The organism is Amycolatopsis sp. VS8301801F10 (assembly GCF_046195355.1).
GTDB lineage: Bacteria > Actinomycetota > Actinomycetes > Mycobacteriales > Pseudonocardiaceae > Amycolatopsis.
This window is the reverse complement of record NZ_CP176065.1, coordinates 3,968,757-4,025,787: the sequence shown is the minus strand read 5'-3', so window position 1 is coordinate 4,025,787 and position 57,031 is coordinate 3,968,757. Positions and strand designations below refer to the sequence as shown.

48 protein-coding genes, 3 tRNA genes and 2 pseudogenes (2 of these 53 only partly in view) are annotated in these 57,031 nt (G+C 70.5%); 23 read left to right on the top strand and 30 right to left on the bottom strand.

Annotated elements, in window-relative coordinates; genetic code table 11:
• Together F9C11_RS18985 and F9C11_RS18980 are read right to left on the bottom strand one after the other, a co-directional pair.
• Positions 1-74 carry the beginning of a nuclear transport factor 2 family protein gene (locus tag F9C11_RS18985; RefSeq protein ID WP_409186198.1) on the bottom strand. 367 nt of this gene lie to the left of the window's left edge, so 74 of the gene's 441 nt are visible here — the first part of the coding sequence; it begins with the start codon at positions 72-74; its stop codon lies beyond the left edge, outside the window.
• A 1-nt stretch (position 75) separates the two neighbouring features.
• Positions 76-951, bottom strand: coding sequence for a TIGR03619 family F420-dependent LLM class oxidoreductase (locus F9C11_RS18980; protein WP_409186197.1), 876 nt, complete (start codon positions 949-951; stop codon positions 76-78).
• A gap of 141 nt (positions 952-1,092) precedes the next feature.
• Between F9C11_RS18980 and F9C11_RS18975 the strand changes: the two genes are divergently transcribed.
• Together F9C11_RS18975 and F9C11_RS18970 are read left to right on the top strand one after the other, a co-directional pair.
• A complete protein-coding gene (locus tag F9C11_RS18975; protein ID WP_409186196.1) occupies positions 1,093-1,896 on the top strand; it encodes a hypothetical protein in 804 nt (267 codons plus the stop codon).
• Positions 1,897-1,972: 76 nt separating this feature from the next.
• Positions 1,973-2,218, top strand: coding sequence for a hypothetical protein (locus tag F9C11_RS18970; protein ID WP_409186195.1), 246 nt, complete (start codon positions 1,973-1,975; stop codon positions 2,216-2,218).
• A gap of 53 nt (positions 2,219-2,271) precedes the next feature.
• Here F9C11_RS18970 and F9C11_RS18965 read toward each other — a convergent pair whose 3' ends face one another.
• Together F9C11_RS18965 and F9C11_RS18960 are read right to left on the bottom strand one after the other, a co-directional pair.
• On the bottom strand, positions 2,272-3,081 hold the full coding sequence (locus tag F9C11_RS18965; RefSeq protein WP_409186194.1) for an Fpg/Nei family DNA glycosylase: 810 nt from the start codon (positions 3,079-3,081) through the stop codon (positions 2,272-2,274).
• Positions 3,081-3,554, bottom strand: coding sequence for a ribose-5-phosphate isomerase (locus F9C11_RS18960; protein ID WP_409186193.1), 474 nt, complete (start codon positions 3,552-3,554; stop codon positions 3,081-3,083). The genes F9C11_RS18965 and F9C11_RS18960 overlap by 1 nt, the downstream gene beginning before the upstream one ends.
• Before the next feature lie 372 nt (positions 3,555-3,926).
• Here F9C11_RS18960 and F9C11_RS18955 point away from each other — a divergent pair, with 372 nt between their 5' ends.
• Positions 3,927-4,718 carry an MBL fold metallo-hydrolase gene (locus tag F9C11_RS18955; protein WP_409186192.1) on the top strand — a complete coding sequence of 264 codons (792 nt, stop codon included), beginning with the start codon at positions 3,927-3,929 and terminating at the stop codon, positions 4,716-4,718.
• Between the two features lie 45 nt (positions 4,719-4,763).
• On the opposite strand, the gene F9C11_RS18950 is transcribed toward F9C11_RS18955, so the two are convergent.
• Complete coding sequence (locus tag F9C11_RS18950; RefSeq protein ID WP_409186191.1) at positions 4,764-5,384, bottom strand: DsbA family protein; 621 nt, start codon at positions 5,382-5,384, stop codon at positions 4,764-4,766.
• Between the two features lie 177 nt (positions 5,385-5,561).
• On the opposite strand from F9C11_RS18950, the gene pepN reads away from it, so the two are divergent.
• Positions 5,562-8,129 (top strand): aminopeptidase N, encoded by a 2,568-nt coding sequence (gene pepN, locus F9C11_RS18945; RefSeq protein ID WP_409186190.1) that lies wholly within the window; start codon positions 5,562-5,564, stop codon positions 8,127-8,129.
• Between the two features lie 341 nt (positions 8,130-8,470).
• On the opposite strand, the gene F9C11_RS18940 is transcribed toward pepN, so the two are convergent.
• From F9C11_RS18940 to F9C11_RS18930, 3 genes are all read right to left on the bottom strand, one after another.
• Positions 8,471-8,953, bottom strand: a complete 483-nt coding sequence (locus F9C11_RS18940) for a DUF5130 family protein (RefSeq protein WP_409186189.1) — start codon at positions 8,951-8,953, stop codon at positions 8,471-8,473.
• Positions 8,940-9,194, bottom strand: a complete 255-nt coding sequence (locus F9C11_RS18935; protein ID WP_037814055.1) for a hypothetical protein — start codon at positions 9,192-9,194, stop codon at positions 8,940-8,942. The genes F9C11_RS18940 and F9C11_RS18935 overlap by 14 nt, the downstream gene beginning before the upstream one ends.
• A 310-nt stretch (positions 9,195-9,504) precedes the next feature.
• Positions 9,505-9,633 (bottom strand): hypothetical protein, encoded by a 129-nt coding sequence (locus tag F9C11_RS18930; protein WP_409186188.1) that lies wholly within the window; start codon positions 9,631-9,633, stop codon positions 9,505-9,507.
• 28 nt (positions 9,634-9,661) lie between these two features.
• Here F9C11_RS18930 and F9C11_RS18925 point away from each other — a divergent pair, with 28 nt between their 5' ends.
• Positions 9,662-9,925 (top strand): hypothetical protein, encoded by a 264-nt coding sequence (locus F9C11_RS18925; RefSeq protein ID WP_409186187.1) that lies wholly within the window; start codon positions 9,662-9,664, stop codon positions 9,923-9,925.
• Positions 9,926-10,026: 101 nt separating this feature from the next.
• On the opposite strand, the gene F9C11_RS18920 is transcribed toward F9C11_RS18925, so the two are convergent.
• Positions 10,027-10,479, bottom strand: a complete 453-nt coding sequence (locus F9C11_RS18920) for an HNH endonuclease (protein ID WP_409186186.1) — start codon at positions 10,477-10,479, stop codon at positions 10,027-10,029.
• A gap of 411 nt (positions 10,480-10,890) precedes the next feature.
• On the opposite strand from F9C11_RS18920, the gene F9C11_RS18915 reads away from it, so the two are divergent.
• Genes F9C11_RS18915 through F9C11_RS18905 form a run of 3 tightly spaced genes read left to right on the top strand, consistent with a single transcriptional unit; the run spans position 10,891 to position 13,899 of the window.
• A complete protein-coding gene (locus F9C11_RS18915) occupies positions 10,891-11,892 on the top strand; it encodes a mechanosensitive ion channel family protein (protein ID WP_409186185.1) in 1,002 nt (333 codons plus the stop codon).
• 28 nt (positions 11,893-11,920) lie between these two features.
• Positions 11,921-12,310 (top strand): globin, encoded by a 390-nt coding sequence (locus F9C11_RS18910; RefSeq protein ID WP_369806064.1) that lies wholly within the window; start codon positions 11,921-11,923, stop codon positions 12,308-12,310.
• Positions 12,310-13,899: a glycoside hydrolase family 13 protein gene (locus tag F9C11_RS18905; RefSeq protein WP_409186184.1), complete on the top strand. Its 1,590-nt coding sequence runs from the start codon at positions 12,310-12,312 to the stop codon at positions 13,897-13,899. The genes F9C11_RS18910 and F9C11_RS18905 overlap by 1 nt, the downstream gene beginning before the upstream one ends.
• A gap of 92 nt (positions 13,900-13,991) precedes the next feature.
• On the opposite strand, the gene F9C11_RS18900 is transcribed toward F9C11_RS18905, so the two are convergent.
• Positions 13,992-14,180, bottom strand: coding sequence for a hypothetical protein (locus tag F9C11_RS18900; RefSeq protein ID WP_409186183.1), 189 nt, complete (start codon positions 14,178-14,180; stop codon positions 13,992-13,994).
• Positions 14,181-14,567: 387 nt separating this feature from the next.
• Here F9C11_RS18900 and F9C11_RS18895 point away from each other — a divergent pair, with 387 nt between their 5' ends.
• Together F9C11_RS18895 and F9C11_RS18890 are read left to right on the top strand one after the other, a co-directional pair.
• Positions 14,568-14,771, top strand: coding sequence for a cold-shock protein (locus F9C11_RS18895; RefSeq protein ID WP_101434095.1), 204 nt, complete (start codon positions 14,568-14,570; stop codon positions 14,769-14,771).
• A 394-nt stretch (positions 14,772-15,165) separates the two neighbouring features.
• Positions 15,166-16,062 (top strand): acyl-CoA desaturase, encoded by an 897-nt coding sequence (locus tag F9C11_RS18890; protein ID WP_409186937.1) that lies wholly within the window; start codon positions 15,166-15,168, stop codon positions 16,060-16,062.
• Between the two features lie 6 nt (positions 16,063-16,068).
• Here F9C11_RS18890 and F9C11_RS18885 read toward each other — a convergent pair whose 3' ends face one another.
• From F9C11_RS18885 to F9C11_RS18850, 8 genes are all read right to left on the bottom strand, one after another.
• A complete protein-coding gene (locus tag F9C11_RS18885) occupies positions 16,069-16,515 on the bottom strand; it encodes a DUF6292 family protein (protein ID WP_409186182.1) in 447 nt (148 codons plus the stop codon).
• Between the two features lie 260 nt (positions 16,516-16,775).
• Complete coding sequence (locus tag F9C11_RS18880) at positions 16,776-17,042, bottom strand: hypothetical protein (RefSeq protein WP_409186181.1); 267 nt, start codon at positions 17,040-17,042, stop codon at positions 16,776-16,778.
• Positions 17,043-17,087: 45 nt separating this feature from the next.
• Positions 17,088-17,723, bottom strand: a complete 636-nt coding sequence (locus tag F9C11_RS18875) for a hypothetical protein (RefSeq protein WP_409186180.1) — start codon at positions 17,721-17,723, stop codon at positions 17,088-17,090.
• Positions 17,716-18,138 carry an acyl-CoA thioesterase gene (locus F9C11_RS18870; protein WP_409186179.1) on the bottom strand — a complete coding sequence of 141 codons (423 nt, stop codon included), beginning with the start codon at positions 18,136-18,138 and terminating at the stop codon, positions 17,716-17,718. The genes F9C11_RS18875 and F9C11_RS18870 overlap by 8 nt, the downstream gene beginning before the upstream one ends.
• A complete protein-coding gene (locus F9C11_RS18865) occupies positions 18,135-23,117 on the bottom strand; it encodes an NAD-glutamate dehydrogenase (protein ID WP_409186178.1) in 4,983 nt (1,660 codons plus the stop codon). The genes F9C11_RS18870 and F9C11_RS18865 overlap by 4 nt, the downstream gene beginning before the upstream one ends.
• An 848-nt stretch (positions 23,118-23,965) precedes the next feature.
• Positions 23,966-26,575: a hypothetical protein gene (locus F9C11_RS18860; protein ID WP_409186177.1), complete on the bottom strand. Its 2,610-nt coding sequence runs from the start codon at positions 26,573-26,575 to the stop codon at positions 23,966-23,968.
• 19 nt (positions 26,576-26,594) lie between these two features.
• Positions 26,595-28,271, bottom strand: coding sequence for an energy-dependent translational throttle protein EttA (gene ettA / locus F9C11_RS18855; RefSeq protein WP_409186176.1), 1,677 nt, complete (start codon positions 28,269-28,271; stop codon positions 26,595-26,597).
• Positions 28,272-28,373: 102 nt separating this feature from the next.
• On the bottom strand, positions 28,374-30,386 hold the full coding sequence (locus F9C11_RS18850) for a cytochrome c oxidase assembly protein (RefSeq protein ID WP_409186175.1): 2,013 nt from the start codon (positions 30,384-30,386) through the stop codon (positions 28,374-28,376).
• Positions 30,387-30,531: 145 nt separating this feature from the next.
• On the opposite strand from F9C11_RS18850, the gene F9C11_RS18845 reads away from it, so the two are divergent.
• The 3 genes from F9C11_RS18845 (at position 30,532) to F9C11_RS18835 (ending at position 33,188) form a co-directional block, all read left to right on the top strand.
• Positions 30,532-31,578: a LacI family DNA-binding transcriptional regulator gene (locus tag F9C11_RS18845; RefSeq protein WP_409186174.1), complete on the top strand. Its 1,047-nt coding sequence runs from the start codon at positions 30,532-30,534 to the stop codon at positions 31,576-31,578.
• Between the two features lie 189 nt (positions 31,579-31,767).
• A complete protein-coding gene (locus F9C11_RS18840) occupies positions 31,768-32,178 on the top strand; it encodes a peptidase inhibitor family I36 protein (RefSeq protein WP_409186936.1) in 411 nt (136 codons plus the stop codon).
• A 936-nt stretch (positions 32,179-33,114) separates the two neighbouring features.
• Positions 33,115-33,188: transfer RNA gene (locus tag F9C11_RS18835), tRNA-Arg, on the top strand.
• Between the two features lie 833 nt (positions 33,189-34,021).
• Here the strand turns inward: F9C11_RS18835 and F9C11_RS18830 are convergent.
• On the bottom strand, positions 34,022-34,477 hold the full coding sequence (locus F9C11_RS18830; RefSeq protein WP_409186173.1) for a hypothetical protein: 456 nt from the start codon (positions 34,475-34,477) through the stop codon (positions 34,022-34,024).
• A gap of 79 nt (positions 34,478-34,556) precedes the next feature.
• Here F9C11_RS18830 and F9C11_RS18825 point away from each other — a divergent pair, with 79 nt between their 5' ends.
• The 3 genes from F9C11_RS18825 (at position 34,557) to F9C11_RS18815 (ending at position 37,443) form a co-directional block, all read left to right on the top strand.
• A complete protein-coding gene (locus tag F9C11_RS18825) occupies positions 34,557-35,786 on the top strand; it encodes a hypothetical protein (RefSeq protein ID WP_409186172.1) in 1,230 nt (409 codons plus the stop codon).
• 193 nt (positions 35,787-35,979) lie between these two features.
• Complete coding sequence (locus F9C11_RS18820) at positions 35,980-36,720, top strand: nucleotidyltransferase domain-containing protein (RefSeq protein WP_409186171.1); 741 nt, start codon at positions 35,980-35,982, stop codon at positions 36,718-36,720.
• Positions 36,721-36,786: 66 nt separating this feature from the next.
• Entirely contained in the window at positions 36,787-37,443 is a 657-nt protein-coding gene (locus F9C11_RS18815; protein ID WP_409186170.1) for a GDSL-type esterase/lipase family protein, read from the top strand.
• A gap of 219 nt (positions 37,444-37,662) precedes the next feature.
• On the opposite strand, the pseudogene F9C11_RS18810 reads toward F9C11_RS18815, so the two are convergent.
• A pseudogene (locus F9C11_RS18810) lies at positions 37,663-37,710 on the bottom strand (hypothetical protein); the annotation flags it as partial.
• A 112-nt stretch (positions 37,711-37,822) separates the two neighbouring features.
• Positions 37,823-38,672: pseudogene (locus F9C11_RS18805) on the bottom strand (NADP-dependent oxidoreductase).
• Between the two features lie 113 nt (positions 38,673-38,785).
• Between F9C11_RS18805 and F9C11_RS18800 the strand changes: the two are divergent.
• Positions 38,786-39,712 (top strand): ankyrin repeat domain-containing protein, encoded by a 927-nt coding sequence (locus F9C11_RS18800; protein WP_409186169.1) that lies wholly within the window; start codon positions 38,786-38,788, stop codon positions 39,710-39,712.
• Here F9C11_RS18800 and F9C11_RS18795 read toward each other — a convergent pair.
• Entirely contained in the window at positions 39,709-40,629 is a 921-nt protein-coding gene (locus F9C11_RS18795) for a DMT family transporter (protein ID WP_409186168.1), read from the bottom strand. The two genes, F9C11_RS18800 and F9C11_RS18795, sit on opposite strands and share 4 nt — an antisense overlap.
• On the opposite strand from F9C11_RS18795, the gene F9C11_RS18790 reads away from it, so the two are divergent.
• Positions 40,628-42,037, top strand: coding sequence for a PLP-dependent aminotransferase family protein (locus F9C11_RS18790; protein WP_409186167.1), 1,410 nt, complete (start codon positions 40,628-40,630; stop codon positions 42,035-42,037). The genes F9C11_RS18795 and F9C11_RS18790 overlap by 2 nt on opposite strands.
• On the opposite strand, the gene F9C11_RS18785 is transcribed toward F9C11_RS18790, so the two are convergent.
• Entirely contained in the window at positions 42,038-43,528 is a 1,491-nt protein-coding gene (locus F9C11_RS18785) for a class I adenylate-forming enzyme family protein (RefSeq protein WP_409186166.1), read from the bottom strand.
• 190 nt (positions 43,529-43,718) lie between these two features.
• Entirely contained in the window at positions 43,719-45,536 is a 1,818-nt protein-coding gene (locus tag F9C11_RS18780) for an NAD(P)-binding domain-containing protein (RefSeq protein ID WP_409186165.1), read from the bottom strand.
• 154 nt (positions 45,537-45,690) lie between these two features.
• Here F9C11_RS18780 and F9C11_RS18775 point away from each other — a divergent pair, with 154 nt between their 5' ends.
• From F9C11_RS18775 to F9C11_RS18760, 4 genes are all read left to right on the top strand, one after another.
• Positions 45,691-46,881 (top strand): transcriptional regulator, encoded by a 1,191-nt coding sequence (locus F9C11_RS18775; protein WP_409186164.1) that lies wholly within the window; start codon positions 45,691-45,693, stop codon positions 46,879-46,881.
• 83 nt (positions 46,882-46,964) lie between these two features.
• Positions 46,965-47,036: transfer RNA gene (locus F9C11_RS18770), tRNA-Val, on the top strand.
• A 33-nt stretch (positions 47,037-47,069) separates the two neighbouring features.
• Positions 47,070-47,144: transfer RNA gene (locus tag F9C11_RS18765), tRNA-Val, on the top strand.
• Positions 47,145-47,348: 204 nt separating this feature from the next.
• Positions 47,349-47,630, top strand: a complete 282-nt coding sequence (locus tag F9C11_RS18760) for a hypothetical protein (protein ID WP_409186163.1) — start codon at positions 47,349-47,351, stop codon at positions 47,628-47,630.
• Between the two features lie 34 nt (positions 47,631-47,664).
• On the opposite strand, the gene F9C11_RS18755 is transcribed toward F9C11_RS18760, so the two are convergent.
• The 5 genes from F9C11_RS18755 to F9C11_RS18735 are packed head-to-tail and all read right to left on the bottom strand — an operon-like array spanning position 47,665 to position 53,336.
• Positions 47,665-48,195 carry a hypothetical protein gene (locus tag F9C11_RS18755; RefSeq protein WP_409186162.1) on the bottom strand — a complete coding sequence of 177 codons (531 nt, stop codon included), beginning with the start codon at positions 48,193-48,195 and terminating at the stop codon, positions 47,665-47,667.
• Positions 48,183-49,283 carry an RHS repeat domain-containing protein gene (locus tag F9C11_RS18750; RefSeq protein WP_409186161.1) on the bottom strand — a complete coding sequence of 367 codons (1,101 nt, stop codon included), beginning with the start codon at positions 49,281-49,283 and terminating at the stop codon, positions 48,183-48,185. The genes F9C11_RS18755 and F9C11_RS18750 overlap by 13 nt, the downstream gene beginning before the upstream one ends.
• 48 nt (positions 49,284-49,331) lie before the next feature.
• On the bottom strand, positions 49,332-52,457 hold the full coding sequence (locus tag F9C11_RS18745) for a DUF6531 domain-containing protein (RefSeq protein WP_409186160.1): 3,126 nt from the start codon (positions 52,455-52,457) through the stop codon (positions 49,332-49,334).
• Positions 52,454-52,786, bottom strand: coding sequence for a type VII secretion target (locus F9C11_RS18740; protein ID WP_409186159.1), 333 nt, complete (start codon positions 52,784-52,786; stop codon positions 52,454-52,456). The genes F9C11_RS18745 and F9C11_RS18740 overlap by 4 nt, the downstream gene beginning before the upstream one ends.
• Before the next feature lie 13 nt (positions 52,787-52,799).
• Positions 52,800-53,336 (bottom strand): YbaB/EbfC family nucleoid-associated protein, encoded by a 537-nt coding sequence (locus F9C11_RS18735; protein WP_409186158.1) that lies wholly within the window; start codon positions 53,334-53,336, stop codon positions 52,800-52,802.
• Positions 53,337-53,702: 366 nt separating this feature from the next.
• On the opposite strand from F9C11_RS18735, the gene F9C11_RS18730 reads away from it, so the two are divergent.
• A complete protein-coding gene (locus F9C11_RS18730) occupies positions 53,703-55,838 on the top strand; it encodes a phosphocholine-specific phospholipase C (protein ID WP_409186157.1) in 2,136 nt (711 codons plus the stop codon).
• A 118-nt stretch (positions 55,839-55,956) separates the two neighbouring features.
• Here the strand turns inward: F9C11_RS18730 and F9C11_RS18725 are convergent, their stop codons facing one another.
• Positions 55,957-57,031 carry the 3' portion of an acyl-CoA dehydrogenase family protein gene (locus tag F9C11_RS18725; protein ID WP_409186156.1) on the bottom strand. The gene runs 116 nt beyond the window's last position, so only the last 1,075 of its 1,191 coding nucleotides appear in the window; the start codon falls outside the window, past its right edge; its stop codon occupies positions 55,957-55,959.

Below are 57,031 nucleotides of genomic sequence, written 5' to 3'. Positions count from 1 at the left end.
GTCATCGACTTGAACGCCGCCTCCCGCGCGGGCGGTTGCTTCGCCGCGGGGTCCCAGCAGACCTCGACTCCCATGTCACTCCTCGATTTTCGCGATGATCTCGTCGCCGAACTTGCGGATCGCGTCGACCTTCGGGCCCAGCTCCGCGTCGAATCCGTGCCCTTCGAAGACCCACGGCATGGTGATCGCGTCGGTGACGCCCGCCTCGGCCTGTTCGCGGAACCCGTCGAGCCCGAACCGGTCGACGCACACCGCCTGGAACTCGAACGGGTCGCCGGCGCGCCCGCGTTCGGCGAGCAGGCCCTTGAGCTTGCCGATGGTCTCGCGCAGCTGGTCGAGCGTCATCATCGCGGACGACCAGCCGTCCGCGACGCGCGCGGCTCGGCGCAGCGCGACGTCGGTGTGCCCGCCGATGTAGAACGGGATCCGCGAGGGCGGCGGCGGGCTCATCTTGAGCTTGCCGAAGTCGAAGAACTCGCCGTGGAACTCGACCATGTCGCCGCTGAGGATCAGCCGCAGCACCTCGATCGCCTCGTCGAACCGCTTGCCGCGGCGCGCGTACGGCGCGCCGCACCATTCGAATTCCTCCGGCGACCAGCCGATGCCCAGCCCGAGCCCGAAGCGCCCGCCGGTCAGCGCGGCGACCGAGTTGACCTGCCGGGCGAGCAGCACCGGATTGCGCGAACCGAGCTTCAGCACCGACGTGTAGAACCGGATCCGCTCGGTCGCCGCGCCCATCGAGGCGGTCGCGACCAGCGGATCCGCCCAGGGCGTGTTCTCGTCCCAGAACCGGCTGCCGTCGGGGGTGTAGGGATAGTCGGCGGACACCTTCTCGGAGTAGAAGAGCGAATCGGGCAGCACGATCGAGGAGAACCCGGCCTCCTCGGCGGCGCGGGCCAGCCCGCCCAGCTGGTCGAGCGGGCTCATCGCGATCGACAAGGAGAACTTCATGCCGCGGACTATAACGTGTTCTAGTTTTGCTGTCACCGCTCGAACGGAGGCGCCGCCGGGAACTCTCCGCGCACGGTCCGCGTTGTCCGTTTCAGGGACGGCTGCCCGGCCGTCGCGTCAGATCGAGACACGGAGTGACCCATGGGCACCGCGATCCTCCTGATCGTGCTGGTCGTCGTCATCGTCGGAGGCGGGTTGTACCTGTTCAGGAAGCAAGCCGCGGCCAGACAGAGCCAGCTCGACGACGCGAAGGCCGACGCGCGCCGCCTCGTCGAGCGCCTCGGCGGCCAGGTCCTCAACCTCACCGGCACGGACACCGCCTCCCAGCAGGCGATGGCCGACGCGAGCGAGCGCTACAACGCCGCCGGTTCGCAGCTGGAGCAGGCCAAGACGGTCGAGCAGGCCCGGCTGGTGAAGGAAACCGCCGTCGAAGGCCTGTACTACGTGCGCGCCGCGCGCGTGGCGATGGGCATGGACCCCGGCCCGGCGCTGCCGGACGAGGCCGAACGCGAACGCGCGGGCAAGGTCACCGAACGCCGCGAGGTGGACGTCGAGGGCCAGCACTACGCCGCCTCGCCCGAACCCGGCCAGGACACGCCGTACTACTACCCCGGCGGCCGCGTCGCGGGCCGCCCGGTGCCGCAGGGCTGGTACAGCGAACCGTGGTGGAAGCCCGCGCTCGTGGCGGGCGCGTGGGGCCTCGGCTCGATGTTCCTGTTCAGCGCCATGTTCTCCGGCATGAGCGGCATCGCCAGCGCGTCGGCCTGGGAATCCGGCTACGACGCGGGCCAGGCGGACGCCCTGGACGCGGGCGGCGCGGACGGCGCGTTCGACGGCGGCGGCTTTGACGGCGGCGGATTCGACGGAAGCCAGGACTTCGGCGGCGGTTTCGACGGAGGCGGCTTCGACGGCGGAGGGTTCGACGGCGGCGGATTCGACTTCTGACCGACGACCAGCGAGGGCCCCGGGGCAGGTTCGCCGCGGGGCCCTCGCGTCGTTCCTCCAGGAGGAAACTGGCCGGATGCGCGGCAGCGAACGGAAGAATCAGGCGGGCCTGCATCGTGCGGCGGTCGATGCCGTGGCGGCCTGCCTCGCCGGTGAGGACGCGGACATCCACAACCTCACCGACGCCGCCGTCCGGCAGGACGCGCTTTTAGCGGCGCTGAACTTGGTCGCACTGGCCGCGGCGGCAGTCACCGCCCTCGCCGAGGCCACGGGCCGCACACCGCACGAAGCCCTGCGCTCGATCGACCGCGCGGGGCGTTGACGAACAATCAGCGGGCGGCGACACGGCAGCCGATCTCGACCACCCCGCCGCGCTCAAGCAGGCTGGCAGGTGGGGCACCAATAAAGATTCCGCGCCGCCAATTCCTTCTGCGCCACCGGCGTCCCGCACACCAGGCACGGCATTCCGGCCCGCCGGTACACGTAGACCTCGCCCCCGTGCCGGTCCTCCCGGGGAGCCCGGCCCATCGCCGCGGGCAGGTGCTCCGGCGCGACCGTGTCGATCCGCCCGGCCCGGACTCCGGCGCGCATCAGCGTCACCAGGTCCGCCCACAGGGCGTCCCACAGTGCGCGATCCAGCGAACGGCCCGGAACCATCGGCGAAATCCCGTGCCGGAACAGCACTTCCGCGCGGTAAACGTTCCCGACCCCGGCCAGCACCGCCTGATCCATCAGCAACGCGGCGATCGTCGTGCGAGACCGCGAAATCCGGTCCCACGCGCGGTCCGGCTTCGCGTCGCGGCGCAGCGGGTCCGGGCCCAGCCGGGCCTTGATCGCGTCGACCTGCGCCGAGTCCAGCAGTTCGCACCGGGTCGGGCCGCGCAGGTCGGTCCAGTGGGTGCGGCCGACGAGCCGCATCCGCACCTGGCCGACCGGTTCGGTTTCGGGCAGCGGCGCTTCGCCGAAAGTCCCGTACAGACCTAAGTGGACATGCACTGTCCCGAAAGGACCGTAGTCGTGAAACAGGTGTTTCCCGTACGCCTCAGCGGAAACGAGCACCTGCCCGTCGAGTTTTGCCGCCTCCGCGGCGAACCGGCCCTGCGGACTGCTGAGGCCGACCGGTCCGCCGGCGTAGCGGCGTCGGTGGAGACGGGCCAGCCGATGGAGCGTGTGCCCCTCGGGCATCAGGCCTCCGGCAGGGCGGGCGGGGTGCCGGTGCGCTCGTAGTCGAGCAGCTGCTGGACGCGCCGCGCGTGGCGCTCGTCCGGGTCGACCGGCGTGGCGAGGAACGCCTCGACGATCTCGGTCGCCTGCTCCCGCGTGTGCATCCGGGCGCCGACGCCGAGCACCTGGGCGTGGTTGTGCTGGCGGGTCAGCTGCGCGGTTTCGACGCTCCAGCCGAGCCCGGCGCGGATGCCCGGCACCTTGTTCGCGGCGATCTGCTCGCCGTTGCCGGACCCGCCGATGACGATGCCGAGGCTGCCCTCGTCGGCGGCCACGCGGCGCGCGGTTTCGACGCAGAACGCCGGGTAGTCGTCGGCCGCGTCGTAGACGAACGGACCGATGTCGGTCACCTCGTGCCCCTGTTCGCCGAGGTGGCGGACAAGGTGGTTCTTCAGCTCGAAACCGGCATGGTCGGATCCCAAGTAGACACGCACAGCGGGAGTGTGCCATCTCGCCGCCGACCCGGCATGCTCCGGGGTGGCCGTCGCGGCGCGGCGCGGAACGGACGCCCGGCTCGAACGGGGCACCGGGATCCTCGGCCGGGACCGCGCCGCGCTGATCACCGTGGACGTGCTTTCCTCCGTCCCCGCAACGGATCTCGACGCCAGCCGCGGCGGCCGGCGGCCGGGAAGAGCGCGCGCTCGCGGAGCCGCGCGGTCGTCGCGGGCGAAGAGGAATGGCCGCTCCGGCTGTCTTCTGTGACGGAGATCCCCTCCGCGGCGTGCGCCGAGAACCTGCTGGACGCGGGCGCGCCGACCGGCTCGCGATAGCGTGGCGAGGGCACAGCGCGAACTCCTGGAGGGGCAATGACCTGGACCGAAGTCGCCGACCGGGTTTTCGCCCGCCGGTACGCCGAGCTGGACCTCACGACCGGCTTGGTGCTCGGCCGGGAGCGGTGCCTGGTGATCGACACCCGCGGCGACGTCGACCAGGGCGCCGAATTCGCCGCCGCGGTCCGCGAGCTGACCGAACTGCCGTGGTCGGTCGTCTACACGCACGCGCACTTCGACCACGCCTTCGGCACCACGCCGTTCCTGCCGTGCGACGTCTGGGCCCACCCGGGCTGCCTGCAGGCCCTGCTGAAGAACGGCGAAGCCGACAAGCAAACCTGGGCCAAGCACTACCGCGAAGAGGACAAGCCGGAAATCGCCGACGCCATCGAGCGCACCGGCCTCATGCCGCCGGACCGTCTCGTAGCCGACCGCGCCGAACTCGACCTCGGCGGCCGCACCGTGACCCTCGTGCACCCCGGCCCGGCACACACCGACCACGACCTGCTGGTGCACGTGCCGGACGTCGACGTCGTCTTCGCCGGAGACGTCGTGGAACACGGCCCGCACGGATTCACCGCGTACTCCTTCAGCCCGGACGACCAGCTCGACGCCTGGGCCGCCGCGATGGACGCACTGCTCGCGCTGGAACCGCGCATCGTCGTCCCGGGACACGGCGACCCGGTGGACGCAGCGTTCGTCCGCACCCATCGCGACGGCCTGCTGCGCCTGCACGAGCTGAAGACGCACGGCGCGGCGCGGGAAGAAGCCCTGGCAAGCTCGCCGTACCCCGAGGACGTCACCAAGGCGGCGCTCGGGTTCTCGTGAGTGTTCATCCCGGTTCTAACCGGGATGAACACTCACGAGGGAGCGTCAGTCGAAGTTCAGCTCACCGGTCCGGGTGCGCTTCAGCTCGAAGAAGTCCGGGTAGCTGGCCAGCGCGACCGCGCCGTCGAACACCTTCAGCGCGTCCTCGCCCCGCGGGATCGACGACAGCACCGGGCCGAAGAACGCGGTCCCGTTGACGTGGATGGTCGGCGTGCCGACGTCCATGCCGACCGGGTCCATGCCCTCGTGGTGGCTCTTGCGCAGCGCCTCGTCGTATTCGGTCGATTCGCCCGCCTCGGCGAGTTCGGCCGGGGCGCCGATCGCGGCCAGCGCCTCCTTGATCACGAGCTTGCGGTCCTCGTTGTGCTGGTTGTGGTAGCGGGTGCCGAACTCGGTGTAGAAGTTCCGCACGGCCTCCTGGCCCTGGGTCTGCGCCAGCGCGGTCGCGACGCGGACCGGGGCCCAGCCCTCGCTCAGCAGCGCCTTGTACCGCTCGGGCAGGTCTTCGCGGCCTTCGTTCAGCACCGAAAGGCTCATCACGCGGAAGGTCAGGTCCAGCTCGCGGTGCTTCTCGACTTCCAGGATCCACCGCGACGAAATCCACGCGAACGGGCAGATCGGGTCGAAGTAGAAGTCCACCTTGGCGGGCTGGGACGAGTCAGTCATGTTTCACGGGCTCCTCGGCGAGGCTGCTCCCCGGCGCTCGCCGAGGGGCGGGGCGAACCCCCGCACTGCGGGGCAACGCGGCGGCCCCTCCGCATTGTTCCCTGGTCGCCGCTTCCGGGCCCGTCATGATTGGATGCTGAACGTCGTGCCCACCGGAACCGAAGACCAGAGGTGCCCGTGCCCGCCCCCAACCTGACGCGTGACGAAGCCAAGCAGCGCTCCGGCCTGCTGGACGTGTCGTCCTACGACATCGAGCTGGACCTCACCGACGGCAGCGGCCGTCCCGGGGAGAAGACGTTCCGCTCCACCACCACGGTGCGGTTCTCCAGCAGCCGTCCCGGCGAAGCGTCGTGGATCGACCTCGTCGCCGAAGGAGTCCGCTCCGCCGTGCTGAACGGCACTGAGCTGGACGTCAGCGGCTACGCCGAGGAAAAGGGCATCGCGCTGCCCGGCCTTGCCGCGGAGAACGAACTCGTCGTCACCGCGGACTGCCGCTACATGAACACCGGCGAGGGCCTGCACCGGTTCGTCGACCCGGTCGACGACGGCGTGTACCTCTACACCCAGTTCGAGACCGCCGACGCGAAGCGCATGTTCGCCTGCTTCGACCAGCCGGACCTCAAGTCCGTCTACCGGCTCGCGGTGCACGCCCCGCGCGACTGGAAGGTCGTTTCCAACGCGCTCGTCGAAAGCGCCGAGGACACCGAGGACGGCGCGCGGCGCACGCGGTTCGCCGAATCCGAGCGGATTTCCACCTATCTGGTGGCGCTCGTCGCCGGCCCGTACGCGGAATGGACCGACGAGTTCCGCGACGAGCACCGCACCATCCCGCTCGGCATCTACTGCCGCGCGTCGCTCGCCGAGCACATGGACGCCGAGCGGCTGTTCGCCGAAACCAAACAGGGTTTCGCCTTCTACCACGAGAAATTCGGCACCCCGTACCCGTTCTCCAAGTACGACCAGCTGTTCGTGCCGGAGTTCAACGCGGGCGCGATGGAGAACGCCGGCGCGGTCACCTTCCTCGAGGACTACGTCTTCCGCAGCCGCGTCACCCGCTACGCCTACGAGCGGCGCGCCGAGACGCTGCTGCACGAGATGGCGCACATGTGGTTCGGCGACCTGGTCACCATGCGCTGGTGGGACGACCTGTGGCTGAACGAGTCGTTCGCGACCTTCGCGAGCGTGTTCGCCCAGGCCGAGGCGACCGAGTACAAGAACGCCTGGACCAGCTTCGCGAACATCGAGAAGTCCTGGGCCTACCGGCAGGACCAGCTGCCCTCGACGCACCCGATCGCGGCCGACATCGTCGACCTGCACGCGGTCGAGGTCAACTTCGACGGCATCACCTACGCCAAGGGCGCGAGCGTGCTGAAGCAGCTGGTGTCCTACGTGGGCATCGAGCACTTCCTCGACGGCCTCAAGGTGTACTTCGGCAAGCACGCGTGGGGCAACGCCACGCTGGCGGACCTGCTGGCGGCGCTGGAAGAGGCGTCCGGCCGCGACCTGTCGTGGTGGAGCGCGGAATGGCTGGAGACCACCGGCCTCAACTCGCTCAGCCCGCGCTACGAGGTCGCTCCGGACGGGACGTTCTCGTCGTTCGCCGTCGTGCAGACCGGCGCGAAGCCGGGCGCGGGCGAACTGCGCACGCACCGCGTCGCGGTCGGCGTGTACGACGAGGACGGCGACGGCAAGATCGTCCGCACCCGCCGCGTCGAACTGGACGTGACCGGCGAGCGCACCGAGGTGCCGGACCTGGTCGGCCAGGCCGCGGGCAAGCTCGTGCTGGTCAACGACGACGACCTGACCTACTGCCGGATGCGGCTGGACCCGGCGTCGCTGACCACGCTGATCGACCGGATCGGCGACATCACCGAATCGCTGCCGCGCACGCTGTGCTGGTCGGCCGCGTGGGAGATGACGCGCGAGGCCGAGCTGAAGGCTCGCGATTTCGTGACGCTGGTGGCGCGCGGGATTCACGCCGAAAGCGAGGTCGGCGTGGTGCAGCGGTTGCTGCTGCAGGCGCAGACGGCGTTGAACTCTTACGCGGACCAGAAGTGGGCTGCTGCCGAGGGATGGCCTGCGTTCAGCGGGCGGTTGCTCGAGCTGGCCCGGACCGCGGAGGCTGGATCGGATCACCAGCTGGCGTTTGTGAATTCGCTGGCCGGAGGCGTTCTCGGGGACGAGATTCTGGCGGAGATCGCCGGGTGGCTGGACGGGTCCGCGCCGTTGCCCGGGTTGACCGTGGACACCGATTTGCGGTGGCGGTTGCTGCAGGCGTTGGTGGCGCACGGGAAGGCTGGGTCCGCGGAGATCGATGCCGAGCAGCGGCGGGACGACACTGCCGCCGGGCGGCGGCATGCGGAGCGGTCTCGGGCGTTGCAGCCGACCGCCGAGGCCAAGGCGGATACCTGGCAGCGGGCTATTTACGACGACGAGATTCCCAATGCGGTCAGCGATGCGTTGATTTCCGGGTTCTCGCATCCCGGGCAGAAGCATTTGCTCGGGGAGTATGTCGGGCGGTATTTCGAGGTTATCGACGATGTCTGGGCTCGGCGGTCCAGCGAGCGGGCGCAGCCTACGGCGATCGGGTTGTATCCGTCTTGGGCTGTTGAGGCGGAGACGGTGAACGCTTCGGACGAGTGGCTCGCCGGGGAGCATCCGGCTGCGTTGCGGCGGCTGGTTTCCGAGGGGCGGGCTGGGATTGTCCGGGCTTTGGCTGCTCGGGATTTCGATAGTCAGGGGTGAGGGGGCTCGTCGCCTGGCGGCGACATTGCTGTTGATGGGTGGCGTGGGGCCCCCGAAGCTTGATTGTGCTGACGGTTCGGGGGTGCTTGTCAAGGCGGGAAAGATGCCTTGACAAGCACCCCCGAACCGCAGGGAGGCTTCGTATCGGGGGCGGGGGGAGGGGTGGGTGCCTCGCTGTTTGAGTGCAGCGGTGCGGTTTTGGTGCGCGGCTTGGGTGCGTGGTGGCGGGGGCTCGCGGCGTGCGGTTCGCGGTTGGTCGTGCCTTCACGGAAAGCCTGGGGCGGGACGTAAAAGAGCCGATACGCCAGGGGCGGCGTATCGGCTCTTGTGCTTGTGTGGTGTCAGTGCTTCGGGGCGGGGCCTGCTTGGTCGCTCAGCATGCGCAGGGCGTTGACCAGGCCGCCGGTCAGGTCGCCTTCCTTGAAGGAGGCCACCATGCTCGCCACGGCCAGGTTCGCGCCTCGGTCGGGCAGGCGGGCGTGCGAGCGTTCGCCGGTGACGATCTCGATCGCGCGCTGGGCGGGGGAAACGGCCAGCAGCACCGCGTTCGAGGGGTTCTCGGTGGCGGCGTGCAGCGATTCCGCGCCGGCGCGGGTGTCTTCGCCCAGGTCGCCCAGGTAGATGCTGAAGTCGAGGCCGGTTTCGCGCGTCGCGAAGGTCAGGGCCTCGTCCAGGCGGGCCAGCTGCTGCACCGTGAACGGGCTCGTCGGCGCGGCGGGCTCGTACATTTTCGCCGCCGACAGCCTGCCGCTGTTGGTGATGACCTCGCCGAAGGCCAGGTCCTTCTCCGCGACCGCGGTCCGGGTCAGTTCACCACTTGCCACGAGCGCCTCCTGCGGCCGTCGAAGCGCCCGCGGGCGCCGCATTCACGTCAACCGCCGGGCCGTGGCCGGCTCCTACGCCGTCCGGGTTGGCGGTCCACCACATCGCGGGGTACTCCCACGGCTGCCCCGGCCGGTACCGCGGCGTCCCCGAGAACTTCTTCCGCAAGGTCGCGGCGCCGACCACGAAGTAAATGGCCCCGGGGATGACCGCGTAGACCAGGATCGTCTCGACAACGTTCACGCCGGTGAGCGTATCGGATGCCTCCGGCGGCCACCGCGCGACACCGGCGACCGGGGGCCTGCCGTTCGCCGCCGCTCAGGCGCCGTCCGCCGCTTGGCCCGCACCCGCTGGAACGTTGGGGCGAAGGGCTGCGGGCCGAAAGATGGCAACTCGCCGTACAGGCGGCCGTACCGGGCGATCCCGGCTTGTCCGAACCCTGAAATCCTCGTAGCTTTTTCACCTGTACGGGCCTTGCGCCCGCCTCCCCAGCCCCAGCCCGTCACGCACCGGTCCCAGGAGGACACCTCATGCAGAGCGTCCAGCCCCCCGCTCAGGCGATCACCGAGACCATTTCGTCACCCAGCGAGACCGGATTCGTGCCCGGAACGCGGGTCACGTCCGGCACCAGGGTTACGCGCGGCACTCGGGTCACCCGCGGCACCCGGGTCACCGCGGGCACTCGCGTGACAATGGGTACCCGGGTCACCATGGGAACTCGAGTCACCAGGGGAACCCGCGTTACCCGCGGGACCCGCGTCACGGCCGGAACTCGCGTCACGATGGGCACGCGCGTCACGCGCGGCACCCGCGTCACCCGGGGAACTCGCGTCACGGCAGGCACCCGCGTCACCTGCGGCACGCGCGTCACGATGGGCACCCGGGTCACCCGCGGCACCCGCGTCACGCGCGGAACCCGGGTCACGATGGGCACGCGCGTCACCTGCCAGGCGGACTACCGCCTCGCCGCCTGAGCCGCGACCCGGCCCCGGTTCGGAGAAACGTCGGGCACGCTCCATCGGCTCGCCCCGGCCGCCGCACTGGCAGCCGGGGCGCCGGCGTGTCCGGGGAACGGCTAGGCCGCCGACCCGAGATACGGCCGCCACAGCGGGTCGGCCTCTTTGGAATGCGCCAGCAGCCGCCAGTGCGGGCCGTGCGGGGCGCGCGGCACCACGCGCAGCCGCCAGCCCAGCTCCGACAGGAGCCGGTCGGCCTTGCGGTGGTTGCACTTCGCGCAGCAGGCGACGCAGTTGGTCCAGCTGTGCGGACCCCCCTTGCTGCGCGGGACGACGTGGTCGATAGTCTCCGCGCGCCCGCCGCAGTAGGCGCAGCGGTGCCGGTCCCGGTGCATCAACCCGGCCCGGGTCAGCGGCACCTGCGCCCGGTAGGGCACCCGCACGTACGTGCTGAGCCGGATCACCGAGGGCACGGGCAGCGACACCGTCGCGGCGTGCAGTTCGACGCCGCCCGGATCGCCGTGGACGACCTCCGCCTTCCCGCACATGACGAGCACCACCGCGCGCCGCATGGGCACCGCGGTGAGCGGTTCGAAAGTGGCGTTGAGCAGGAGGACCCGGCGCCGCCCCCACGCCGGGGCGACCGGATCGCGGGCTCTACGCTGTCCGGGCGGACGGGATGCTCCCCCTGGACGGGTCCCCGGCCCGGACGGGACGGAGCCGCCGGATGCGGACCCTCCCGGGCAGGCACGCAGGATCGCCTCCGGCGGTTGCCCGGCCATGGCTTGGCCGGCTCCGCCGAGGGGGACGGGTTGTCGGTCTGGCACTCGACCACCTCCACCGGTGCAGGCATAGTCGACCACACATCAGGGCCCCGGCGCACGCGTGTTCTGTGACGTGTCACATACCCGCGACCCGGCGGCCACCCGCCGGCCGCTTGCGCGCCGCCGGGGCAACGAAGCGAGAAGGGACTTTCTCCGCCAGTGAATGCCGTGCTCAGCGCTCCGCCCAGCTGCATCTCCGAGGCCGGGTCGTGGTGCGCCCAGGTCTACTCGGTCACGCACAACGAGTGGCTCGCCGCGTCGGCGGGCTGGCTCCTCACGAAGCCGCTGAAGATCATCATGATCCTCGTCATCGCGTTCGTGGTGCGTTATCTCACCAAGCGGGTGATCGAGCGGGTCACGACGCTCCCGGCCTCGGGCGGAAACGGCAAGATCCCCTCGCTGTTGCGGCCGCTTCGCGAGCGCGCCCCGGAGATGCTCGGCACCGCCGTCGTGGAGCGCCGCCGGCAGCGTGCCAAGACGATCGGCTCGGTGCTGAAGTCGCTGGCGACGTTCCTGATCTACGGCCTCGCGTTCATCCTCGTGCTCGGCGAACTGGGCATCGAACTGGCCCCGATCATCGCCTCGGCCGGGATCGTCGGCGTCGCGCTCGGATTCGGCGCGCAGAACCTGGTCAAGGACTTCCTTTCCGGGATGTTCATGATGATCGAGGACCAGTACGGCGTAGGCGACGTGGTGGACATCGGCGAGGCGACCGGCACCGTCGAGGCGGTCGGCCTGCGCATCACCACGCTGCGCGACCTGAAGGGCACCGTCTGGTACGTCCGCAACGGCGAGGTGCTGCGCGTCGGCAACTCCAGCCAGGGCTTCGCCTACGCCGTGGTGGACGTCCCGCTGAGCTACTCCGCGGACGTCGACAAGGCCACCGAGGTGCTCAGCGGCGCGGCCACGAAGGCGGTCGAATCGGACGCGCTCGCGGCGAACGTGCTGGAGCCGCCGGAGATGCTCGGCGTCGAACAGGTCACGCCGGAGGGCATCGTGGTGCGCCTGACGGTCAAGGTGCGGCCGGGCAAGCAGTGGGCGGTGCAGCGGAAGCTGCGCGGGCAGCTGCTCGGCGCGCTGGAGGAGGCCGGTTTCGAACCGCCGCTCGGCCGGCTGCTGTCGTCCATGCAGGACAAGCAGTCGGGCGCGCCGCGGAGCTGAGACAGGGCAAGATGGAGGGGTGTCGACTGTGAGCGAGCCGGAACCGGCGAACCTGTACGAGGCGGTGGGCGGCGAACCGACCTTCCGCCGGATCATCAAGCGGTTCTACGAGGAAGTGGCCCGCGACGAGGTGCTGCGCCCGCTCTACCCGGAGGAGGACCTCGGCCCGGCGGAGGAACGGTTCCGGCTGTTCCTCATCCAGTACTGGGGCGGTCCGCACACCTACTCCGACCAGCGCGGACACCCCCGGCTGCGGATGCGGCACGCGCCGTTCAAGATCGGCCCGATCGAACGCGACGCGTGGCTGCGCTGCATCCGGATCGCGATCGACGAGGAGAACCTGCCCGAGCCGTACCTCAGCCAGCTGTGGGCGTACCTGGAAATGGCCGCGCACAGCATGATGAACAGTTTCGTCTGATGAGACGCAGGGTCGCGGGACGGCGGCCGGAGCGCCTTCCGCGGCCGTCGTGGTGGTCGGACGCGGTGTTCTACGAGATCTACGTGCGGTCGTTCGCCGATTCGGGCGAGGACGGCATCGGCGATCTCGAGGGCATCCGCAGCAAGCTCGGCTACCTGGAACTGCTCGGCGTCGACGCGCTGTGGCTGACGCCGTTCTACCCCTCGCCGATGGCCGACCACGGCTACGACGTCGCGGATCCGCGCGGCGTCGACCCGATGTTCGGCACCCTCGGCGACTTCGACGTGCTGCTCACCGAGGCGCACCGGCGCGGCATCCGGGTCACCGTGGACGTCGTGCCCAACCACACGAGCAACCAGCACGCGTGGTTCAAGTCCGCGCTGGCCGCCGGGCCGGGCAGCCCGGAGCGGGAGCGCTACCACTTCCGCGACGGCCGCGGTCCCGGCGGGGCCGAGCCGCCGAACAACTGGGTCAGCGTGTTCGGCGGGCCGGCGTGGACGCGGGTGCCGGACGGGCAGTGGTACCTGCACCTGTTCGCGCCGCAGCAGCCCGACCTGAACTGGGCCCATCCCGACGTCCGCGCCGATCTGGAGCGGACCCTGCGGTTCTGGCTCGACCGGGGCGTGGACGGGTTCCGGATCGACGTCGCGCACGGCATGGCCAAGCCCGCCGGACTGCCCGACATGGACCCGGACACGCCCTCGCACGGCGGCGGCGCGCCCGGCGACCCGCGCTTCGACGACGACGGCGTGCACGAGGTGCACCGGCTGATCCGCAAGGTGCTCGACGAGTACCCGGACGCGATGGCCGTCGGCGAGATCTGGGTGCAGGACGAACAGCGGCTGGCGCGCTACCTGCGTCCGGACGAACTGCATCTGGCGTTCAACTTCCGCCTGGTGCTCACCCATTTCGACGCGGACGCGATGCGCACGTCGATCGAGCGTTCGCTCGCGGTGCCGCGCACGGCGGGCGCTCCGGCCACCTGGACGCTGTCGAACCACGACGTCTGGCGCGCGGCGAGCCGGTACGGCGGCGGCGCCACCGGTCTCCGCCGGGCGCGCGCGATGGCGCTGGTGGAACTCGCCCTGCCCGGCGCGGTCTACCTGTACCAGGGCGAGGAGCTGGGCCTGCCGAACGCCGACCTGCCGCCGGAAGCGATGACCGACCCGCGCGCCCGCTCGCAGGGCCCGGAGTTCAGCCGCGACGGCGAGCGGGTGCCGCTGCCCTGGGAGGGCACGCTTCCGCCGTACGGGTTTTCGCGCACCGCGCAAACGTGGCTGCCGATGCCCGCGGACTGGGCGCCGCTCACCGTGGAACGGCAGCTCGAGGACCCGGAATCGACGTTGTCGCTGTACCGGCGCGCGGTGGAGCTGCGGAAACACCATCCGGCGTTCCGCGGCGGCGACGAGCTGCAGTGGTTCGGCGCGCCCGCGGGCTGTTTCGCGTTCCGCCGCGGCCGGGGCGGCCTGATCTGCGCGCTGAACACCTCGGCCAGCTCGATCGTGCTGCCGCCGGGCGAGGTGCTGCTCACCAGCAGCCCGCTGGTCGACGGAAGGCTCGCGCCGGATTCGGCCGCCTGGCTGGCGTAGCCCGGGCCTCTCCGCCGCCCGGGGGGGCGGCTCAGGCCTCGAAAACCCGGCCGTCGCCCGGTCCGCCTCTCGGCGGCCGGGCCGGGCCGGGATCAGACGCGGGCACCCGCCTCCAGGCCGAGCATCGCGAGCAATCCCCGCAGGTCGTCGACATCGTGCGCGTGTCCCGCGACCGTGCGGGCGGCGTGGCACTGCTGGACGCGCAGGTCCTGTTCGGCGGACACCCGGGCACGGGCGAATTCACTGGTTTCGGCGGACAGCGGACGTCGTTCCGAGCGCATGTCGCTCCTCGTCGAGGTGGAAGGGGCCACCGGCGGCGCCGCGGGAAGCGGACCCGCCGGGGACGACGCCGGCTCGAGCGCCGGCGCACGGTGGGACTTCTCGACCCCGTCGACGCTACTCCCCCGCCCCGGCCCGCCCGCGAGCCGTCCCCCGCCGCGCGCGCCGGGACGTCCACAATGGACCGTTCGGGCGGCGGCACTGGTGGGTCCGGCCCGGGCGTGCTTTACTGAAGACGGTCGTGTTTTGTGTTCGCGCGGTGGGTACGTCCCGCAGCCCGCTCGCAAGATGTAGCGGGCGTGGTGTTTCTCTTTCGGAAGGCACACCGTCGGTTGCCAGACCCGGATGCCGAGGTGGCATCTGTTGTGAGTCCGATGGAGATCGTTTTTATGACGCAAGGCACCGTGAAGTGGTTCAACGCCGAAAAGGGCTTCGGGTTCATCAGCCCGGACGACGGCAGCGCCGACGTCTTCGTGCACTACTCCGAGATCCAGGGCAACGGGTTCCGCAGCCTTGAGGAGAACGCGCGCGTGGAGTTCGAGGTCGGCCAGGGCCAGAAGGGCCCGCAGGCCACCGGCGTTCGCGCCGTCTGAGTTTCCCCGGTGTTTCCCCTGGTGCGGAAGGTTTTCCGCACCAGGGGACCCGCGCCGAAGCGGACGTTCCCGTCCCCGGCGGCCGAAATCGTTCGGCACCCCGGTGCGGCCCGGTGACTTCCCCCGGCCGCACAAGGTCTTCCGCGTTCCGGGAACCCGGACGCGAGATCACCCGTTGACCAGGACAGGTCGCGACTGGCCGCACGGCCCTCCCCTGCCCGGTCAGTTCGCAGCGCACGGCGCGTCCCCCGAGGCGGTCCCCCGGCCGCCGCGGTGCGCGCCGCGGCATCGGCCTCGGCCCCGCAGAGCGCGGCGGCCGGACCAGCTCGAGTAGGAGCGTTTACCCATCGAAACCCAGAGCACCGTCCAGCGTCCCCCGAAAACGCCGCAGCCCATCCTCGCCGGCCGCAAGACCGGCACCGAGGCCTTCCTGGTGAAGCTCTTCGCCGTCGTCCCGCTCCTCGCGGTCGCCGCCGCGGTGCCGCTGGCCTGGGGCTGGGGGCTGAGCTGGCTGGACGTCGGCCTCGCCGTCGCGTTCTACTGCGTCAGCGGCCTCGGCATCACCGTCGGCTTCCACCGGTACTTCACCCACGGCGCGTTCCGCGCCCGCCGCGGGCTGCGGATCGCGCTCGCCGTCGCGGGCAGCATGGCCATGCAGGGACCGGTGATCGACTGGGTCGCCGACCACCGCCGCCACCACGCCTACTCCGACCGAGACGGCGACCCGCATTCGCCGTGGCGCTTCGGCACGTCGCCGGCCGCGCTCGCGAAGGGCTTCTGGCACGCGCACATGGGCTGGCTGTTCGGCCGCGACCGGACCAACCCGCGCCGGTTCGCGCCGGACCTGCTCGACGACTCCGACCTCAAGCGGATCGACCGGCTCTTCCCGGTGCTGACCGCCGCGACGCTGCTGCTGCCCGCGCTGCTCGGCGGGCTGATCACGATGACCTGGTGGGGCGCGCTGACCGCGTTCTTCTGGGCCGGGCTGGTCCGGGTCGCCGCGCTGCACCACGTGACCTGGTCGGTCAACTCGCTGTGCCACCTGATCGGCGAGCGCCCGTTCGAGGCGCGCGACCGTTCGGCGAACTTCTGGCCGCTGGCGATCGCGTCCTTCGGCGAGTCCTGGCACAACTCCCACCACGCCGACCCGACCGGGGCCCGGCACGGCGTCGGCCGCGGCCAGCTCGACATCTCGGCGCGGCTGATCTGGATGTTCGAGAAGTTCCGCTGGGCCTCGCACGTGCGCTGGCCCCGGCCCGAACGCCTCGCCCGCAAGCTCAAGGCCGCCTGAGCGGCTTCAGGACCTGCGGACCCGCTCCTCGAGCCGGGTCCGCAGGTCGCCGCCGCCCGGCGCGGCGAGCGCCGGCCCCGGGCTCCCGGCCGCCTCGGCCGAGCGCAAAACCTCGGTGACGAACTGCCGCACCCGCTCCGGCGCGGGCGTCACGTCCCCGCCCAGATGGGCCACCACCTGCGGGGCCTCCGACGGCGTCGTCTCCACCGCGACGGTCCAGCCCTGCCGCACGCTCCACACCAGCATCAGATCCCGCCCGGGAAACCGCGGCGACCGCCCGCTCAGCGCGACATACGCGGTGACCGTGTCGGCGACCTCGCAGGACGTGCATTCCGCCGACACCCCGACCGCGGCGGCGACCTCGCGCACGTAGTCGGCTAGGACGCGCCGCAGCGCCTGCGGATCGTCCGCGGCGGGCAGGGACATCGGGCGTTCCGGACCGGACAGGAGCATGGGTCTCCTCTTCCGCCGCCGCATCCGCTTCGCGCGGGAACCGGGGTCGTCGAATCGCGCGAAGGGCGGCGGTCGCGATGATCGGGGTCGCACCGGATCCCGCATCCGGCAGCTGGACCGCACCCCGACTCTACCCGCTGGGACAAGCCCACAGCCCAGATCAACCCGTCTGGCCGCCGCCGCGGGCGAAATCCGCGCCTGCGCGCGGAGGTCCGCCGGGCACGAAGTCCATCGTGGACAGTCGGGGCGGCCGGCTCCGGCTAGCCGCCGCCATCGCCTGTCTGGCCGCCGCCGTCGGCCGAGTCCGCGATCGACGTGGCCATCCACGCGGCGAACAGGCCCGCCTGCACGTACGGCGCGGCCTCGCCCACCGCGCGCACCACCGACCGGGCGCGGCCGGGTCCCGGTCCCGGTCCGGCTTCCGGCGCGGGATCGGCGTCCGCGGGCCGGTCGGTGCGCCACGGCGTCTCCTCGGCCCGGACTTCGGCGAGGAAGTCCGCGGTCGGGTCGCCGTCGGGGTCCGTCATCCGTTCACGATGACATCGCCGGACGGCTCCCGCCAGCGGATCGGCTCAGAAAACCAGCGGCAGCAACGCTTGGCGCCGCTTCAGCACCGCGCCGTAGCGGGCGTCGAGGCGCAGCCACGAATCGGTGGCGGTCACCCGGACCACGTCGCCGTCGATCGACGAATCGAACAAGCCCATCCCGGACAGCGCGAACAGGCACCGCATCTGGACCTTGACCTCGAGGTCTCCCCCGGTGACGGTGAGCACCGCCTGGTCCATCAGCGAGGCCGGCGGCGTGCCGTGCGGTCCGGCGTTGTCGCGGGCGAGCGCGACGCCGCGGTCCGCGAGGTCCGACACCACGCCGACCGGCAGCTCGTCGACCTTCCGCCACCGGTCGGACACCGGCAGCTCGGCGTGCCACAGCAGGTCGCGCGCCGGACCCGGGTCCATCACCTCGCCGCCCGCGACAGCGAGCGCCGCGAGCAGTTCGTTGCCGGACACGGTGACGTCCGCCGGGGTCACCGTCCCGGCCACCGCGCGGGTCGCGAGGACGTCGAACGGGGTGGCCGTCCACGCCTCGACGACGTCGTCGCCCCGGCGGCGCAGCCGGACGGCGGTCGTGCCGTCCAGCCGCACCGCGCGGGCGACGAACGCGCTGAGCGTCTCCCGGTCGTCCGGATCGGGAATCCGCAGCTCAGGCATCGGCCAGCACCCGCTTGAGGAATTCGGATTCCTCGTCGGTGAGCCGGCGCGGCCGGAGGTTGACCGTGTCGTACGGGGCCAGCACGGTCTCCGCGGTGACCGCGACCGGATCGCTCGCCTCCGGGCCGGTCCGCACGACGTACCCGAGCGTCACCGTCGAGGCCTTCAGCTCGGTGAGCGTGAGCTCCACGCGCACCGAACGGCCGGGCGCCGCGACGATCGGCGCGCGGTAATGCACCGCGAGCTTCACGACTACGACGCCCTTCGGCAGTTCGGTGAGCCCCGCGCGCTCGGCTTCGCCGAACAGCACGGGCACCCGGGCCTCTTCGAGCAGCGTCACCACGTTCGCGTGGTTGACGTGCCCGTACACGTCCATGTCCGACCATCGCGGCTGGACGTGGGAAACGAATGTCACCGCACCGTGCTCCGGATCTGGCGCGCGGCCACGGACAGCGTTGCGAGGTCGAGCCGCCCGGAACGGGTGATCTCGTCCAGCGCCACGCGCGCCCGCGAAAGCCGCGACGCGTTGGCCTTCTCCCATTGCTCGATCTGCTCGTCGACGGACAGGTCCTGGTCGCTGTGCCGCAGTGCGTCGAGCGCGATCGCGCGCAGGGAACCGTACACGTCGTCGCGCAGCGAGAGCCGGGCGAGGGCGTGCCAGCGGTTGCCGCGTTCCAGCGCGCTGATCTCGGTGAGCATCTTGTCGATGTCCAGGTGGTCCGACAGCGCGTAGTACAGCTCGGCGGTGTCCGCCGGGGTGTGCGTCGCGTCGAGCCCGACCTGCTGTTCGGCCAGCTCCGCCACCTCGACCACGTCGAGCAGGCCGTAGCTGTGCAGCAGCAGCGCCACCCGGCGGGCCAGATCGGCGGGCACGCCCTTCTCGACCAGCGCGGCCGCGTCCTGCTCCACCGACTCCAGCTCGCGCCCGCGCAGCAGCTCGCCCAGCTTCGGGCCGAGTTCCGCGAGCACCGGGCCGAACCGGTTGATCTCGGCCAGCGGCGCGAGCGGCTGCGGGCGGTTGGTCAGGAACCAGCGCGCGGCCCGGTCGAGCAGCCGCCGCGTCTCCAGCACCATCCCGTCCGCGACCTCGGTCGGCACCACATTGTCCAGCGCGTCGATCTCGGCCCACAGCTTCGGCAGGTCGTAGACGTGCGTGACCACCGCGTACGCGCGCACCGCGTCGGTGGCGGTCGCGTTCATCTCCTCCATCAGGCGGTAGACGAACGAGATGCCGGCGCCGTCGACCAGCTCGTTGGTGATCAGCGTGGTGATGATCTGCCGGCGCAGCGGGTGCTGCGCGATCGCCGCGGCGAAGCGCTCCCGCAGCGGGGCCGGGAAGTACTCCGGCAGCCTGCGGGTGAACACCTCGGACTCGGGCAGGTCGGAGGCGAGCAGCTCGTCCTTGAGGTCGAGCTTGACGTGCGCGAGCAGCGTCGCCAGCTCCGGCGAGGTTAGGCCCTCGCCCGCCTTCTCCAGCGCGCGGAACTGCGACGGGGTCGGCAGCGCCTCCAGCTTGCGGTCGAACGCGCCCTTGGCGACCAGCGCGGACACCTGCCGCGCGTGCACCGACACCATCGGCCCGGCGTGCGCCCGGCTGACGCCGAGCACCGCGTTCTGCCGGTAGTTGTCGGCCAGCACGAGCGAGCCGACCTCGTCGGTCATCTCGCCGAGCAGTTCGTTGCGCCGCGCGTGCTCCAGTTCGCCGGTCGCCACCAGGTGGTCCAGCAGGATCTTGATGTTGACCTCGTGGTCGGAGCAGTCGACGCCGGCCGAGTTGTCGAGCGCGTCGGTGTTGATCTTGCCGCCATTGCGAGCGAATTCGATCCGGCCGAGCTGGGTGAGGCCCAGGTTGCCGCCCTCCCCGACGACCTTCACGCGCAGCTGGTTGCCGTTGACGCGGATCGCGTCGTTGGCCTTGTCGCCCGCCGCGGCCTGGCTTTCGCTCTCGGCCTTGACGTAGGTCCCGATGCCGCCGTTCCACAGCAGTTCGACCGGGGCCAGCAGGATCGCCTGGATCAGGTCCATCGGCGCGAGCTTGGTGACGCCCTCGTCGAGGCCGAGCGCTTCGCGGACCTGCGGGGTGATCGGGATGGTCTTGGCCGAGCGCGGGTAGATCCCGCCGCCCTCGCTGATCAGCGAGCGGTCGTAGTCGTCCCACGAACTGCGCGGCAGCTCGAACAGCCGCTTGCGCTCCTCGTAGGACGACGCGGCGTCCGGGTTCGGGTCGAGGAAGACGTGCATGTGGTTGAACGCCGCGACCAGCCGGATGTGCTTGGACAGCAGCATCCCGTTGCCGAAGACGTCGCCCATCATGTCGCCGATGCCGACGACCGTGAAGTCCTCGGTCTGGGTGTCCTTGCCCAGCTCGCGGAAGTGCCGCTTCACGCTCTCCCACGCGCCCTTGGCGGTGATGCCCATGGCCTTGTGGTCGTAGCCGACCGAACCGCCGGAGGCGAACGCGTCGCCGAGCCAGAAGCCGTACTGCGCCGAGACCTCGTTGGCGATGTCGGAGAACTTCGCGGTGCCCTTGTCCGCCGCGACGACCAGGTAGCTGTCGTCGGCGTCGTGGCGCACCACGTTCGGCGCGGGCACGGTTTCGCCCTCGACGCGGTTGTCGGTGAGGTCCAGCAGGCCGGAGATGAACATCCGGTAGCAGGCGATGCCCTCGGCGAGCTGCGCGTCGCGGTCGACCCCGGCGTCGCCGGTCGGGGCCGGCGGGCGCTTCACCACGAAGCCGCCCTTCGCGCCGACCGGCACGATCACCGCGTTCTTCACCGCCTGCGCCTTGACCAGGCCCAGGATTTCGGTGCGGAAGTCCTCCTGCCGGTCCGACCAGCGCAGGCCGCCGCGGGCGACCTCGCCGAAGCGCAGGTGCACGCCCTCCACCCGCGGCGAGTACACGAAGATCTCGTACTTCGGGTGCGGCTCGGGCAGTTCCGGCACGCCGCTCGGGTCGAGCTTGAGCGCCAGGTACGGCCGCAGGTTCCCGTCGGCGTCGCGCACGTGGTAGTTCGTGCGCAGGGTCGCGTTGACGACCGCGAGCAGCCGGCGCAGGATCCGGTCCTCGTCGAGGCTGGTGACCTCGTCGATCATCGACGAGATCTCGGCGGTCAGCGATTCCGCGTGCGTTTTCCGGTCCACATCGGACAGTTGCGGATCGCAGCGGGTTTCGAAGAGCCGCAACAGTTTCTTCGCGACCTCGGTGTGCTTGACGACCGTGTTCTGGATGTAGGACTGGGAGAACGGGCTGCGCGCCTGCTGCAGGTAGCGCGAGTAGGCCCGCAGCACCGCGGCCTGGCGCCAGGTGAGCCCGGCGCGCAGGACGAGCCCGTTGAGCCCGTCGACCTCGGCGTCGCCGCGCCACGCCGCGTGGAACGCGTCCTGGAACCGCTCGCGCACCTCGACCGCGGCGGCCTCGTCGGCCTCTTCGAGGCCCTTCTTGTCGACGCGCAGGCCGAAGTCGTAGATCCAGCTGGCCCCGCCGTCCTCGCGGAACAGCTCGTACGGCCGCTCGTCCACCACCTCGACGCCCATCGCCTGCAGCACCGGCAGCACCTTGGACAGGGTGACGCCCTCGCCGCGCAGGTAGAGCTTGAACCGCCGCTCGCCGGGTTCGGCGTCCGCGGGCAGGTAGAACGACAGCGCGAGGTCGCCCTCGTCCGAGAGGGTGTCGAGCTTGGCCAGGTCGGCCAGCGCGTCCTCGGCGGTGAAATCCTCCTTGTACGCCTCGGGGAACACCGCGCCGAAGCGCTGCCCCCGGTCGACCGCGGACTCCTCGCCCGTCATCCCGGTCGGGCTGCCGTCGCCGACGCGCTCGCGGCGTTCGGCGATGATCGCCTCGACCAGCCGGTCGTCCCAGCTGCGCACGACGGTGTTCAGCCGTTCCTGGATCCGCAGCGTGTCCGGTTCGAGCACGTTCGACGGATCGGTGTGCACCATGAAGTGCACCTGCGCCAGCAGCGTTTCGCCGACGCGCGCGCTGTACTCCAGCTGCGTGCCTTCGAGTTCTTCCAGCAGCACTTCCTGCATCGCCAGCCGCGAACGCGTGGTGTAGCGGTCGCGCGGCAGGTAGACCAGGCAGGAGTAGAAGCGGCCGTACGGGTCGCGGCGCAGGAACAGCCGCAGCCGGCGGCGGTCCGACAGCGTGATCGCGCCGGTGGTGGTGGAGTACAGCGATTCGGTGTCCGCGGAGAACAGGTCCGCGCGCGGCCAGTTCTGCAGCACCTCCAGCATCCGCTGGCCGGAGAACGACTCCATCGGGAACCCGGCGCGGTGGATCACCTCGCGCACGCGCTGGCCGACCACCGGGATGTCGAGCACGTTCTCGTGCAGCGCGGTGGTGGTGAACATGCCGAGGAAGCGGTGCTCGCCGGTGACCTTGCCGTGCTCGTCGAACGTCTTCACGCCGACGTAATACGGATAAACCGGACGGTGCACCGTGCTCGGCGCGCTGGCCTGGGTGAGCACGAGCAGCGACGGCGCGAGCGCGTCGACCGAGCTGTCCGGCCCCGCGGTGAGGCTGCGCGCGGCGAGGCTGTCCTGGCGCAGCACGCCCAGCCCGGACGCGAGAACCGCACGCAGGGCGGGCTCGTCGCTGTCCGGCTGCGGGCTGTCGACCAGCTCGTACTTGCGGTAGCCGAGGAAGGTGAAGTGGCCGTCGGCGAGCCAGCGCAGCAGCCGCGCGCCCTCGGTGACCTCGTCGTCGCTGGGCAGCTTCGGCGGATGCTGCTCCAGCGTTTCCGCGAGCGAGCAGGCCGTCTGCGCCATCTTCTCGGCGTCCTCGACGACCTCGCGCACGTCGCCGAGCACCGACGTCAGCCGGTTGTCCAGCTCGCGCGCCCGCTGCGGGTCGGTGACGAGGTCGATTTCCACCAGCATCCACGATTCCGCGGACGCGCCGGCAGGCGGATCGGCCGGGTCGGCGTCGAGGTGCAGGCCCTCCAGCTCGCCGGTCAGGCCGCGGCTCACCACCACGATCGGGTGCACGATGCGCTGCACCTGCACTCCGTCGCGGGCGAACTCCGCGGTGACGCTGTCCACGAGGTAGGGCATGTCGTCGGTGACCACCTGCACGACGGTCGCGTCGCGCGTCCAGCCGTCCTCGGAGGTGGTCGGGTTCAGCAGCCGGACCGCCGGGCGCCCGGGCATGCGGTGCTTCGCCAGCTGCAGGTGCGAACGCACCGCGCCGACGAGCGCGACCGGCTCGTCGCCGACGATCTCGTCGGCCGGGATGTGCCGGTAGTACAAGCGGATCAGGTCCGCGATCTCCGGTGCCTGCGCCGCGGCGGTGTCGATCAGCTCGTCCCGGATCTGCTCCGGGCTGGCCGTCGTGCGGCGGGCGGCGCCGGCTTCGGTGCCGACATCGGGCGGGGACGAAACTCCCGTCGAGCTCATTGAGCAACTCTCCAGTGTGCGAGACCGAGATGCGTCCGTCACCACGACGTGCCGGACTTCCCTCACCCTAATCCGCCTTCGAACGCCCCTGTGCGCGGCAAGGAAAGACTTAAGGTTCGCTTCCGGGGTCCCCGGCGGCACCCCCGCGCGGGATCGGTTCAGCTACCGACGAGTTCGCCGGCGGCGGTTCCCGGCAAAAGGCTTGGCACGAGGCCGGAGCGCGGGTTCCGATGCTCCGGGAGCCGCTTCGGGATCGGTTCAGCTCCCGTAACGCCCGCGGCGAGAACGGAAAAGGTTGCGTCCCTCTCCTGCGAGAATTCCCACCCGTACGGGCTAATTCTTCCGTTGCGGCGGACGGGAGCCGGACGCTTCGCGGACCGGCGGGCTTCGGGTGGCTTGTGCTGCATAATCCCGGCGCGTCCGCCCAGTGACTGGGAAAAGCGCTTGGTGCAGTGGGAAAAAGCGGCGACCGACTTTCTCCCGCTTCGGCTCCGCGGAAGTCCGGGAGCGGACGCCTGGGGAATCAGATTCCGTGCGGGTTTCCCTCACGGAACCCCGGGCCGAAGCCGCAGAAATCTCCGCGCCGACGAAGTTTTCCCGACGGGGCGGGCCGCACTCGCCCGCAGAAGACCGTGCAGGGAACCCTGGGGGAATCAGATCCCGTGAAGGGAACCCTCACGGGCCGAAGCCGCGGGAAATCACCGCGCCGACGAAGTTTCCGACGGCGCGGGCCGCACTCGCCCGCAGAAGTCCGGGGCCCAAGCCGCGTCCGCGTCGGTGCGCGATCCCCCGCCCCGCCGCGGAATCTGCCCTCCCGAGCCAGCACTTCCCCTGCGGTGCAAGAACTTTCAGTCGCCGTTGGTGCGGTGCCGGTCCGCGGTCGCGCGGCCGTTGATCGGCTTCGGTTCGTCGTTCGGGCCGAGGCGTTTCATCAGCGCGGCCGCGCTCGCGGTGCCCGCCTGGTGTTCGGCGAGGGCGCGGGCGAGCAGTTCGGCGAGACCGGCGTCCGGCGGCGGTTCGTCCTCCGCGATGGCTCGCGCGTAGCTCTCCGGGAACGGCTGCTCCGACGGCGTCCACGCGTCGATGTCCGACAGCGGGTCCAGCGCCGGAGGCATCCGCAGGCGCGGCAGCCAGGGCTCCTCGACCGGCTCGGGTTCCTCCGGGCGCGGCGCGGGGGCCAGCTCCGCCTTGTCCGGCGACGCGGTTTCCGGTTCCGCCGCGGCGGGTTCGGGACGGTCGGCCTCGTCGGCGCGGCGCCGTCCGCCGCCCCCGCCGGTGGCGGTGATGCCCAGCCGGTCCAGCACGGACTTCGCGGCGACCGAGCCGTGTTCGGCGTCGTGCCGGGTCTTGCGGCCGCGGGAATCGCGGCGGGCCGCTTCCTCCTGCGCCCACTCGGCGCTTTCCCACAACGGCGCGGCGGGCTCGTCCGCGGGAGCCGGGGCGAGCGGCAGCTCCGGCAGAATGTCCGACAGATCCGGCATCCGCAGCGAGAACCGCGGCGCCTCCTCAGCCGGTGTTTCGTCAGCCGCCCGCACCGACGGCTTCTCGGACCGCGTTTCGTCAGCCACCCGCACCGGCGGCTCCTCGGCCCGCGTCTCCTCCGCCGCCCGCACCGGCGGCTCCTCGGACCGCGGCTTCTCTTCCCGGCGAGCGGACGCTTCGTCCGCCCGCGGCTTCTCCGGCCACCGGACCTGCGTGTCCTCAGCAGGCTGCGCATTCTCCGCCCGACGCCGCCCCGGCGCGGGCTCCGCGACCGGGTTTTTCGCCCCTTGCGCGGCTTCCGGCCGCCTCTCCGCGACCTGGGAAGCCCTCGCCTCGGCCGCGCTGGCAGCCTGAGCCGCTTCCGCCCGCCGACCCGCCGCGCTCTCCGTGACCGGCTCCGCCTTCGCGTCGTCCGCAGCCGCCCGTTTCCGCGGCGCGGGCGCGTCGGCGTTCTTCCGCCCGAACGGCCGCGCCCACCCCGGCAGCACCGGCGATTTGCGGTCCTCGGCCCGCCGCCGTCCGCCGGTCCGCGGAGCCTCCTCGGCCGTCTCCCGGATCGCCGGGAGCACCGAAGTCTGCTCGGCCTCCGTCTCCGCGGCGGCCCGGCGGAACGACCACGCCGGCTTCTTCTCCGCAGCCTCGACCCAGGCCGCCGCCGAAACCGGCTCCGCGGGCACCTCGACCTGCGCCGGAACGACCGGCAACGGAGCCGCGACCGGGTCCGGCCGCTCGGCCGGGACGTCCCGGATCGCCGGCAGCACCGAGGTCTCCTCGGCGGCGACCCGCGGTTCGACCTCCATCGACACCGGGCGCCCGTCGCGCGGAGCGGACGCGGCGAGAACGTCGTCGAGGTCCATCGACGCGACCGAGTCCCCGCCCAGCTCGCCCGCGATCAGCCCGCACGCCTGGCGCCGGGCGCGCGCGTGCACGTGTTCGGCGGCCCGGGCCCGGTGCAGGCAGCCGATGGCCTCCTCCGCGCTGCCGAACCGTTCCTCGATCTGCGCCAGCTCCAGCCACAGCCGCGCGGTGACCGCCGCGAGCCCGTGCCGGTCGGTGGCCGCGACGGCCTCCCCCACCAGCTCGGCGGCGGCGTCCCCGGCTCCGGAGGGCAGGTGGATGCGCGTCGCGACCGCCAGCCGCAGCCACGCCGCGGGCGCGACCCCGGCGGCCCGGACCGGTTCCCGCAGCATCGGCTCGGCGATGTCGTAAGCCATGTCCGCGTCGCCGCGGTCCAGCAGCGTGCTCACCAGCTGCAGCACGAGCCGGATCCGGACGAGACCGCCGTCGTCGCCGGGACGGTCCATCTTCTCGAGGAAGCCGAGCCCGGTCCGCGCGGCGTCCGCGGCCGCGGTGAGGTCCCCGTGCCGGCGCCGGTGCGCCGCGGTCCCGTTGCGCAGCAACGCCCGCATGAGCAGCCGGTCGTCGGCGTCGAGCGAATCGTCGGCCACCAGCAGCCGGTCCGCCTCGACGAGCACCCGGTCCAGCTCCGCCTTCCGGCCGAACGGGGCGAGGCACCCGACGAGGTGGCACAGCGCTTCCGCGCGCAGCGACGGCGGCACGTCCTCGGACAGCACCGGCCGCAGCGCGGCCAGCCCCATCAGCGGGACGCCGAGGCTGCGCGCGCAGATCGCGAGGTCGACGCGCAGCCGCGCCGCCGTCGTGACGTAGCCGGCGTGTTCGGCCGCGCGCAACGCCGCGACCGCGCGGCCGACCGTGGACGTCCGCGCCCCGGTCCGCACGCGAGCGGACACCACGAGCGCTTCCGCCCGGATCCAGTGCCCGTCCGCGCCCGCCGCCTCCGCGAGCGCGGCCGAGCGTTCGCCGAGCACCAGCGACAGCTCGGGCGCCCGCAACCGCAGCGATTCCGCCCGGTCGATGAGCCGGCCGAGGTCGGCGAGGGTCCCGCCACCGGCAACGGCGGGCCGCCCGTCCGCGGTCGCGGACGGGCTGGGCCGGTTGTGCCTGCTGGTTTCCACTCGGGACCCCCCGCGCCGGTCAGTCGCGCTTCAGCTTGCGGTGGGTGACCCGGTGCGGACGCGCCGCTTCGGCGCCGAGGCGCTCGACCTTGTTCTTCTCGTAGCCCTCGAAGTTGCCCTCGAACCAGAACCACTTCGCCGGGTCCTCGTCGGTGCCTTCCCAGGCGAGGATGTGCGTCGCGACCCGGTCGAGGAACCACCGGTCGTGGGAGATCACGACGGCGCAGCCGGGGAACTGCTCGAGCGCGTTCTCCAGCGAGCCCAGCGTCTCGACGTCCAGGTCGTTCGTCGGCTCGTCCAGCAGGATCAGGTTTCCGCCCTCTTTGAGCGTCAGCGCGAGGTTGAGCCGGTTGCGCTCGCCGCCGGACAGCACGCCGGCCGGCTTCTGCTGGTCCGGGCCCTTGAAGCCGAACGCGCTCACGTACGCGCGCGAGGGCATTTCGGTCTGCCCGACGTGGATGTAGTCGAGCTTGTCGGACACGACCTCCCACACGGTCTTCTTCGGGTCGATCCCGCCGCGCGTCTGGTCCACATAGGACAGTTTGACGGTTTCGCCGATCTTGACCGAGCCGCCGTCCGGCTCCTCGAGCCCGACGATGGTCTTGAACAGCGTGGTCTTGCCGACGCCGTTCGGGCCGATCACGCCGACGATGCCGTTGCGCGGCAGGTTGAACGAGAGCCCGTCGATGAGCACCCGGTCGTCGAAGCCCTTGCGCAGCTTCTCGACCTCGACCACGACGCTGCCCAGGCGCGGGCCCGGCGGGATCTGGATCTCCTCGAAGTCGAGCTTGCGGTGCTTGTCCGCCTCCGCGGCCATCTCCTCGTAGCGGTCGAGCCGCGAACGGGACTTGGTCTGGCGCGCCTTGGCGTTGGACCGCACCCATTCCAGCTCGCTCTTGAGCCGCTTGGCCAGCTTGGCGTCCTTCTTGCCCTGCACCTCGAGCCGCTCGCGCTTCTTCTCCAGGTAGGTGGAGTAGTTGCCCTCGTAGCCGACGACGCGGCCGCGGTCGAGCTCCATGATCCACTCGGCGACGTTGTCCAGGAAGTACCGGTCGTGGGTGACCGCGAGGACGGCGCCCTTGTAGTTGGAGAGGAACTGCTCCAGCCACAGCACGCTTTCGGCGTCCAGGTGGTTGGTGGGCTCGTCGAGCAGCAGCAGGTCGGGCGCGGACAGCAGGAGCTTGCACAGCGCGACGCGGCGGCGCTCGCCTCCGGAGAGGTGGGTGACCGGCTCGTCCGGCGGCGGGCAGCGCAGCGCGTCCATGGCCTGCTCGACGGTCGAGTCGAGCTCCCAGGCGTCGGCGTGGTCCAGCTCCTCCTGGAGCTGGCCCATCTCCTCCATCAGCTCGTCGCTGTAGTCGGTCGCCATCTGCTCGGCGATCTCGTTGTAGCGGTCGAGCTTCTTCTTGGTGTCGCCGAGGCCCTCCTCGACGTTCTGCCGGACCGTCTTGGTCTCGTCTAGCTCCGGCTCCTGCATGAGGATGCCGACGCTCGCGCCCGGCTGAAGGAAAGCCTCGCCGTTGCTGGCCTGCTCGATCCCCGCCATGATCTTGAGAACGGTCGACTTGCCGGCGCCGTTCGGGCCCACGACGCCGATCTTGGCTCCGGGGTAGAACGCGGTGCTCACGTCGTCGAGGATGACCTTGTCCCCGACGGTCTTGCGCACCTTCTTCATGGTGTAGATGAACTCGGCCATGCCGTCGATCGTAGAGTGGCTCCTCCGGCGGCCTGACGGCGGTCACCACCGCGCTACCGAGGGTCAGGTCGTCCTCACTCCGGCGATATCACTTCCGGGGAGTCATTCCGCCCGTTTGCCCTCGGCGAGGTTCTTCAGCATCGCGTTGTAGGCGGCGAGTTCCTCGCCTCCGGTGGTCTCCTCGCGCCGGTCGCGCCGCTTCGCCTCGCGCTCGTCCTGCCGCGCCCACTGCACCAGCAGCGCGATCAGCACGAGCAGCACCGGCACCTCGCCCGAGGCCCACGCGATGCCGCCGCCGAGCCGCTGGTCGGTGAGCAGGTCGCCGACCCACGGCAGCTTCAGCGACGTGTAGAACTCGCGGCCGATCACGGTCTGCATGTTCATCAGGATCACGCCGAAGAACGCGTGGAACGGCATGGCCCCGAACATCATCCCGAGCTTGCCGACCGGCGGCAGCCGCCGCGGCGCGGGGTCGACGCCGATCACCGGCCAGTAGAAGACGTAGCCGACGAGCAGGAAGTGCGCGTTCATCGCCAGGTGCGCCCAGTGGTAGTTGAGCGCGTTGTCGAAGAGGCCGGAGAAGTACAGCGCGTAGAAGGATCCGACGAACAGCAGCAGCGCGACGATCGGGTTCGTCAGGAACCGCGACACCGGCGAGTGCACGGCCGCCAGCAGCCATTCGCGCGGCCCGGGAGGGGCTTCGCGGCCGGCCGGCGGGAGCGCGCGCAGGGCGAGCGTGACCGGGCCGCCGAGCACCAGCAGGACCGGCGCGACCATCGACATCAGCATGTGGGTGCCCATGTGCACGCTGAACATCGCGGGCGCGTACCGGCCGATGCCCGACGACGTGGCCAGCAGGATCACCAGGCAGCCGGCGAGCCACGACACGGTCCGGCCGACCGGCCACGCGTCGCCGCGCTTGCGCAGCCGCCGCACGCCGGCCAGGTAGAGACCGGCGAGAACGATCGCGAGGGTGCCGTAGATCAGGTCGAAGCGCCAGTCGGTGAGCAGCCGCCAGAACGTCGGCGGGCCCTGGAGGTCGTAGCCGATGAGGAGTTCGACGGTGCCCGGCTGGGTGACCGCGTCCGGCGGCGGCGGTGTGCGCGCGAGGCCGGACGCGATGCCGATGGTGACGAACATGATCAGCACTTCGACCGCGGCGAGCCGAAGCAGTTGACTGCCGCCCTTGCCGTCGACGAGGTTCGCCACGCCGCGGCTGCGCTGCTGCTGGCCGAAGACGCCGAGCAGCAGCAACGCGACGATCTTGGCGACGACGAGCAGGCCGTAGTCGGTGGTGAAGAGGTCGCCGAGGTTGATCCGGACGAGCGCGTTGACGATGCCGGACACCGCCATCACGACCCAGCAGACCAGCGCGAGCTTGGAGAATCGCTGCGCGGCGAGGCTGAGGTTCTTGCCGCGGCGCCAGCCGAGCGCGAGCACGGCCAGCAGGCCGCCGACCCACAGCGCGGCCGCGACGAGGTGGAACAGCAGGCTGTTGGTGGCCAGGTCGTGCGAACCGCCGCTGGCCGAGTGCCCGGTGACCGCGACCGGGACGAGCCCGGCGACGGACAGGAAGAACAGCACCGCCGTCCAGCCCCAGCTGAGCACCAGGCGGCAGCCGAGGGCGAGCAGGAGCGCGATCAGCGCCGTCCACAGCCACGCCTTCGGCTGCTCGATCGCGCCGACGAGGCTGAGCAGGGTGTCCGGGGAAAGGACGTCGCCGAACGGCTTGCCCGCGCTGTCCGCGGCGGTGAAGGCGACGGACAGGATCGAGGCGGCGAACCACACCCACGCGGCGATTCCCGCGGTGCGGACAGCGGCGTACCCCTCGGCGGCGAGCGTGCCGGATTTCTGCGGCGGCACGAGGAAAGCGGCCAGCAGCAACGCTCCGACGCACACGACCGACGCCGCTTCGGCGAGCACGCGGACCACGGTGACGCCGTAGCGCGTGACGAGCCCGGGGTCCGGCAGCCCGGCGATGACGTAGCCCGCGCCGCCGGTGAGCGCGACGAGCCCGACCGCGACGACCGCGCCGAGCACGACTCCGACCGACAGCAGCGGGAGCACGCTCGTCTTGCGGCCGCGGTTCGGTTTCGTCACAGGTTCCGAGGTCACGGTACGAGACTAGGCCGGTCTCGCGCGCGGGGGCACAGGGGGCGGGGCGCGCGCCGGTTTCGCCCGCTTGCGGTGTTTGCGCTGGTCGAGCCGGTACGCCGGGCGGAATCCGGTGCGCGGCAAGGCTTTCCTCTATGCTCCGCCGATGACCAGCAGCCGTCGCCGCCGCCCGACGCTGGACGACGTCGCGGAGGCGGTCGGGGTGTCGCGCGCCACTGTGTCGAACGCCTACAACCGGCCTGACCAGCTGTCGGCGCAATTGCGGGAACAGATTCTGCGCGTGGCGGGTGAACTCGGTTACCCCGGCCCGAACCCGACCGCCCGCAGCCTCGCCACGAGCCGCACCGGCGCGATCGCCTTCCTGCTCGATTCGTCGCTGTCGGCGGCCTTCTCCGACCCCGCGCTGTCGATCACCCTGGACGCGCTCGCGAAAACCGTGGAACCCACCGGCAACGCCCTGTTGCTGCTGCCCGGTCGCGAGGCGGAGGAAGGCCCGCCCGCGGCGCGAGTGCTGGCCGCACAAGCGGATATCGCCGTCGCGTACTCCCTCGCCGACGGCACGCCCGCGCTGGAAGCCGTGCGAGCACGGGGTTTGCCGCTGGTGGTCATCGACCAGCCGCCGCTCCCGGAAACGGCCCGAGTCGGCTGCGACGACCGCGGCGGCGCGTCATTGGCCGCCCGCCATTTAGTGGAGCTAGGCCATCGGCGCTTCGGCATCCTGGCCGCGCCCCGCCTTTCCGGCACCGAGTTTTCCAGCGCCTTCCACGGCACCCGCGAACGCCTCGCCGGATACGTCGACACGCTGTCCGCGGCCGGGATCAGCGACCTCACCATCACCGAAGCCCCGTGGCTCTCCGCCTCGACCGCCCGCGCCGCCGCGACGGACCTGCTCACCGCTCCGGCGCGTCCGACGGCCCTGTTGTGCATGTCCGACCAGCTGGCCTTCGCCGCGATCGCCGCCGCCCACCGGCTGGGCCTGCGCGTGCCCGCCGACGTCTCGATCGTCGGCTTCGACGACACCCCGCAGGCCGCGTGGTCTGAACCACCCCTCACGACGGTGCGCCAGGACCTGGCGGGCAAGGGACGCGCGGCCGGAGAACTGGTGCTGAGCCTCCTGGCCGGGGAACCGGCGCCGCCGCCGGTCGAACTCCCGGTGTCCCTGGCGGTCCGGGAAAGCACGGCGGCGATTTAGCAAGACCGCTCGGCGATCTGTGGACAACTAGGTCTCTTCCGAGTGAAGGGAAACTACTTGTCCACAGACGTAGGAATGCGGGCAGACAAATCACGCGGAACCCGCCAAGGTGGAGACACGCCCCGGTTTCCCGGGATGCCCGCCGGTCCTTTCGCCCGGCGCCGCTTCGATCGAGGGGGAGTTCCCATGATGTTCCGCCGCCTGCTGCCGTCCCTGCCCTTCGCCGGCCGCCACTCGCGGCCGCCCCGCCTGCCCGCCGTATTGGTGCTGGTCACCGCGGGCCTCCTGACCACTTCGGGCCTGGCCCAGGCCGCACCTCCCGCCCCCGCCTGCGGTGCGGGCGAGTTCTGCCTGTGGAACACCGAAACCTATTCCGGTCACGCACAGAGCTATGACCTGCGCACGGCGAATCCGGGTGATTGCATCCCCCTGCCCGAGGGATTCCAAGGCCATTCCTTCGTCAACCGGATGACCCGAGACGTCACCGTCTACCAAGGAGCAGACTGTTCCACGGAGGGCGATTTCATCACCTATCCGGGCGGTGGCACGTACGTTCCGCGGTCCCCGTTCGCGGTGCGTGCCCTGAAGGTGTGGGAATAGCCCTCCCCCTAGAGCCGGGCCAGGCGAACGAGGCAGCTCCAGGCCGAGTCGACTCGCAGCCCCAGTTCCGCCGGCCCGGGGGCCGCACCCCCGAGCGGCCCCAGGCCCGTGGGCGCGCAGCCCGGAAATCCGCGCCCACGGGCCCCTGACCCTCGCTTCCCGCTCCCGGCCCCCGACCTGGGAGCGGGAGGTGAGGCCCTCCTGCGGTGTCGCAGGGTTGCCCCTGCCGGGCACTTGAGCCGCGGCCCGGCCGGACCGCGGCTGGCCGTGGTCCGGGAGACATGCCTCCTGAGGTCAGCTTGCGCCACACCCTCTAACTACCCAAACCACACCCGACCGCCGTCCGGACGACATCCCACCTGACGCCAGCGTGCGCCCCACCCTCCAACTACCCAGACCACATCCCGGCCATGGTCGAGGAACCATCCCACCTGGCACCAGCTTCACCCTCGGCCCACCCCGTCCGACTGCCCGAACCACGGCCGCCCGCGGTCCGGGAGACATCCCTCCCGGCACCAGCTTCAATCCCGCCCTAACCACGCCCGCCTGTGGTCCAGCACCACGACCCGACGCCGCGACACCCCATTCCCGCACCGCAACCGCCGAACCGCCCAATCGTCCTCCCCCAGGTCAGACGTCCTACATCACAAGATCGCCACATTCCGCCCCGGCCGCGAAGCCCCCGACCCCCGTCCCGCCGACCGCCCCGCCAGGAGATCCAGGTGCTCAAGCTGCACAAACCCCCATCCGCCCGCCGCACCGGCCCGCGCGCCCGCGCAGTGCGTACCGAAACCGTCGCGCGCTGTGGCATTCCTCCCCCGCGCACCCCCAAATCCGACGAACAGAGGCTGAAACGATTCGACGGTGTCGAACGATCGAGAGATTGGCGATGACTAAGCTGCCCCTGCTGGAGGTCAGCAGCTGTCAGCCACCCGGGCCCTCGTAGCTCAGCTGGATAGAGCAAGAGCCTTCTAATCTCTAGGTCGCAGGTTCGAGTCCTGCCGGGGGCACAAACGGCCTGGTCAGGGGAATCCCTGACCAGGCAAAGCCCGTAACGGGTGGCCGAACCGTCGGAAAACCGTCCGGATTGGCGAGCACACCACACGTCTCGTCGGCCCGCTTCGACGTCTCCGCCCATCGGCCCCGCCGCAGGGGGTCACTCCCCCGTCACGACGGCTCAACCAGGCCGACACGTATTCGTGATCTTGCCCTCAACCAGCCAGCCGACGCCAGGAACGCCCATGCCCGACCACCCCCACCTCAGCCGACGAGCCCGAAACGGAGCCTCCCGAGCCCTCTTCGAAGAAGCCCGCCGCGCCGGACTCGTCCAGCGACACCTCCGCAAACTCCACCACCTCGCCCGGCACCCGCACTTACCGACAGCAAGCGCACCACAACCAACCGCGAACCCGCCAGCCGCCGAAACGCCCAGCCAGCCGACCCGAGCCCGCCGGTCACCCCAGCAACTCAGCCTCGACATAGACCTCGCCCGTCGACCCACAGCCCCTCCACATCGACAGTCCCCAAAGACCACCGCATCGGGCGAAGCCGCATAACCGCCGACGACGTTCAGCTAGTGCGCACCAACGACAAGAGTCAGCGCGTCCCCGGCGACGGCAAGCGGCAAGGTCGGACGCCTCCAGTCGCACATTGTCTGGACTATGGAAGTCGCAGCCTCGCGCTTCTCGAGGTTAAGGGCAGCGGGCAACGCGCCTATTCGCGAGAACAACGCCAGGCCCAAACCTTCGGAACTAACCCCAGCGGCCCACAGGCGAGGAAACCGGTTGCGCCCCAGCGCACCTGCAGCAATCGGCATCAACCCTCAAGCACTTACTTCCTTCGCTCAAGCCAGTGCCTCTCGCCTGATTCGCTTCGTAGCCTCAGAAGAACTCAGATACGCAAGAACCTGCCGACTGGTGGAACACTTTGCGGCACGCCATTGAAGCCACTGCGACCAGTTTTCCATCAAAGTCGGATCAACAGGCTCATCCGGCCGCGAAACCAACTCGTCAAGAACCGAGAGATCCATCATCCTCAACCTAGCGAAGTCCTGCGAATCGCCGACCGGAAGCGCAGTTACCAATTTTTCCCGAAACGACCTCAGTGATTCTTCTAGACACTTCAGGGCCGCCCAGGTCGCGATCGATTCATCTGACTCGTGCCTCATGAACCAGATCAGCTGTTCCACCTTTGCGGGAAGCCGTATCGCCTTGGCGTAAATACTCCATCCAACATGGCCGCTCTCCAGCGAAGTCACTTCCAAGCCCATCTCGCGCGTCGCCGGATGCCCGCTGAGCATGAGCAAGACACTGAACGATCCGAGGGCTTGCCGACGAGTCCCTCATCGACAGCGGCCGCCCTTGGTTACGCTCACGCAGGTGACCACAGGGATCGAGCCGTCCACTCCCGTCTCGCGCAAGACCGCTGAGCGAAGCACGGCCGTCCGGCGGGCGGCGGTGTACCTGACGCTGGCAACCGCGGCGCTGATCAACTTCATCTCCTACGCCCCGCTCGACGCGCGCGCACACGAGAAAGCCTGGGGCGACGCGCTCAGCTACTACGCCATGTCCGAACACACCGGGGCGCAGGTCGACAACCCCTTCGCGCTCAGGATGCTCAGCCCGTGGCTCGTGCATCTGGCCGGCAAGATAACCGGACTCCCGCTCGACGTGCTCTGGCTCGGGTTCACCGCCGTCGTCACGCTCGCATGCACCCTGGTGTTCTTCGAATTCTGCTGGCGGCACCTCAACCTGCAACTGTTCACCTCAGCGCTCGCGGCCATCGCCCTCTCCTGCACCTTCTGGTACGGCCCCTACGCGTTCAGCAACCCATTCCTCGTCGACCCGCTGAACAACCTGCTCTACCTCATCGCCTTGTGGCTGCTGTTCAAGCGCAAACTGCTGCTGTTCACCCTCGTCATCATCGTCGGCACCATCAACAAAGAGACCACCCTGCTGCTCGCCCCGCTGTACCCGCTCTTGGCCTGGACCCGGTCGCGGTCACTGCGTGATCGCCAAGTGTGGTTCGGCGTGCTCGCAACGGCAGCCGCGGCGCTGGTGTATGCCGGTTTCCGCCTGTGGGCACAGAACTTCATCGGGGGCAGCTACAGCTTCGGCAGCGGCCAAGGCAACCACAGCCTCGCCTCGAACATCGTCTTCGCGCTGTCATCCAACAAACGCAGCGAACACGCCGCACTCTTCGACACATTCCACTTCTTCTGGATCATCTTCGCCTACGGGCTCTATCGCCTGTACCGCCAACGCGGCCCGTTCAACCCGTTGCTCGTGTCCAGCATCTACCTGACGCTCTGCTGCCTCGCCGGACGGATGGTCGCCACCGACACCCAGCGAGTATTCGTGATGCTCGCACCCCTGGTCATCGGCGTAGTCGCAATCACCCTCGACAACCAGCGCAGCGATATCCGACGCTTCCTCGCCGGCCTTCTGGTCTTCGTCTACATCGCACTCAACCTGCGACTCGTGCCCGACAACGTGAAATTCCTGGTCGAAATCGGCGGCCTCATCCTCTTCGCCGCACTGCTTTATTCGCAGCCCTGGCTAGCGCGAGGCCGTCCGGCCCGCGAACCTGTCCACGCCGAACGCGCTTAGTGGCGTTACCGAGCACGCGGCGACACCTCCGACGGCGCGCCGGTTCGCGGTGCCCGGTTGGGTCGCACCGCTGGCGGCTCCGAGTGCGCCACCTCAGCCGAACCAGAGCCGCCCGCACTTGACGCGGAGGCTGGCGCTCCGCTTATCTCTCGTATCGTTGTGCGACGCGTTTTCCTTGCGGCAAAGGAGAGTCGTGACGAGCATTCGGTTCCCCACTCCCCTGCACCGCCGCGTCCTGCAGGACATCGTCGCCGAACTCGGGGCCGAGCCCGGTGTGCGCGGAGTGGTGCTCGGCGGTTCGGCAGCCCGCGGCACCGCGCGGGTCGATTCCGATCTTGACGTGCTGGTGGTGACCGTCGCGCCGGACCACGTTGCCTCGTGGCGTTCGCGGGCCCGCCCGGTGCCCGTTGATTTCCTCGCGTACACCGCGAATCAGTGGCGAAAACGCTTCGCTCCTGACCGCGTCGGCGACGAGTCTTGGGGGTATGCGTTCCTTGACGGCGTCATCGTTTACGACCCCGAAGGCGTAATCGCCCGCCTTGTCGCCAGCGTCGCCGAAATCCATGCGCGCTACCGGGTTCCAGCGTCGATCAAGACCCACTACGCTTCCCTCTGGCACCACGTCCGCCCCAAGATGCTGGACGTGCTCCGCCGGGACGATCCGATCGAGATCGGCTGGGCGGCCGCGGTGATGACCGACGACCTGCTCCGCACGGCCTGGGCTGTCAACGACCTGCCCAACCCTTCCCTCGATCTGGGCACCGTCCAGCGGCACCTGGGCGATCTCACCGTTCCCGCGGACGTCTCGTCGCGGATCCGGGCCATCCTCCGGGCGGCACCGAAAGAGGCGCTGCGGCTGCAACTCGAACTGGTGACCGTGCTGGAAACTCATCTCGGGAGCCTACGGATCTCCGGCGAGTGCCCGAATACGTGAGCGCGGCGGTGGTTGCCGAAGCGAAACCTGGGGAATAACGGTGCCGCAGAAGCGTTGCGCAATTGCATGATCAGCGTGCTCTGCTACGGCGATTCCAACACCTACGGCCAGCGTTCCGAGGAAGTCGACAAGGGACGGTGGCCCGCCGAGGTGCGGTGGACCGGGCAGTTGGCGGCATTTCTCGGCGGCGGATACCACGTGCTCGAGGAAGGGCTCGGCGGCCGCACCACCGATCTGGACTATCCGGAGTCGATGAACCGGCCAGGCCGCAATGGGCGTGCTTACCTGCTGCCCGCATTGCTGAGCCACAACCCGATCGAGGTCGTCGTGCTGATGCTCGGGACCAACGACCTGAAGATTCAATTCGGGCGCACGGCGGCGGAAGTGGTCGCCGCGATCGGTCGGCTGCTGGAGGACATCGCCGAATACGGCAGGACGGAGGCCGGGCAGCCGCCGAAGGTGGTGCTGGTGTCACCGGCGCACATCGACGTCGCCGCGCCGGACTTCGCGGACGTCAACGGTGCCTCCTACGACACGACATCGGCGGCGAAGGCGAAGCAGTTGGCCGAGCCGCTAGCGGAACTCGCGGCGGCGCACGGAGCGACGTTCGTCGACGCTGCCGCCGTGGCGGAGACGGGAGCCGACGGGACGCACTTCAGCGTGCCCTCGCACGGAAGGTTCGCCCGGGTGATCGCGGATGAAGTGCGGCGAGTGACTGGTTGAGGGCGTTGAGCGCGCGACGCGGTGCCGCTGGCAGCCCGTCTCAGGGTCGCCAGCGACGGCGGTGGGCCAGACCCCCATGCTGGCCACCACCCGGGCCCCTGGGTTACGGGCCCAGCCCGCGAAGTCGTTCGCGGCGCTGTTGGAGACGGTGAAAGTGCCGTCTCCCTTCGAGAACGCCACCGGCAAGGTGTACCACCACGGAGTGTTCGGACCCGGCGTCAGCGCGAGGTCGGCACGACCGTCACCGTTGAAATCACCGACCACCACCGGAGCGCGTCATGCGCCACCATCGGCGCGACCGCCCGCGACAGCGCCTCTCCCAATTCTCTCGCCCCCGCGCAGCGGAACGAGCGCGAGCGGAGCCCCGGCTCTTGACAAGTCAGACCAGCAGAACCCGGCGCCCGCGGGTGTCCGGCCTGGCTGTCCGCGTGTGCTGCCGACGCTTCGGCCAGCGGATAGGACTTGTCTCGGCCAGGGCTTCCGTCATGTTTCCGCCCACCCCGGCGAACCGGATGCCGAGCATCGGGGCCTCGAGGTCGGCGATGGTGATCACCTTCTCCGGATCCCCGGTCAGGTCCAGCAAACCGCGGAGCACTCCGGTGCCGTTGAGGTCGAGGGCGGCGTCGACCGGGCCGAACTGGCGCACCCGGTCGACCCAGCCCTCGCCGTAGGTGGTCGCGATCGCGCCCAGGCTTCGCACGTACTCCTGGTTCGCCGGGCTGGCCGTGCCGATCACCTTGATCCCCCGGTCGCGCGCGACCTGCAGGACCGCCGATCCGACCCCGCCTGCGGCGCCGCTCACCGCCAGCGTCTGTCCAGTGTGGACACCGACCAGGCGGAGCACGCGGAGTGCGGTCTCGACCACCGAGGGGTACCCGGCCGCCTCGGCGAAGGTCAGCCCGGACGGCAACCGCGCCCAGGACGACAGCACCGCGTATTCGGCGTAGGTCTGGGAACCTCGGCCCAGCACCTGGTCGCCCACTGCGATGCCGGTGACGCCCTCGCCGACCTCGTCGATCACCCCGGACGCGTCCTGGCCGACGCCGGAGGGCAGTTCGATCGGCCGGATCCGCTGGAACTGGCCCTCGCGAGTGCGCCAATCGTGCGGGTTCACCCCCCGCCGCGCGCACGGCGACGCGGATCTGGCCGGGACCGGCGTGGGGTTCGGGCACTTCGGCCAGTTCGAGGACTTCGGGGCCGCCGTAGGCGGCGAAGCGCACTGCTTTCATGCCGCCAACTTAACAACAACGGTTAGTATTTTGCAACGGTTAGTCTCACGGCTGCTCCGGCGGTTTCCGAGTTCCGCACCGACCGGCACGCCTGGTCCGGCATGCTGGGCGGCATGAGGAACGAGGGGTGGAGAGGCTTCGCCTGGCAAAACTGGACCGACCTCGGCAAAGTCCGGGCCCGGCTGGACGAAGGGGTCGACCCGAACGTCGGTTTCCTCTACGACCCTCCGCTGCACACCGCGGCCGAGTACGGGTCCGCGGAGGTCGTCGCCGAACTGGCGGCGCGGGTGGACGACGTGGACGCCCTGTCGTACGGCCGGACCGCGCTGTGGCGGGCGGTGGCCGCGCATCGGGCGGACAACGCAAGGGTCCTGGTCGCCGCGGGAGCGGATCCTTCGCGGGAGATGATGTCGGGCTGGCCGCCGGCCCGGCTGAGCCTCGCGAGCCCCACGCCGGAACTGCCTGGATCGGGGTTTTCGTTGACAACAGAGGAAATCGCGGTTGTCGAAGAGAGCCGGCGGCTGATTCCGGCGGTCGACACTCCGTACGTGGAAGGTTTGGGCATCGCGTGCGTCGCGGGCATCGACGTCGCGGAAGCGGTGCGCAGGCTGGCCGCCGAGGTCGTCGACGGCGTCTACGAGGAGATGATGGACGACCCGTTCGATCCCTTGGTCGCCCGCACCGTCTGGGCCACCGAGGTGCCCGGCGGGTGCGTGCTCGCACAGCCGTGGGGGTTCGCGCCGCAAATGCCCGGCGTGACCAAGGCTTTGTCCGCGGGCACGACTTGCTACGGCATGTACGCGAACCCCAAGAGCGGCAATCAGGGCAGCATCATGCGCGACGGCGAGATCATCGGCTGGGACTTGCACCCCGGCGGCGAGCCCCAGGAGGACGGCGACGTGCTGCTGTCCTGCCTGTACCAAGGCCACGCACTCGCCTACTGCTTCGCCTACGCCGGACTGCGGCCCGTCGACAACCGCTCGGTCACCGGCCCGCCCGACGCCTGGATCCGGCTGCCGGACCGCGACTACTGGGCCTAGCCGCGAGAAGTCCGCACCCGCACCGCACTTCCCGCGCAGCCGATCACCGCCAGCCCGCCCAGGACGGTCTGCCAGGTCAGTGCCTCGCCCAGGAACACCGCCGCCCACGCCAGGTTCAGCACCGGCTGCACCAACTGCACCTGGCTGACCCGCGTCATCGGCCCGAGTCCCAATCCCCGGTACCACGCGAAGAAGGCCAAATACATGCTCACCACCGCCAGGTAGCCGAACGCGGCCCACTCGCCCACTGTCGCATGTGGAGGGTGGCTCGCCATCGACACGACGGTCAGCGCGACCATCAACGGCGAGGCCACCACCAGCGCCCACGAAACGGTCTGCCACGCGCCCAATTCCCGCGCCAGCAACCCGCCCTCGGCGTAGCCGACCGCGGCGGCCAGCACCGCGCCGAAGAAAAGCGCGTCCGACCATTGCAGTCCATTGAGGCCACCGCCTTGCAGGACAGCGAAGCCGATCGCCGCGACCGCGCCGACCGCGGCCAGTGCCCAGAAAGTCGCGGGTGGACGTTCGCGCGTCCGAAGCACCGCTACTACGGCCGTCGCGGCGGGGAGTAACGCGATGACGACGGCGCCGTGGCTGGCGGAGGCCGTGGTGAGGGCGTACGAGGTCAACAGGGGGAACCCGATCACCACGCCGCCCGCGACGACGGCGAGGCGGAACCACTGGGTGCCGCGCGGGAAGCGTTGTTTGGTGGCGACGAGCGCGACGGTCGCGAGCACCGCGGCGACCACCGCGCGTGCGGAGCCGATGAACATCGCCGAGAGGCCGCCGTTTTCCACCGCGATCCGGGTGAACGGCACGGTGAACGAGAACGCCACCACGCCGAGCAGGCCCCACCAGAGCCCGGCCCGGGGTAGCGCCGGTGCTGCCGGGAGAGTAGCGCTATCCTTCAGTTTCATGTCCGACGATAGCAGCTCCCGCATCGCCTCGACACTGCGCGAATGGATCGCCACCGCGCCGGCCGGGGCGAAGCTGCCGTCGTCGCGGGAGCTGGTCGCTCGGTACTCGGCCAGTCCGGTGACTGTCCAGAAAGCACTGCGCAGCCTGTCTTCCCAAGGACTGGTGGAAAGTCTGCCGGGAGTCGGCACGTTCGTCCGCGCCGCGCCGGCCACCGGGTCCGGCGACTACGGCTGGCAGACCGCCGCGCTCGGCACCCCGGGGCACGGGCTGCTCAAACCACCCGCGTCGCTGCAGCCGGCCTCCACTGACACAGTAGCGCTTCATTCCGGCTACCCCGACCCGGAGCTGCTGCCGGAGCGGCTCGTCCGGAGCGCGTTCTCCCGGGCGGCGCGAACCGCCGCACTGGTCGGACGGCCGCCGACCGCGGGCGTTCCCGAACTGCAGGCCTGGTTCGCCGCGGAACTGCGCGCGGTCACCCCGGCCGGGATCGCCCCGGTGACCCCGCGCGACGTGGTGATCACCCCGGGCAGCCAGAGCGGACTGGTCACCGCCTTCCGCGCGCTGGCCGGGCCGGGACAGCCGCTGCTGCTGGAATCCCCGACGTACTGGGGCGCGATCCTCGCCGCGACGAAAGCGGGCGTCGCGGTGGTGCCGGTGCCGAGCGGCCCGAACGGACCGGACCCCGACGTGCTGGCCAGGACGTTCGAGCAGACCGGCGCGCGGGCCTTCTACGCGCAGCCCAGTTTCGCCAGCCCGACCGGTGCGCTGTGGCAGCCCGACCTGGCCGACCGCGTCCTCGACACCGTCCGCCGGCACGGCGCGTTCCTGATCGAGGACGATTCCGCGCACGATTTCGGCATCACCGCGGAACCGCGGCCGCTCGCCGGCCGCGACGACGACGGCCACGTGGTCTACCTCCGCTCCCTCACCAAGAGCGTCTCCCCCGCGATCCGCGTCGCCGCGCTGATCGCCCGCGGCCCGGCGCGCGACCGGATTCTCGTCGACACGCTGGCGGAGTCGATGTACGTCAGCACGGTCCTGCAGACGGTCGCGCTCGACGTCGTGACCCAGCCCGCGTGGCGCACCCACCTGCGCCGCGTCCGGCACCAGCTCAAGACCCGCCGGGACCTGCTGCTCGCCGGCCTCCGCGAACACGCGCCCGCGGCGCGGGTGGAATCCGTGCCGCAGGGCGGGCTGAACCTCTGGGCGCGGCTGCCCGGAACGGTCGACCTGGCGCGCGTCGTCCGCGACTGCGAGTCCGCCGGGGTGATCATCGGCCCTGGCGACGAATGGTTCCCCGCCGAACCGACCGGCCGCTACCTCCGGCTCAACTACGCCGGGCCGAATCCGGACGCGTTCGCCGACGCCGCCCGGGTGATCCAGGACGCGGTCGAGGCAAACGCCTGATCAGCCGTTTTCCGTGCGCAGGGCGGCTTTTCGCACCTTGCCGGCCGGGGTGAGCGGCAAGCTGTCCCGGAGCACGATCTGGCGCGGAACCTTGTAATCGGCCACCTTCGCCGCGCAGAACTGTTTCAGTTCCGCTTCGGTGACCGCCGAATCCGGTGCCGGGACGACGTAATACCGGCCGATCTCCCCCAGCACCGGATCGGGCACGCCGATCCCGGCCGCCAGCAGCACCCCGGGATGCGCGGCCAGGACGTTCTCCACCTCGACCGGGTAGATATTGAAGCCCCCTTGGACGAACATATCCTTGGCGCGGCCGTGCAAGGTCAGGTACCCGTGCTCGTCCGCGCGGGCCATGTCGCCGGTGTGCAGCCAGCCGTCCGCGTCGATCGCGGCCGCGGTTTCCGCGGGCAGGTTGTGGTACCCGGCCATGATCGACGGGGTGCGGAGCAGCAATTCGCCAGTTTCCCCCACCGGCAGCGCTTCTCCGGACGGGGCCGCGATTTTCGCTTCCACATCGGGAAAAGGAACTCCGATTGAGCGTTCGGTCGCTTCAGTGCTCGCACCCCACGGCGTCATCACCACGGCCCCGGAGACCTCGCTCAGCCCATACAGATTCATCACGACCGCATTCGGGAACGCGGCCGTAAGCCGTTGCAGCAGAGCCGGTTCCGCATTCGCCCCGCCGGTGACCACGACGCGGATCGCGGCGGTGTCGACGCCAGCGAAACGCTCGTGATTCAGCAGCAGCGTGTGCATGGTTGGCACGCCGACCCACAAGGTCAGACCGGCCGTGCGAAACAACTCGGCGGCGGCGCCGGTGTCGAAGGACGGCAACAACACCGTCCGGCTGCGCGCGACCAACGCGGACAGGATGCAGCAAGTAATGCCGCTGACGTGGTTCAGCGGAACGGCCACCGGAAGCACGTCGGCAGGGTTCAACTGGAGATGGTCGGCTTCCGCGGCGGCGGACGCCAGCTGGCCGCGATGGGTCAGCGTCGCGCCTTTCGGACGGCCGGTGGTGCCGGAGGTGTAGATGATCATCACCGGGTCGTCCGCTTCGACCGCCGCCGCGGCGGCTTCCAGCGCCTCGTCGGGCTCTGCGACGCCTAGCTCGGCGAAAGTCGCCACCGGCACCCCGAGGTTTCCCAGCAGGGCAAGGAAATCGACGTCCCCCGCCGAAGGTTCGGTCACCACGAGCCGTGCGCCGGAGTCGTTCAGGATGTGCGCGAATTCGGTTTCCCGGTACCGCGGGCTCAATCCCACCACCACCGCACCGGTCTTCGCCGCGGCGAAATACACCGCGAGCCACTCCGGCGTCGTGCGCCCGTTGACCGCGATCCGGTCGCCGCGCCGCACGCCTCGCCGCAGGAAATCGGCGGCGATCCGGTCCGACCAGGCGTCCATTTCGCCGAACCGGAGGTCGCGGGACCCGGCCGTCCAGCCGACGGCGTCCGCCGGAGCGCTGCGGAGCAGGTCGTGAATACGCGTCATCGCTCGTCCTCACTGGGCCAGGTGGACGGCGAGGAAGCCGAGCTGATCCGCGACGACCTTTTCGACCACAGGCGGATGGTAGCCCGTGAAGCGATCCGCGTCGCAGCGCTTCAGGCGGGCTCGCGACGACGGCCCGGCCGCGGCAAGGAAAAACCCGGCGACCGCAGCGAGGCGGCCACCGGGTTCCCGTTCAAGACAGGTGATGCACTTCCTGCAGCCCGTACACCGGCGTCTCAAGCCCCTCGAACCGCGCCTTCAGCTGCAACGCCAGATACAGCGAGTAATGCCGCGACTGGTGCAGATTCCCGCCGTGGAACCACAATCCCTCCTGCTGGGTGGGTTTCCACATGTTGCGCTGCTCGCCCTCCCACGGACCCGGGTCCTTCGTCGTTTCCGAGCCGAGGCCCCAGCATTTGCCGACCTTGTCCGCGGTCTCCTGCCCGACCAGGTCCGCGACCCAGCCGTTCATCGAGCCGTAGCCAGTCGCGTAGACGACCACGTCGGCTTCCAGTTCGGTGCCGTCGGCCAGCACCACCGAGTTCGCGGTCAGGTGGTCGACCTGGCCGTGCGCGAGCTTGATGCTGCCGTTGGCGACGAGTTCCGACGCGCCCACGTCGATGTAGTAGCCGGACCCGCGGCGCAGGTACTTCATGAACAGGCCGGAACCGTCGTCGCCCCAGTCGTGCTTGAAGCCGGCGGCCTCGAGCCGGGCGTAGAAGTCCGCGTCGCGCTCGCGGATCGCTTGGTACACCGGGATCTGGAACTGCGGCATGATCCGGTACGGGATCGACGCGAAGATCAGGTCGGCCTTCTCGGTGGTGACGCCCGCGGCCACCGCGCGCTCCGAGTACAGGTCTCCGAGGCCGAGGTCCATCAGCGAATCCGACTTCACGATGTGCGTGGAGGAACGCTGCACCATCGTCACGTCCGCGCCGTGTTCCCACAGCGCCGCGCAGATGTCGTGCGCCGAGTTGTTCGACCCGACGACGACCGCCTTCTTGCCCGCGTACGCGTCCGGTCCGGGGTGCTGCGACGAATGGTGCTGGTCGCCCTGGAATTTGTCCATGCCGGGGAACGACGGCAGATTCGGCTTGCCGGACATGCCGGTCGCGAACACCACGTGCCGCGGCGTGAGAACGACCTGCTCGCCGTCGCGGTCCACCGTGACGTGCCACTGCTTCGCGTCGTCGTCCCACACCGCCGAGGTGACCGTGGAACGCGTCCAGTACGGCACCTCCATCAGCCGCGTGTACATCTCGAGCCAGTCGGCGATCTTGTCCTTGGGCGCGAAAACCGGCCAGTTCTCCGGGAACGGCAGGTAGGGCAGGTGGTCGTACCAGACCGGGTCGTGCAGGCAGAGGTTCTTGTACCGCTTGCGCCACGAATCGCCGGGCCGGTCGTTGCGCTCCACCACCAGCGACGGCACGCCGAGCTGGCGCAGCCGGGCGCCGAGCGCGATCCCGCCCTGCCCGCCGCCGATCACGACGACGTAGGGCTGCTGGCCGTAGCCGAGCGTCTCCTGCTCCTCGGCCCGCTTCTCCGCCCACGACCGGCGGCCGCGCACCACGCCGTGCTCGACGCCCTTGGGCCGCCGTTCCCGTTGCGGCTCCTCGAAACCCTTCAGCTCGCGCAGGCTGGTGAGCAGCGTCCACGCGCCTTCGTCCTTCAGCCGCAGGTGCCCCTTCGCGCGTCCGACGGCGGTCTCGAACTCGATCCACGCCTCGGTGACGCCGTCGGCCTCGGTGGCCGGTTCGGTGGTGCGGAACCCGCTCGGGTCAGTCGTCTCCAGACAGCTGCCGAGAAGCCCGGCGACCCCGTCGCGGCCCTCGACGGTCTTGAGGTTCCAGGTGAACGAAACCAGGTCGCGCCAATAGGAATCGACCGCGAACAACCCCGCGGCGGCTTCGATGTCGCGGGCGGCCAGCGCGGCCTCGAACCGGCCCAGCCAGTCCTCGACCCGGGCCTGCGGCGTGCTCGCCTCCGCGATCCGGTCGACGGTCTGTGTCATCGCTACTCCTCGGACGTCGCTGTCGTGGGTGTAGCGCCGATCACACTCCCCGGCCGAGGCGCGCGGCAAGGGTTGCAGCGAGTTGCACGCGCCGAGGCATGACAACGTCGGCGCAGGTCACCTATGCTGGGCCGCTGACGCGACGGTGCGGGAGGTGACTGTGGTGGTGCACAGCGCGGTGCCTCCGGGCCGCAACCTGCCCACCTACGCCCGCGACCTCGTCCGCATGCACGAGGCGGTCATCGGCGGCAGCCGTCCCGCGGTGCCGCCGCGTCCGCTCGTCTCGCGTTCCTGGTCCCGCGTGCTGAGCCTCGGCCTGACCGCCGACGGGATGAACGCCCGCGATTCGGTGCCCGGCGACGAGGTCGAACGCCGCCGCCACGACTCCCCGCTGCGGCACGTCATCGAAGACCTCCGCCAGGTCGTCGGCGCGACCTCCGATTCGGCGCACATGCTCCTGGTAGTCACCGACGCCGACGGCATCATCCTGTGGCGCGAAGGCTCGTCCGCCGTCCGGCGCAAGGCGGACACGCTGGGTTTCGTCGAAGGCTCGGAATGGACCGAATCCCGCGTCGGCACCAACGCGATCGGCACCGCGCTGGCCGAGGCCGCGCCGATCGAACTGCTCGCCGGCGAACACTTCGAGCAGAACCAGCACCCGTGGTACTGCACCGCCTCGCCGATCCACGACCCGCGCACCGGCGAACTGCTCGGCGTCATCGACGTCAGCGGCCCCGCGCTGACCCTGCACCCGGCGATCGGCGCCCTCGTCGAAACCGGCAAGCGGCTGGCCGAATCGCAGCTGTGGCGCACCCACCGCCAGCGCCTCGAACGACTGCGCCAGATGGCTGAACCTGTGCTGTCGTCCGGACCCGCGCTGGTCGTGGACGAGGACGGCTGGGTCGCGCACAGCGTCGGCGTCTCCGCGGGCGAACGCATCGCCGCGCCCCAAGCCGGCCAGGTCGTCGCCGTCCCCGGCCTGGGAGCCTGCCTCCCCGAACCCATCGCCGACGGCTGGCTCGTCCGCCCCGCCGACACCGCCCGCACCGTCCGGCTCGACCTGGACCTCACGCCCGCCCCGCTGCTCAGCCTCCAAACAGGCGACACCGGCTGGCGCCGCCCGATCACCAGACGGCACGCGGAAATCCTGGTCCGCCTCGAAAAGGCCGGCCGCGACGGCCTGTCCGCGGTCGCGCTGAGCCACGCCCTCTACGGAGACGCCGAGCACCTGGTCACCGTCCGCGCCGAGGTTTCGCGCCTGCGCCGGCTCCTGGGCGCCATCGTCGACACCCGCCCCTACCGGCTGGCCGAAGGCGTGCGCATGACTGTCCACGCAGGACAGTGACCAGCGCAGTCCGGCAACCGGCCCCCCGGTGCGAGCGGCGCCGAGGCGTCCGCTAATGTTTACGACACGTTGCACGGCAGCAAGCGCGATTAGCTCAGCGGGAGAGCGCTTCCCTGACACGGAAGAGGTCACTGGTTCAATCCCAGTATCGCGCACTCCAGTCCCCCCAGACTGGTGCGTTGCACAACGGGCGATTAGCTCAGGGGGAGAGCGCTTCGTTCACACCGAAGAGGTCACTGGTTCGATCCCAGTATCGCCCACCAGCATGATTGTTCTCCGCGCCCGGCCCGTCGATGATCTTCACCGGCGGGCCGTTCGCGTTTCCGGCAGCGTCCGCGCTGTCAGCGAGACGACCCGTCTGCGCGGTATCCGCCATCGCTCCTTCCCTCTTCGTCGCGAGATGCCCCGTATCCGCTGATTTCATCGTCGATCCGCCGGGGAAGGCCGATCTGGACTTCCTCGACTGGATGCCGAGCCGCGGGCTGCTGCGCCGGGTCCTCGGGTTCGTCGCGGACGAGGTCGAGGACCCGGCGTTGGCCGCGAACCTGCGCGACTTCGTGGCCGGGGGTTACGCGTTCTTCTCGCTCGGCGTCTGCTCCGCGGAGCAAGCCGCGGAGATCATGAAGGTCATCCGGGAGAAGCTGCCGGCCGCGGCCGAAGAATGGTTCCCAGGCGACGAGACCGCCCGGGAGCACATCGCCGAACTCGTCGAGATGGTCGAGGAAGCCGAGGCCGCTCCCCCGGCGTGATCGAAACCGGGTCGGCAGACTCCCAGCCGGGGCTTCAGGTCGCGCGGTTCGCGGCGATGTTGCGGATCTTCTTCGTCCGACCGTGCTCGGCCAGCCATGCCAGCACCTCCCGCGAAGCGGAGAAGTCAGCCAGCCGCCGCTGCATCCAGTCGCTCGCCGACTCCAGGCCGGCGGCGTCCGGGACCCGGCCGTTTTCGGTCTCCAGCCACAGTTCCCAGTCCCGCGCCCGCTGCCGGACGAACTCCCGGTCCTTCGCCGGCGCGAGCCGGTCCGCCTCCGCGACGATCCCCTCCGCCAGCCGCCGGAACTCCGCCGGGTCGGCCGTCTCCCCCGCGACCTGGTCGACCAGCTCCACCACCGCCGTCTTGGCCGTCAGCGGTTGCGGATCCCGCGCCAGCACCGCCGCCAGCTCGCGGGGATCCGCCCCGCCCGCCGCGACGACCCGGCGGTAAGCGGCGGACCGGACGTGCTCGTCCGCGACCGCGGCGTCGACGTCCACGCCGGTCAGCCCGGCAGCGGCGAACAACGCGGTCAGATCGGCTCGCAACGTCGTCACTTCGTGCATCCCTTTGCGGCCCGCTTCCGCTCTTCCTCGGCCCTTTCCTCCGCCTGGTTCCGCTTGCCGAGCTTGCGGACGGCCTTCCGGACCTCCTTTTTGTATTCTCCCACCACGGCGCGCTGCCTGCCGGAAAGCTCCGGCTGGCCGTCGATCGGATGGCCGTTCGGCCCGATCCGGACCTCCCTGCCCCCGCCGCCGGTGACGTGCGCGTGCGCGGGCTTGTCGACGTCGTACTCGTGCACCACGATGCGCACGCCGTTCTTGCTGACGTCGAGCAGGGAAAGACCGAGCGGGTCGAGCCAGGTCAGCGGGTTCGGCACGTAGCTGTGCGGCCAGTAGCCGCCGGCGAGGCCGACCGGGTCGGCGCTGAAATACCGGGCGGTTTCCGGGTCGTAGTAGCGGAAATAGTTGTAGTTGAGCCCCGATTCGGGGTCGGCGTACTGGCCGGGGAACCGCAGCGGGGTCGTCGTCGTGCCGCCGTGCGCGATCGGCTTGCCCCACACCGTGTTCTGCCCGAACCACGCGACCCCGCCCTGCTCGTCCAGCAGTTCGGTCGGCGCGCCGACGAGATCGGTGACGATCGCGTAGAACCGCTCGTCGGCGCCCCCGCGCTCCACCTGGACGAGCGGCCGGTGCGAGGACGGGTCGTAGTCCCAGGTCAGCGACTGCCCGGCGGTGCTCTGCTCGGCGAGCGTCGTGCCGTCCCAGACGAACTCGACCCGCTCGGCGACCTGGCCGCCGACGTGCCGTTCCTTCGCGATCCGCCGGCCCAGCGCGTCGTAGCGGTAGCGCCACCCGGTCCCGTCCGGCGTGACCAGGCCGACGAGCTGGTCGTCCGCGTTCCAGTCGTACTGCCACACTTCGGCGCCGCGCTGCTTGCGCACCACCCGGCCTTGCGCGTCGTACTGGTAGCGCAGCGCGCCCGCGTCGTGCAGCAGAGTTCCGGTGCTGCGCCACACCTCGGCGCCTTCGCCGGCGAGGTTGCCCGATCCGTCGTAGGTGTACTGCTCCGACCAGCGCTCGCCGCGCACCCGCGTGACCCGGCCGAACCCGTCGAGGTCGAACTGGCGCGCGCCGTGGATCCGGTCGGTCATGGCGACGACGCTGCCGTCCGGGCGGTAGCGGAACGTCCGGTGCTGCACCTACCGCGCCGGGTCGCCGCCCCCGCCGAGCACGGCCTGCCCGACCAGGCGGTCGGTCTGGTCCCACGACTGCGCGAGCCGCACGCCGGACGGGGTCGTCCGGACGGTTTCCCGGCCCGCCGCGTCGTACCCGAAACTCAGCACCCGGCTGCCGTTGCGCAGCGCGACCGGCGACCCGGCGGCGTCGTACTCCCAGGTCGTCACGGTGCCGCTCGGGGTCCGTCGGCGCACGCAGCGGCCGAGTGCGTCGAATTCCGACTCGACCGTCCGGCCGTTCACCGTCTCGGCGCGCACGCGACCGAGCGCGTCTCTGGTCAGCTCGACGGTCGAATCCCGGTTCGCCGCGGACACGAGCCGGCCCGCGCGGTCGTAGGCGAAGCGCTGGCTGTCCGTCGGGGACTGGGCCGCCACGATGTTGCCGCGGGCGTCGCGCTGGTAAGTGACGCTTTGCCCGGCCCCGTTGGTTTTCCCGGCGAGCCGGCCGGCCGCGTCCCGCGCATAGGTCGTCACGCGTCCGTTGAAATCCGTTTCGCGGACGAGGAAACCGGCCGCGTCGTACTCGTAGCGCCAGACCGCGCCCTGTGCGTTGGTGACCGAGGTCAGGTTCAGCTCGGTGTCGTAGCCGAACTCGATCCGTCCGCCGTCCGCGCCGGTCTGCGCGACTGGCAGGTCGAAATGGGTCGTGGCGACCGACAGCTGCGGGACCCCGTCCACCGAGTACTCGGCGAAGTTGCCCTCCGGGTCGTGCCGCCAGCGCTCGACCGTCCCGTCCGCGCGAATCCGGGCCAGCGGCTTTCCCTCCACCGTCCACGACGTCCGCACGGTGTGGCCCAGCGGATCCGTTTCCGCGGTGATCCGGCCGAACTCGTCCCGGGCGATCCGCGTGGTCCGGCCGAGCGGGTCGGTCAGCGCCACCGGCAGGCCGCGGGCGTCGGTCTCGATGCGCCGGACATTGCCGAGCGCGTCGGTTTCGGCGCGCAGGTGGCCGAATTCGGCGTACTCGTACCGGGTGACCGCGCCCGCCGGATCGGTTTCCTCGACGATATTCCCGCGTTCGTCGCGCCGGTATGTCCACTGTGCACCGTCGGCGTCGACCACCGCGACCGGCAGGCCGTGCTCGTCGCAGACCGTGCTGGTGACGCTGCCGTCCGGATGGATCGTCCGGACGGGTTCGTCGGTCAGGCCGTATTCGTGCCGCGTGGTGTGCCCCAGCGGATCGGTTTCCGCGGTGACCCGGCCGAAGCGGTCTCGCTCGAACAGGGTGGTCGCGCCGAGCGGGTCGGTCTGGCGCACCAGCTGCCAGGCGGAGTCGAACTGGAAAACGCTGACCGCGCCGAGCGAATCGCGGTAGGTCGTGACCCGGTTGCCGGGGTCGTAGCCGATCGTGCAGGCGAGCGCGCCGCCGCTGCCGTCGGTCCGCACGACCCGGCTCGCCTCGTCGTAGTGGTAGGTGTACCAATGCCCGTTGCGGTCGGTCCACGTGGTGACCCGGCCCGCCCGGTCGTACTCGAACCGCAGGGCCCGGCCGGAGGAATTGCCGACCGCCGACAGCCTTCCCTGGGCGTCGTACTCGTAGCTGGCCAGCGGAATGTCGCCGCCGGACGCGCGGGCCAGGCGCAGTGCCACGACGCGGCCGGCCACCGTTTCGACCGCGATGCGGCAGCCGCCGGAATGCTCGAGCGAAGCCGGGAAGCCGTCCGGATCCCGGACGATCGTGACGGTGTTCCCGTTGCGGTCGGCGATCGCGGACAGCAGAACCCGGTGCGGAGCCCCGTTTTCCGGCGCGGCGCGGAAATGCCGGACCAGTCCGTCGGCCGGGCTGGTGACGGTGAACTCGCTGGCCGACAGCGCGCGCAACGGCCAGCGGACGCCGTGCGAGGGAACGACCGGCGAACCGTCCTCGGCGGGCAGCGGGTAGGTCAGCGTGACGCCGTCCTCGCCGACATAGCAGACGCCTTCCGCGTCCAGCTCGACTCTCTGGTCCATTGTGGACGCCCAGGACGAGCCGAAGGAGCGGCCGAGCCGGTAGCTCGACACGTGCGTCCGGCGCAGCACCAGCGGCAGCACGCCGGGCAGTTCGACATCCGTCTGGGACATCAGCATTTCGCCGGTGGCGAGGTCGACCGGGTCGCCGCCGGTGCACTTCCCGTCGTTGGGCCGCCCGTCCTTCGCCGGATCGGTGCTTTCGCGGGCGTGGGGTTCGCCGGGCTTCCCCGGGGAATCGTGCGGGCTGCCGCCTCCGGGTTCCGCTCCGCTGGGCGCGGTTCCCTCGTCCGGCGCGTGCGCTCCGTCGCCGTGCGACGGCTTGCCCGCCGGGGTGTGCGGCTCGTCCGCGGACGAGACATGGGTCGCGTCGCCGCCTTCGCGCGGCTTGCCGTGGAGGTCGGACAGCACCTTCTTGATCGACGCGAAGATCTCTTCGAGCTTCGACATCATCGGCCGCAGCTTCTCGACCGAGTTGATCAGCTTCTTGATCAGCGCACCGATCTTCTCGATCCACGCCGACACCTGCTCGACCACCTGCGCCACCACGACCGGCGTGCCGAGCCCGAGGGAGAAGACCTCCTCCAGCGCGTCCTGGATGAAGTCGCCGACCGCCTGGGTGATCATGTCGCGGACGAGGCAGCGCACCGCGGCGGTGACCACGCCGACGACCTCGACCACCGTGCCGATCGTGTTCGCGCACGTCGCGGCGGCGTTGATGTGGTCGATCTTCTTCTTCAGATTCTCGCGGTAGGCGTCCGCGCCGCCGCCCAGCCAGTTCGCGGTGTCCTTCTGCACCGTCTCGGCCAGGTCCTTCGCCGCCTGCTGCGTCGCGGCCCCGACGTTCTTCCACGTCTGCGAGTACGCCGCGATCTGGTCGCCGTCGCCGGCCAGCTGGTTCAGCGCGTCCTGCAACGGTTTGACGTGCTCGATCAGCCAGTTCAGCCCGTAGGAGATCAGCGTGCCGACCGGGTTCATCGCGATGGTGAGCATGTCCAGGCCCGCGCCGAGCCCGGCGATCCCGCCCTCGATCCACGAACCGGACTGCACGCCGTCGTACACGCCCGCGGCGTCGTCGAGAACGCTGATCCCGGAATGCCAGGTCGTCGAATCCTGCCGCTGCGCCACCAGCGGATTGCTCATGAAAGCTTCTCCCCCAGCTTGCCGATGGCCCGCGCGTGGTTCTGCTCCGCGGTCTGATAGGTCGTGACCGCCGTGGTCACCGCGCCGGACACCTCGCCCATCGCCTCGGCGGCAAGCCCGAGCGTGGCGAGGCCGGGAGCGCTCACCGCCAGCACGATCGGCACGAACAGCGGGCCGCAGATCATGCCGTAGGCCTGCACGCCCATCGTCACCTGTTCGGCCGCGGACAACGCCTGCCCCAGCGTCTTGCCGACCTGTTCGACCGCCTTCGCGTGCGCGGCCAGTTCGTCCGGATGGACCTGGTAGCCGCCGGAACCGCCGTCCGCCATCGCCTTCCCCCGCTCATCCCCTGGTCATGAACGACTGGCCGAAATCGTCGTCGCCCTCGCCGGGATCGGCCGCCGGACGGCGGGCCGGGCGAGGCTCCGGCGCGCCGGCTTCCTCTTCGAGCGCGCCGAGCCGCACCTGGTTCCCCGGGTCCGCGGATTCCGGTTCGTCCGGTTCGGGTTCCGGGAACTTGGCCCGGTAATTGCCGACGATCGTGTCCACCGTCGCCGGATCGTCGCCGATCGTGGCGGCCATGACCTCGCCCAGCCGTTCCGGAAGCCGGGACTGCGCGCGGCGCAGCGTGCCGAGCACCGCGGCGGCGATCCGGTCGCCGGACAGTTCCCGGATCCGGTCGGAGACGCGCAGGTCGGTGACGTTGCCCGCCGAACCGACCGTGACGGTGACCAGGCCGTCCTTGCCGGTCTCGGTCACCGAGACCCGCCCGGCGGCGGCCTGCATCGCCTGGTACCGCTCGGCTTTCGCCTTCGTCTGCGCGACCATCTGGTCGATCCGCGCGGCGGGGCCCGGCCCGTTCGGCGACGGATCGCTCATCGTGTGCTCCTTCTTCCGTCCGTGCCGCGCGGAACCCCCATGCTCCGGGCCGTCCGCCAGGAAAGCACATTCCGGCCCGCGCAGTCGAAGTGCTTATGCGGCAAGAAGGAACAATGACTTTTTTGTCCGGAAACTGTTTTCCGTCCGCCCCCGGCGCTGTCGCGGAGGGCGCCGGGAGCGTCACCGGACCCGGGCCGCCGAGATCTCCGGACACCCCGCCCGGACCGCGGCGAGCCGCCCCGGACGGAGTATTCACCCGCGCGCCAGATCCGGGACACTCGGCTCGTCCATGCTCTTCCCGGGCGAGCGGCGGCCGGTAAATCCGGGCGACCGCTGTCTCGCCGCGAACACATGGAGGACGCGAACATGGCGGGTACGAGTCGCCGGAACTTTCTCGGCTTGGCGGGCGCTTCGCTGGCCGGCGCCGCGGCCGGAGGGCTGCTGCCCGGTTCCATCGGCAAGGCGCTCGCGGTCGAACCGGCCCGCCGGTCGGGGACCATCGAGGACGTCGAGCACGTGGTCGTGCTCATGCAGGAGAACCGGTCCTTCGACCACTACTTCGGCACCATGCGCGGCGTGCGCGGCTACGGCGACCCCCGGCCGCACCTGCTGCCCAACGGGCGGCCGGTGTTCTACCAGCCGCCGGCCAAGGTGCGCACCGCCGGCTACAACGGCCGCGGCCTGCCCGACGACGCCGAGTACGTGCTGCCGTTCCCGCTCGACGCGCTGCGCACCAGCGAGCACATCGCCGGCACCCACCACGGCTGGGGCAGCGGCGAACCGCTGTGGAACGGCGGGCGCTACGACGGCTGGGTGAACGAAAAGCAGGACGTGTTCACCATGACCTACCAGCAGCGCTCCGAGCTGCCGTACCACTACGCGCTCGCGGAAGCGTTCACCATCTGCGACGCCTACCACTGCTCCGTCCCCGCCGACACCGCGCCGAACCGGATCCTGCTGTGGTCCGGCACGATCGACACGCAGAACCGCCTCGGCAGCAAGAAGAACGGCCCCGGGCTGTGGGAGCGGCCGGACACCAACGGCTACAGCTGGACGACCTACCCCGAACGGCTGCAGCGGGCCGGCGTGAGCTGGAAGCTCTACCAGGGCGGCAGCGGCATCCCCGGCGAGCCCACGGACAACTACACCGACAACAGCCTCGAGTTCTTCGCGAAGTACCACCCGAAGGAAGGCGCGTCCGGTCCGCTGGTCGAGCAGGGCGTTTCGACGCACACGCTCAAGGAGTTCCGCGCCGACGTGCAGTCCGGGAAGCTGCCGCAGGTCACCTGGATCGTCCCGCCGTACAAGTACAGCGAGCACGCGGCCGCGTCCGCCAGCGACGGCGCGTACTACCTGAACCTCGTCCTCGACGCGCTCGTGTCGAACCCCGAGGTGTGGAGCAAGACCGTCTTCTTCATCAACTACGACGAGAACGACGGCCTGTTCGACCACGTCGTCCCGCCGATGCCGCCGCTGGTCAACCGGCCCGGCACGGACGGGCTGGTCTCGCGCTCGCTCGCGGCCAGCCTCCCCGACGAGACCCTCGACTTCGACAAGCTCCCGAAGGGCACCGGCGGCGCGCCGACCGGCGTTTCGCTGACCGGCAAGCACCCCGCCGGACTCGGTTCGCGGGTGCCGATGCTCGTCGTGTCGCCGTGGTCGCGCGGCGGCTGGGTCTGCTCGGAGACCTTCGACCACACCTCGGTGCTGCGCTTCCTGGAAGCCCGGTTCGGCGTGGCGGAGCCGAACATCAGCGCGTGGCGCCGTTCTGTCTGCGGCGACCTCACCTCGGCGTTCGACTTCTCCCGCCCGCAGACCACGCCGGTCGCGACCCCGACGCCCGCCCCGCTGCCGAGCAAGAACCAGCCGTTCTCGGTGAAGCTGCCGCAGACGATGCCGAAGCAGGAGCCGGGCGTCCGCCCCGCGCGGGCGCTGCCGTACCGGTTCACCACCGCGCTCGCCGGAAAGCGCGACGGCCGCTCGGTTTCGGTGCAGTTCACCAACGACGGCACCGCGGGCGCGTACTTCTACGTCTACGCGCACGGCGATTCGCCCCGCCGCTACACGGTCGCCGCGCACGACAGCATCAGCGACACCTGGGAAGGCGCGCCGGGCACCGACGAGCACGGCAACTACGACCTGCGCGTCACCGGCGCGAACGGCTACCTCGCGCAGTTCACCGGCACCACCGCGGACACGGCCGAGCCCGAGGTTTCGGTGTCCACGAACAACTACGGCGCCCCGCTGCTGACGCTGACCGTCACGAACCCGGGCCGCCAGCGCCGGAAACTCAAGCTGCGCAACGACTACAGCCGCAGTGCCGCCCGGACGATCGTGCTCGGCCCCGGCGAAACCCGGCGCGTGCCGTGCGAAACGGCGTCCTCGTTCGGCTGGTTCGACATCTCGCTGACCGACCCCGCCGCACCGGGCTACCTGCGCCGGTTCGCCGGGCACAACGAGACCGGCCGGCCCAGCTTCAGCGACCCCGGACCGCGGCGGTAACCCCAGCGTGACCGCCCCGGCCGCAGGTTTCCGGCCGGGGCGTTCGCACGTCGGGCTGAAGTCCGGCGCATGAAGCGCGCATCGGCGGCCGCCGGGCTCGGGATGCCGGCCGGAACCCTCAGCGGAAAGCGGACTGCCCGGTGATCGCCTGACCCACCACCAGCGTGTGCATCTCGACCGTTCCCTCGTAGGTGAGCACCGATTCGAGGTTGTTCATGTGCCGGATCACCGGGTATTCCAGCGAAATCCCGTTCGCGCCGAGGATCGTGCGCGCGGTGCGGCAGATCTCGATCGCCTCGCGGACGTTGTTGAGCTTGCCCAGGCTGACCTGTTCCGGCCGCAGCACCCCGGCGTCCTTGCGCCGTCCCAAGTGGATCGCGAGCAGCAACGCCTTGGTGTACTCGAGCGTCATGTCGACAAGTTTCTGCTGCGTCAGCTGGAACGCGGCGATCGGCTTGCCGAACTGCGTGCGGTCCTCGGCGTAGGACATCGCCGCCTGCAAACAGGACCGCGCCGCGCCGACCGAACCCCACACGATGCCGAAGCGGGCTTCGTTGAGGCAGCTCAACGGTCCCTTCAGCCCGGTGACCTCCGGCAGCACCGCGTCCGCGGGCAGCCGCACGCCGTCGAGAACGAGTTCGCTCGTCACCGAAGCGCGCAGCGACAGCTTGTGCTTGATCTCCGGAGCCGAGAAGCCCGGCGTGTCGGTGGGCACCACGAAACCGCGCACGCCCTTGTCGGTCTGCGCCCACACCACGGCGACGTCGGCGACGCTTCCGTTGGTAATCCACATCTTCCGGCCGTCGAGGACCCAGTCGTCGCCGTCGCGCCGCGCGCGGGTGCGCATGCTCGCCGGGTCCGAACCCGCGTCCGGTTCGGTCAGCCCGAAGCAGCCGATCGCCTCGCCCGCCGCCATGGACGGCAGCCACTGCTGCTTCTGCTCCTCCGAACCCCACTTCCAGATCGCGAACATCGCGAGCGATCCCTGCACCGAAACCAGCGACCGGATGCCCGAGTCGGTCGCCTCCAGCTCCAGGCAGGCCAGGCCGTACTCGGTCGCCGACATCCCGGCGCAGCCGTAGCCCTCCAGGTGCATGCCGAGCACCCCGAGCGAACCGAGGTCCTTGGCCAGGCCGCGGACGTCGGGCAGCTCGCCGCGCTCGAACCAGTCGCCGACGTACGGGTCGATCCGC

Excerpts from the sequence above, each read along its gene's own strand:
- F9C11_RS18980 (WP_409186197.1), bottom strand. The coding sequence starts at position 951 with ATGAAGTTCTCCTTGTCGATCGCGATGAGCCCGCTCGACCAGCTGGGC.
- F9C11_RS18975 (WP_409186196.1), top strand. The coding sequence starts at position 1,093 with ATGGGCACCGCGATCCTCCTGATCGTGCTGGTCGTCGTCATCGTCGGA.
- F9C11_RS18970 (WP_409186195.1), top strand. The coding sequence starts at position 1,973 with ATGCGCGGCAGCGAACGGAAGAATCAGGCGGGCCTGCATCGTGCGGCG.
- F9C11_RS18965 (WP_409186194.1), bottom strand. The coding sequence starts at position 3,081 with ATGCCCGAGGGGCACACGCTCCATCGGCTGGCCCGTCTCCACCGACGC.
- F9C11_RS18955 (WP_409186192.1), top strand. The coding sequence starts at position 3,927 with ATGACCTGGACCGAAGTCGCCGACCGGGTTTTCGCCCGCCGGTACGCC.
- F9C11_RS18950 (WP_409186191.1), bottom strand. The coding sequence starts at position 5,384 with ATGACTGACTCGTCCCAGCCCGCCAAGGTGGACTTCTACTTCGACCCG.
- F9C11_RS18925 (WP_409186187.1), top strand. The coding sequence starts at position 9,662 with ATGGGAACTCGAGTCACCAGGGGAACCCGCGTTACCCGCGGGACCCGC.
- F9C11_RS18920 (WP_409186186.1), bottom strand. The coding sequence starts at position 10,479 with ATGCGGCGCGCGGTGGTGCTCGTCATGTGCGGGAAGGCGGAGGTCGTC.
- F9C11_RS18905 (WP_409186184.1), top strand. The coding sequence starts at position 12,310 with ATGAGACGCAGGGTCGCGGGACGGCGGCCGGAGCGCCTTCCGCGGCCG.
- F9C11_RS18900 (WP_409186183.1), bottom strand. The coding sequence starts at position 14,180 with ATGCGCTCGGAACGACGTCCGCTGTCCGCCGAAACCAGTGAATTCGCC.
- F9C11_RS18895 (WP_101434095.1), top strand. The coding sequence starts at position 14,568 with ATGACGCAAGGCACCGTGAAGTGGTTCAACGCCGAAAAGGGCTTCGGG.
- F9C11_RS18885 (WP_409186182.1), bottom strand. The coding sequence starts at position 16,515 with ATGCTCCTGTCCGGTCCGGAACGCCCGATGTCCCTGCCCGCCGCGGAC.
- F9C11_RS18880 (WP_409186181.1), bottom strand. The coding sequence starts at position 17,042 with ATGACGGACCCCGACGGCGACCCGACCGCGGACTTCCTCGCCGAAGTC.
- F9C11_RS18875 (WP_409186180.1), bottom strand. The coding sequence starts at position 17,723 with ATGCCTGAGCTGCGGATTCCCGATCCGGACGACCGGGAGACGCTCAGC.
- F9C11_RS18865 (WP_409186178.1), bottom strand. The coding sequence starts at position 23,117 with ATGAGCTCGACGGGAGTTTCGTCCCCGCCCGATGTCGGCACCGAAGCC.
- ettA (WP_409186176.1), bottom strand. The coding sequence starts at position 28,271 with ATGGCCGAGTTCATCTACACCATGAAGAAGGTGCGCAAGACCGTCGGG.
- F9C11_RS18845 (WP_409186174.1), top strand. The coding sequence starts at position 30,532 with ATGACCAGCAGCCGTCGCCGCCGCCCGACGCTGGACGACGTCGCGGAG.
- F9C11_RS18840 (WP_409186936.1), top strand. The coding sequence starts at position 31,768 with ATGTTCCGCCGCCTGCTGCCGTCCCTGCCCTTCGCCGGCCGCCACTCG.
- F9C11_RS18830 (WP_409186173.1), bottom strand. The coding sequence starts at position 34,477 with ATGCTCAGCGGGCATCCGGCGACGCGCGAGATGGGCTTGGAAGTGACT.
- F9C11_RS18815 (WP_409186170.1), top strand. The coding sequence starts at position 36,787 with ATGATCAGCGTGCTCTGCTACGGCGATTCCAACACCTACGGCCAGCGT.
- F9C11_RS18800 (WP_409186169.1), top strand. The coding sequence starts at position 38,786 with ATGAGGAACGAGGGGTGGAGAGGCTTCGCCTGGCAAAACTGGACCGAC.
- F9C11_RS18790 (WP_409186167.1), top strand. The coding sequence starts at position 40,628 with ATGTCCGACGATAGCAGCTCCCGCATCGCCTCGACACTGCGCGAATGG.
- F9C11_RS18795 (WP_409186168.1), bottom strand. The coding sequence starts at position 40,629 with ATGAAACTGAAGGATAGCGCTACTCTCCCGGCAGCACCGGCGCTACCC.
- F9C11_RS18785 (WP_409186166.1), bottom strand. The coding sequence starts at position 43,528 with ATGACGCGTATTCACGACCTGCTCCGCAGCGCTCCGGCGGACGCCGTC.
- F9C11_RS18780 (WP_409186165.1), bottom strand. The coding sequence starts at position 45,536 with ATGACACAGACCGTCGACCGGATCGCGGAGGCGAGCACGCCGCAGGCC.
- F9C11_RS18760 (WP_409186163.1), top strand. The coding sequence starts at position 47,349 with ATGCCGAGCCGCGGGCTGCTGCGCCGGGTCCTCGGGTTCGTCGCGGAC.
- F9C11_RS18755 (WP_409186162.1), bottom strand. The coding sequence starts at position 48,195 with ATGCACGAAGTGACGACGTTGCGAGCCGATCTGACCGCGTTGTTCGCC.
- F9C11_RS18750 (WP_409186161.1), bottom strand. The coding sequence starts at position 49,283 with ATGACCGACCGGATCCACGGCGCGCGCCAGTTCGACCTCGACGGGTTC.
- F9C11_RS18745 (WP_409186160.1), bottom strand. The coding sequence starts at position 52,457 with ATGAGCAATCCGCTGGTGGCGCAGCGGCAGGATTCGACGACCTGGCAT.
- F9C11_RS18740 (WP_409186159.1), bottom strand. The coding sequence starts at position 52,786 with ATGGCGGACGGCGGTTCCGGCGGCTACCAGGTCCATCCGGACGAACTG.
- F9C11_RS18735 (WP_409186158.1), bottom strand. The coding sequence starts at position 53,336 with ATGAGCGATCCGTCGCCGAACGGGCCGGGCCCCGCCGCGCGGATCGAC.
- F9C11_RS18730 (WP_409186157.1), top strand. The coding sequence starts at position 53,703 with ATGGCGGGTACGAGTCGCCGGAACTTTCTCGGCTTGGCGGGCGCTTCG.